This is a genomic window from Streptomyces sp. NPDC059224 (assembly GCF_042754285.1).
GTDB lineage: Bacteria > Actinomycetota > Actinomycetes > Streptomycetales > Streptomycetaceae > Streptomyces.
In genome coordinates, this window is sequence record NZ_JBHZAN010000046.1 from 1 (window position 1) to 56215 (window position 56215).

At 72.1% G+C, this 56215-nt stretch carries 54 protein-coding genes and 1 pseudogene (1 of these 55 cut by a window edge); 15 read left to right on the forward strand and 40 right to left on the reverse strand.

Annotated features, from left to right (window positions below):
- Positions 1-340 precede the first annotated feature (340 nt).
- The 9 genes from ACFXI4_RS37665 to ACFXI4_RS37705 form a co-directional block, all read right to left on the reverse strand.
- Positions 341-490, reverse strand: a complete 150-nt coding sequence (locus ACFXI4_RS37665) for a TetR family transcriptional regulator (protein ID WP_385000036.1) — start codon at positions 488-490, stop codon at positions 341-343.
- Positions 491-981: 491 nt separating this feature from the next.
- The gene (locus ACFXI4_RS37670) at positions 982-2976 is read right to left on the reverse strand and encodes an SWIM zinc finger family protein (RefSeq protein ID WP_385000039.1); all 1995 of its coding nucleotides are present in this window, start codon (positions 2974-2976) and stop codon (positions 982-984) included.
- On the reverse strand, positions 2973-5780 hold the full coding sequence (locus tag ACFXI4_RS37675; protein WP_385000042.1) for a DEAD/DEAH box helicase: 2808 nt from the start codon (positions 5778-5780) through the stop codon (positions 2973-2975). Before ACFXI4_RS37675 ends, ACFXI4_RS37670 begins: the two co-directional genes overlap by 4 nt.
- Before the next feature lie 97 nt (positions 5781-5877).
- On the reverse strand, positions 5878-6459 hold the full coding sequence (locus ACFXI4_RS37680) for a sugar kinase (RefSeq protein ID WP_385000045.1): 582 nt from the start codon (positions 6457-6459) through the stop codon (positions 5878-5880).
- Entirely contained in the window at positions 6456-7601 is a 1146-nt protein-coding gene (locus tag ACFXI4_RS37685; RefSeq protein ID WP_385000049.1) for an ROK family glucokinase, read from the reverse strand. The genes ACFXI4_RS37680 and ACFXI4_RS37685 overlap by 4 nt, the downstream gene beginning before the upstream one ends.
- A gap of 153 nt (positions 7602-7754) precedes the next feature.
- Positions 7755-8519, reverse strand: a complete 765-nt coding sequence (locus ACFXI4_RS37690) for an ATP-binding cassette domain-containing protein (protein WP_385000052.1) — start codon at positions 8517-8519, stop codon at positions 7755-7757.
- Complete coding sequence (locus tag ACFXI4_RS37695; protein ID WP_385000055.1) at positions 8516-9556, reverse strand: ABC transporter permease; 1041 nt, start codon at positions 9554-9556, stop codon at positions 8516-8518. The genes ACFXI4_RS37690 and ACFXI4_RS37695 overlap by 4 nt, the downstream gene beginning before the upstream one ends.
- The gene (locus ACFXI4_RS37700) at positions 9553-10557 is read right to left on the reverse strand and encodes a sugar ABC transporter substrate-binding protein (protein ID WP_385000058.1); all 1005 of its coding nucleotides are present in this window, start codon (positions 10555-10557) and stop codon (positions 9553-9555) included. The genes ACFXI4_RS37695 and ACFXI4_RS37700 overlap by 4 nt, the downstream gene beginning before the upstream one ends.
- Positions 10558-10758: 201 nt before the next feature.
- Entirely contained in the window at positions 10759-11496 is a 738-nt protein-coding gene (locus ACFXI4_RS37705) for a GntR family transcriptional regulator (RefSeq protein WP_385000179.1), read from the reverse strand.
- 130 nt (positions 11497-11626) lie between these two features.
- On the opposite strand from ACFXI4_RS37705, the gene ACFXI4_RS37710 reads away from it, so the two are divergent.
- A complete protein-coding gene (locus ACFXI4_RS37710; protein ID WP_362719777.1) occupies positions 11627-12637 on the forward strand; it encodes a Gfo/Idh/MocA family oxidoreductase in 1011 nt (336 codons plus the stop codon).
- Between the two features lie 48 nt (positions 12638-12685).
- On the opposite strand, the gene ACFXI4_RS37715 is transcribed toward ACFXI4_RS37710, so the two are convergent.
- The 7 genes from ACFXI4_RS37715 to allB form a co-directional block, all read right to left on the reverse strand.
- Positions 12686-13867, reverse strand: a complete 1182-nt coding sequence (locus ACFXI4_RS37715) for a cytochrome P450 (RefSeq protein ID WP_385000062.1) — start codon at positions 13865-13867, stop codon at positions 12686-12688.
- A 75-nt stretch (positions 13868-13942) separates the two neighbouring features.
- Positions 13943-14605 (reverse strand): response regulator, encoded by a 663-nt coding sequence (locus tag ACFXI4_RS37720; RefSeq protein ID WP_385000065.1) that lies wholly within the window; start codon positions 14603-14605, stop codon positions 13943-13945.
- A 62-nt stretch (positions 14606-14667) separates the two neighbouring features.
- Positions 14668-15906 (reverse strand): sensor histidine kinase, encoded by a 1239-nt coding sequence (locus ACFXI4_RS37725; protein WP_385000182.1) that lies wholly within the window; start codon positions 15904-15906, stop codon positions 14668-14670.
- A gap of 361 nt (positions 15907-16267) precedes the next feature.
- A complete protein-coding gene (locus tag ACFXI4_RS37730) occupies positions 16268-16663 on the reverse strand; it encodes a ribonuclease domain-containing protein (RefSeq protein WP_385000068.1) in 396 nt (131 codons plus the stop codon).
- 107 nt (positions 16664-16770) lie between these two features.
- The gene (locus ACFXI4_RS37735; RefSeq protein WP_385000071.1) at positions 16771-17580 is read right to left on the reverse strand and encodes an AIM24 family protein; all 810 of its coding nucleotides are present in this window, start codon (positions 17578-17580) and stop codon (positions 16771-16773) included.
- 89 nt (positions 17581-17669) lie between these two features.
- Entirely contained in the window at positions 17670-18782 is a 1113-nt protein-coding gene (gene alc, locus ACFXI4_RS37740; RefSeq protein WP_385000073.1) for an allantoicase, read from the reverse strand.
- Between the two features lie 52 nt (positions 18783-18834).
- Entirely contained in the window at positions 18835-20175 is a 1341-nt protein-coding gene (allB, locus tag ACFXI4_RS37745; protein WP_385000076.1) for an allantoinase AllB, read from the reverse strand.
- 285 nt (positions 20176-20460) lie between these two features.
- Here allB and ACFXI4_RS37750 point away from each other — a divergent pair, with 285 nt between their 5' ends.
- Positions 20461-21252, forward strand: coding sequence for an IclR family transcriptional regulator (locus tag ACFXI4_RS37750; protein WP_362724780.1), 792 nt, complete (start codon positions 20461-20463; stop codon positions 21250-21252).
- A gap of 198 nt (positions 21253-21450) precedes the next feature.
- Here ACFXI4_RS37750 and ACFXI4_RS37755 read toward each other — a convergent pair whose 3' ends face one another.
- Positions 21451-21765 carry a DUF5955 family protein gene (locus ACFXI4_RS37755; protein WP_385000080.1) on the reverse strand — a complete coding sequence of 105 codons (315 nt, stop codon included), beginning with the start codon at positions 21763-21765 and terminating at the stop codon, positions 21451-21453.
- 159 nt (positions 21766-21924) lie between these two features.
- On the opposite strand from ACFXI4_RS37755, the gene ACFXI4_RS37760 reads away from it, so the two are divergent.
- A complete protein-coding gene (locus ACFXI4_RS37760) occupies positions 21925-22524 on the forward strand; it encodes an NTP transferase domain-containing protein (RefSeq protein WP_385000083.1) in 600 nt (199 codons plus the stop codon).
- Positions 22525-22708: 184 nt separating this feature from the next.
- On the forward strand, positions 22709-24331 hold the full coding sequence (gene aceB / locus ACFXI4_RS37765) for a malate synthase A (protein WP_385000086.1): 1623 nt from the start codon (positions 22709-22711) through the stop codon (positions 24329-24331).
- A gap of 11 nt (positions 24332-24342) precedes the next feature.
- Here aceB and ACFXI4_RS37770 read toward each other — a convergent pair whose 3' ends face one another.
- From ACFXI4_RS37770 to ACFXI4_RS37780, 3 genes are all read right to left on the reverse strand, one after another.
- Positions 24343-24618 (reverse strand): SelT/SelW/SelH family protein, encoded by a 276-nt coding sequence (locus tag ACFXI4_RS37770; RefSeq protein ID WP_362730811.1) that lies wholly within the window; start codon positions 24616-24618, stop codon positions 24343-24345.
- Positions 24615-25520 (reverse strand): HipA family kinase, encoded by a 906-nt coding sequence (locus ACFXI4_RS37775; protein ID WP_385000089.1) that lies wholly within the window; start codon positions 25518-25520, stop codon positions 24615-24617. The genes ACFXI4_RS37770 and ACFXI4_RS37775 overlap by 4 nt, the downstream gene beginning before the upstream one ends.
- A gap of 90 nt (positions 25521-25610) precedes the next feature.
- A complete protein-coding gene (locus tag ACFXI4_RS37780) occupies positions 25611-27134 on the reverse strand; it encodes an IucA/IucC family protein (protein ID WP_385000092.1) in 1524 nt (507 codons plus the stop codon).
- Positions 27135-27227: 93 nt separating this feature from the next.
- Here ACFXI4_RS37780 and ACFXI4_RS37785 point away from each other — a divergent pair, with 93 nt between their 5' ends.
- The 3 genes from ACFXI4_RS37785 (at position 27228) to ACFXI4_RS37795 (ending at position 30915) form a co-directional block, all read left to right on the forward strand.
- On the forward strand, positions 27228-28733 hold the full coding sequence (locus ACFXI4_RS37785) for an IucA/IucC family protein (RefSeq protein WP_385000095.1): 1506 nt from the start codon (positions 27228-27230) through the stop codon (positions 28731-28733).
- Positions 28734-28840: 107 nt separating this feature from the next.
- Positions 28841-30115, forward strand: a complete 1275-nt coding sequence (locus ACFXI4_RS37790; protein WP_362725858.1) for a VWA domain-containing protein — start codon at positions 28841-28843, stop codon at positions 30113-30115.
- The gene (locus ACFXI4_RS37795; protein WP_385000098.1) at positions 30115-30915 is read left to right on the forward strand and encodes a hypothetical protein; all 801 of its coding nucleotides are present in this window, start codon (positions 30115-30117) and stop codon (positions 30913-30915) included. The genes ACFXI4_RS37790 and ACFXI4_RS37795 overlap by 1 nt, the downstream gene beginning before the upstream one ends.
- A gap of 52 nt (positions 30916-30967) precedes the next feature.
- Here the strand turns inward: ACFXI4_RS37795 and ACFXI4_RS37800 are convergent, their stop codons facing one another.
- The gene (locus tag ACFXI4_RS37800; RefSeq protein ID WP_385000101.1) at positions 30968-31594 is read right to left on the reverse strand and encodes a winged helix-turn-helix transcriptional regulator; all 627 of its coding nucleotides are present in this window, start codon (positions 31592-31594) and stop codon (positions 30968-30970) included.
- 81 nt (positions 31595-31675) lie between these two features.
- Between ACFXI4_RS37800 and ACFXI4_RS37805 the strand changes: the two genes are divergently transcribed.
- The 5 genes and pseudogenes from ACFXI4_RS37805 (at position 31676) to ACFXI4_RS37825 (ending at position 35292) form a co-directional block, all read left to right on the forward strand.
- A complete protein-coding gene (locus ACFXI4_RS37805; protein ID WP_385000104.1) occupies positions 31676-32884 on the forward strand; it encodes a pyridoxal phosphate-dependent aminotransferase in 1209 nt (402 codons plus the stop codon).
- 44 nt (positions 32885-32928) lie between these two features.
- Positions 32929-33462 (forward strand): annotated as a pseudogene (locus tag ACFXI4_RS37810) (hypothetical protein).
- Positions 33463-33465: 3 nt separating this feature from the next.
- A complete protein-coding gene (locus ACFXI4_RS37815) occupies positions 33466-34077 on the forward strand; it encodes a histidine phosphatase family protein (RefSeq protein ID WP_362732567.1) in 612 nt (203 codons plus the stop codon).
- 94 nt (positions 34078-34171) lie between these two features.
- Positions 34172-34798 (forward strand): hypothetical protein, encoded by a 627-nt coding sequence (locus ACFXI4_RS37820; RefSeq protein WP_385000108.1) that lies wholly within the window; start codon positions 34172-34174, stop codon positions 34796-34798.
- Positions 34799-34869: 71 nt separating this feature from the next.
- The gene (locus ACFXI4_RS37825; protein ID WP_385000111.1) at positions 34870-35292 is read left to right on the forward strand and encodes an acyl-CoA thioesterase; all 423 of its coding nucleotides are present in this window, start codon (positions 34870-34872) and stop codon (positions 35290-35292) included.
- A gap of 29 nt (positions 35293-35321) precedes the next feature.
- On the opposite strand, the gene ACFXI4_RS37830 is transcribed toward ACFXI4_RS37825, so the two are convergent.
- Complete coding sequence (locus ACFXI4_RS37830) at positions 35322-35723, reverse strand: winged helix-turn-helix transcriptional regulator (RefSeq protein WP_385000114.1); 402 nt, start codon at positions 35721-35723, stop codon at positions 35322-35324.
- Positions 35724-35964: 241 nt separating this feature from the next.
- On the opposite strand from ACFXI4_RS37830, the gene ACFXI4_RS37835 reads away from it, so the two are divergent.
- Entirely contained in the window at positions 35965-37302 is a 1338-nt protein-coding gene (locus ACFXI4_RS37835) for an MFS transporter (RefSeq protein WP_385000117.1), read from the forward strand.
- Between the two features lie 43 nt (positions 37303-37345).
- Here the strand turns inward: ACFXI4_RS37835 and ACFXI4_RS37840 are convergent, their stop codons facing one another.
- A complete protein-coding gene (locus ACFXI4_RS37840) occupies positions 37346-38200 on the reverse strand; it encodes an NAD(P)H-binding protein (RefSeq protein ID WP_385000120.1) in 855 nt (284 codons plus the stop codon).
- A gap of 102 nt (positions 38201-38302) precedes the next feature.
- Between ACFXI4_RS37840 and ACFXI4_RS37845 the strand changes: the two genes are divergently transcribed.
- Positions 38303-39097 (forward strand): helix-turn-helix domain-containing protein, encoded by a 795-nt coding sequence (locus ACFXI4_RS37845; protein ID WP_385000124.1) that lies wholly within the window; start codon positions 38303-38305, stop codon positions 39095-39097.
- Between the two features lie 16 nt (positions 39098-39113).
- Here the strand turns inward: ACFXI4_RS37845 and ACFXI4_RS37850 are convergent, their stop codons facing one another.
- The 16 genes from ACFXI4_RS37850 to ACFXI4_RS37925 all read right to left on the reverse strand — a co-directional run bounded on the left by ACFXI4_RS37850 (position 39114) and on the right by ACFXI4_RS37925 (position 54871).
- On the reverse strand, positions 39114-40493 hold the full coding sequence (locus tag ACFXI4_RS37850; protein ID WP_385000126.1) for a nucleobase:cation symporter-2 family protein: 1380 nt from the start codon (positions 40491-40493) through the stop codon (positions 39114-39116).
- A 250-nt stretch (positions 40494-40743) separates the two neighbouring features.
- Positions 40744-42120 (reverse strand): 8-oxoguanine deaminase, encoded by a 1377-nt coding sequence (locus tag ACFXI4_RS37855; protein WP_385000129.1) that lies wholly within the window; start codon positions 42118-42120, stop codon positions 40744-40746.
- Between the two features lie 115 nt (positions 42121-42235).
- Entirely contained in the window at positions 42236-43159 is a 924-nt protein-coding gene (gene pucL, locus ACFXI4_RS37860) for a factor-independent urate hydroxylase (protein ID WP_385000132.1), read from the reverse strand.
- A gap of 4 nt (positions 43160-43163) precedes the next feature.
- Complete coding sequence (gene uraH, locus ACFXI4_RS37865) at positions 43164-43553, reverse strand: hydroxyisourate hydrolase (protein ID WP_385000135.1); 390 nt, start codon at positions 43551-43553, stop codon at positions 43164-43166.
- 4 nt (positions 43554-43557) lie between these two features.
- Positions 43558-44070, reverse strand: coding sequence for a 2-oxo-4-hydroxy-4-carboxy-5-ureidoimidazoline decarboxylase (gene uraD / locus ACFXI4_RS37870; RefSeq protein WP_385000138.1), 513 nt, complete (start codon positions 44068-44070; stop codon positions 43558-43560).
- Positions 44071-44214: 144 nt separating this feature from the next.
- On the reverse strand, positions 44215-44583 hold the full coding sequence (locus tag ACFXI4_RS37875) for a helix-turn-helix domain-containing protein (RefSeq protein WP_362724378.1): 369 nt from the start codon (positions 44581-44583) through the stop codon (positions 44215-44217).
- Complete coding sequence (locus ACFXI4_RS37880; protein ID WP_362724381.1) at positions 44580-44834, reverse strand: hypothetical protein; 255 nt, start codon at positions 44832-44834, stop codon at positions 44580-44582. The genes ACFXI4_RS37875 and ACFXI4_RS37880 overlap by 4 nt, the downstream gene beginning before the upstream one ends.
- A gap of 273 nt (positions 44835-45107) precedes the next feature.
- Positions 45108-45785 (reverse strand): VWA domain-containing protein, encoded by a 678-nt coding sequence (locus tag ACFXI4_RS37885; RefSeq protein WP_362724384.1) that lies wholly within the window; start codon positions 45783-45785, stop codon positions 45108-45110.
- Between the two features lie 49 nt (positions 45786-45834).
- Positions 45835-46953, reverse strand: coding sequence for a hypothetical protein (locus ACFXI4_RS37890; protein ID WP_385000142.1), 1119 nt, complete (start codon positions 46951-46953; stop codon positions 45835-45837).
- A complete protein-coding gene (locus ACFXI4_RS37895) occupies positions 46950-48212 on the reverse strand; it encodes a protein phosphatase 2C domain-containing protein (protein WP_385000145.1) in 1263 nt (420 codons plus the stop codon). Before ACFXI4_RS37895 ends, ACFXI4_RS37890 begins: the two co-directional genes overlap by 4 nt.
- A gap of 245 nt (positions 48213-48457) precedes the next feature.
- Positions 48458-49579 (reverse strand): hypothetical protein, encoded by a 1122-nt coding sequence (locus ACFXI4_RS37900; RefSeq protein WP_385000148.1) that lies wholly within the window; start codon positions 49577-49579, stop codon positions 48458-48460.
- The gene (locus ACFXI4_RS37905) at positions 49576-51789 is read right to left on the reverse strand and encodes a hypothetical protein (protein ID WP_385000151.1); all 2214 of its coding nucleotides are present in this window, start codon (positions 51787-51789) and stop codon (positions 49576-49578) included. Before ACFXI4_RS37905 ends, ACFXI4_RS37900 begins: the two co-directional genes overlap by 4 nt.
- A complete protein-coding gene (locus ACFXI4_RS37910) occupies positions 51786-52640 on the reverse strand; it encodes a hypothetical protein (RefSeq protein ID WP_385000154.1) in 855 nt (284 codons plus the stop codon). The genes ACFXI4_RS37905 and ACFXI4_RS37910 overlap by 4 nt, the downstream gene beginning before the upstream one ends.
- A 146-nt stretch (positions 52641-52786) precedes the next feature.
- Entirely contained in the window at positions 52787-53440 is a 654-nt protein-coding gene (locus tag ACFXI4_RS37915; RefSeq protein WP_385000185.1) for a Crp/Fnr family transcriptional regulator, read from the reverse strand.
- A gap of 248 nt (positions 53441-53688) precedes the next feature.
- On the reverse strand, positions 53689-54096 hold the full coding sequence (locus ACFXI4_RS37920) for a hypothetical protein (protein ID WP_385000157.1): 408 nt from the start codon (positions 54094-54096) through the stop codon (positions 53689-53691).
- Positions 54097-54340: 244 nt separating this feature from the next.
- Entirely contained in the window at positions 54341-54871 is a 531-nt protein-coding gene (locus ACFXI4_RS37925; RefSeq protein WP_385000160.1) for a YbhB/YbcL family Raf kinase inhibitor-like protein, read from the reverse strand.
- Between the two features lie 218 nt (positions 54872-55089).
- On the opposite strand from ACFXI4_RS37925, the gene ACFXI4_RS37930 reads away from it, so the two are divergent.
- On the forward strand, positions 55090-56142 hold the full coding sequence (locus ACFXI4_RS37930) for an NAD(P)-dependent alcohol dehydrogenase (RefSeq protein ID WP_385000163.1): 1053 nt from the start codon (positions 55090-55092) through the stop codon (positions 56140-56142).
- A gap of 26 nt (positions 56143-56168) precedes the next feature.
- Here the strand turns inward: ACFXI4_RS37930 and polX are convergent, their stop codons facing one another.
- Positions 56169-56215 carry the end of a DNA polymerase/3'-5' exonuclease PolX gene (gene polX / locus ACFXI4_RS37935; protein ID WP_385000166.1) on the reverse strand. The gene runs 1693 nt beyond the window's last position, so 47 of the gene's 1740 nt are visible here — the last part of the coding sequence; its start codon lies off the right edge, out of view; its stop codon occupies positions 56169-56171.

Consider the following 56215-nt stretch of genomic DNA (forward strand, 5'->3'; position numbering starts at 1 on the left):
GACCCTCGCCCTGCCCCAACCCCGAAAAGACCGCACCACACAAACGCGGAGTCCCCGTCAGCGAACCGACGAGGACTCATGAACGATCGAGGCTAACGTCTCCCGTCCCGCCGTGCCGACATCACCCCGAGCTCGCAGAACTCGCACGCGCCTCTCCGTCGAAAGTCCGTACGAGCCATCCACCTTGTGACGACTTCGCGAAGATTTTCGATATCCGGCGGAAAGGACGCGGAATTCGCTGGTCCCAGGGACGTCGGCCATATCCCGTTTCGACTTCCACGGAAGTCGAAACTCATGGAAGCGCTCGAAAACATGGGCTGTCCGTCGCCGGTGGCGGCGATCAGGTCGTCGCGACGGCCTCGTGGAATTCGCTTCCGCCCGCGAAGTGGTGGAAGAGCAGACCCCGGGAGATAGCCGCCCGGCGGGCGACTTCACCGGTGGACAGTTCGCCCGGGGACTGTTCGGTGAGTAACTGCGCTCCGATGCTCACCCGTTGTGCGCGGCGCTTTCGTGGTCGAGTCGGCCGGCGCGTCTCGCGGACATGCGCCGGCACGCATGCGCCATGGGGTTTCGGCAGACGCAGTCGGGACAGGTAGACGCCGGCGTCAGCCCTGCGGCCCCGAGGGAACAGGCCGTAGGGCGGCCTGCTGGGGGCGAGCGTGAGGGGACGCGGACCGGTCCTGTGCGCGGCGACGGCACTGCTGCTCACGGCGAGCACGGACGTGCACGGCCGGCGGACCGGGCGACACGGACGACGGCACCGCACCGAAGGCCGCCGCGAGCACGCCGGGCGGCGCGACGGCGAGCGCCGCCCCGACGACGGAGAGCGAGCCGTGACAGCGGGATCACCCGCCGGTTCAGCTACGAGAGCCGGCAGCGGTTCCCGGAGCGGGCCGAGGACGGCGGCCGGTTCCTCCACCGGCCGAGGGTGCCGAGGCCCGGTACGACGGCACCGGAAGGAACGTCGGGCTCCGTCGGGCTCTAGAGGTCGTCCGCCGCTCCGAGGCCCGTGAGCGCCCCCACCGGGTCCAGGTCGGGGGTGCCTCTGGGCCACCAGTCGTCATGGCCCGGTTCGGACTCGTAGGCGTACCACAGGCCGTCCCGGCCCAGTCGGAGCTGGACATGGCCGCCGGGGTGGGTCAGGTGGTTGCGCCAGGGCCGGAAGGCCGGGAGGTCGGCAGCCAGGAGCAGGGGTCTGGCCCGGTCGAAACGGCCCGCCGGCGGGTCCCAGGGCTCCTCCAGCACGGCCAGCCCCTCCGCGCCGCCCTGGCGCCAGGCGGCGACCGCGCGGGCCAGGTCGCCAGGGCTGCGGCCGACGGCGTCCGCGAGCGAGGCGTAGAGGGCACGGGTGGACGCGGTCAGCCCGGACCCGGGGCGGGCCGCGGCGAGGCGTACCGCGTCCTGCCAGAGGGTGAGGTCGCCGACCGGGTCGCGTCCGGTGGCGAGCAGGGCATGGGCGCGGGCGGCGGCGTCCGTGGCCAGCTGGTCCAGCGTGAAGGGGTCGGGTCCGCCCGGGGCACCCGGGTACACCGGCGGCTGCTCGGGGTGCCGCGGCACCGGCAACGGAGGCGGCAAGGGCGGCAGCCGACGCTTCTCCAGGGCCTCGGTGGCGCGCACGCCGGGCAGCGACACCGGCTGCCGCTCCCGGGCCGCGCGTGCGGCGTTGCGCCGGGACAGCGCGTCGAGGACCTCGCGCTCCCCGCGGCCGCGCAGCAGGAGCAGGACGAACGGATCGGCGTCCAGCAGCCGCGCGGTCTGGTAGCAGAGGGCGGCCGCGTGCTTGCAGGGGTGCCCGAAGTCCGGGCAGCTGCACCGGGGTTCGAGCTCGCCGGGCCCCGGCAGCAAGGACACCCCGCCCTCCGCGAGGGCCTGCGGCAGCTCCTTGTCGAGCAGCGCGGCGATGTCGCCGGGCCGGTCGGCGGCGGCCTCCAGGAACCGGTCCCACTCGTCCGCGCCGAAGGTACGCAACCGCACCTGCACGCGATACGGCCGCGGCCTGCTCCCCTGCACGTAGGCCAGGACCAGTCCCGGCGTCACGGTGATGGCGTCGACATGCCCCCGCTCGGCATAACCGCGCCCCCGGGAGAGCCGCTTCACGTCAAGCGCCCCGTCCTCCAGCGCGCGCACCCAGGCGTTCCCCCACCAGGTCCCGGCGAAGTCGGCCCCTGGCACACCGGCCGGGGAAGGGAAGGAGGGGAAGGTCCGGCGAAGCTCGGTGTCGCGGTGCGGGGTGGCCATGGTGCGGGGCAGGCGGGGGGTGGCGGGAGCGGCCGCCGGCTCGGGGCGGCCGGAAACCGCGGTGGGTGCGGGGACGGCGGGCGGGCCGGGCGTCTCGGCGGGGGCGGGCTCCGCCGGGAGACGCCGCGTCCCGGTGGCGTGCGTCCCGTCCGCCTCGGGGCGCTCCGCCGGAGTTCCCCGATCCGTCGGGGAGTCGGTGTGCGCCGCCCCCGGCTCCTCCTTCGGCATCCTGAACGCGGTCGCCAGGAACTGCTTCAGGTCACGGGCGGTTCCGACGCGGGCCGTCTCCGACGGGGCCGGCCGGCGTGCCGTGCGCTCCGGGGACCCTTCGGGGACCTGCGCGGTGGCCGCCTCGGCCCGCCGGGCCTCCGCGCGGGCCGCGCGCAGCGCCTCGCGCGCGACGTCCCCGGGCCGTGCGCCCGGACGAACGGCAGCGGCGGCCGGGACACCGGCGTCCGCCACGCCGGCCTCGGCGTCGGCCTCGGCGTCCCGTTGCTCCGCGCCCTTCGCCGCCGCGGCCGCCCGCAGCGCCAGCCGCGCGCCGTCACCCGGCCTGGTCACCTTCACCTGCTCGTCGTTCACCTGCTCGTCGGCGCTGTCCGCCGCCGACGGAGCGGGACCCGCGGGCCGTGGGGCCGCCGGCGCCGCCGAGTCGTCCGCGGTCTCCGTGCCCAGTCCCCGTGCCGCCCGCAGGGCCCGCCGTGCCGCGTCGCCCGGCCGCTGTTCGTCCTCGCTCATGCCGTCCTCCGCAGCGACACCAGGTCGGACAGCTCACGGTCCGTCAGTTCGGTCAGGGCGGACTCGCCGGAGCCCAGGATCGCGTCGGCGAGAGCGCGCTTGGCCTCCAGCATCTCGGCGATGCGGTCCTCCACCGTGCCCTCGGTGACCAGGCGGTGGACCTGCACGGGCTGGGTCTGGCCGATGCGGTACGCGCGGTCGGTGGCCTGCTCCTCCACCGCCGGGTTCCACCAGCGGTCGAAGTGCACGACATGGCCCGCGCGGGTGAGGTTGAGGCCGGTGCCCGCGGCCTTCAGCGACAGCACCAGGACCGGGACGGCACCGCTCTGGAAGCGGTCCACCATGCGCTCCCGCTCCGGTACCGGTGTGCCGCCGTGCAGGAGGTCGACCGGGACCGCGCGGGCCTGGAGATGCGCGGTGATCATGCGGGCCATGCCGACGTACTGGGTGAACACCAGCACCGAGCCGTCCTCGGTGAGGACGGTGTCGAGCAGTTCGTCGAGCAGGGTGAGTTTGCCGGAGCGGGCGGCCAGGCCGTCGGTGCGCGTCTCCTCCTTGAGGTAGAGCGCGGGGTGGTCGCAGATCTGCTTCAGGGCGCCGAGCAGCTTGAGCACCAGGCCCCGGCGTGCGATGCCCTCCGCGGTCTCGATGGCCAGCATCGACTCGCGGACCACCGCCTCGTACAGCGCGGCCTGTTCACGGGTGAGGGGAACGGCGTGGTCGGTCTCGGTCTTGGGCGGCAGCTCGGGGACGATGCCCGGGTCGGACTTCTTGCGGCGCAGCAGGAAGGGGCGGACCAGGCGGGCGAGCCGGGTCACCGCCTCCTGGTCCTCGCCGTTCTCCACCGCACGCGCGTGCCGGGCGCGGAAGGACTTCAGCGGGCCGAGAAGCCCGGGGGTGGTCCAGTCCAGCAGGGCCCAGAGTTCGGAGAGGTTGTTCTCCACGGGAGTGCCGGTGAGGGCCACGCGCGCGGGCGTCGGGATGGTGCGCAGCGCCTTGGCGGTCGCCGAGTAGGGGTTCTTGACGTGCTGTGCCTCGTCGGCGACGACCATCCCCCAGGGCCGGCCGGCGAGGCTGCCGGCGGCGGCGCGCATGGTGCCGTAGGTGGTCAGGACGAAGCCGCCGTCGACGCCGTCCAGGGTGCGGTCGGCGCCGTGGAAGCGGCGGACCGGGACGCCGGGCGCGAACCGGGCGATCTCCCGCTGCCAGTTGCCGAGCAGCGAGGCGGGGCAGATCACCAGGGTCGGCTCGGTGCGTGCCCGCTTGAGGTGCAGGGCGATGACGGTGATCGTCTTGCCCAGGCCCATGTCGTCGGCGAGGCAGCCGCCGAGGCCGAGGGAGGTCATGAGGTCGAGCCAGGCCAGGCCCCGCAGCTGGTAGTCGCGCAGGGTGGCGTGCAGGGTGGCGGGCGGCTCGGCGGGCTGGATGCCGGCCGTGAGGCGGTCGCGCAGGGCCGCGAGGAGCCCGACGGGGACCGCCGCCACCGTTTCGCCGTCCACCTCGGCCTCGCCGGTGAGCGCCACGGAGAGCGCGTCGACCGGATCGAGCAGGCCCAGTTCGCGCTTGCGCGCCTTGCGGACCAGGGCCGGGTCGACGAGCACCCAGCGGTCCCGCAGCCGTACGACCGGACGGTGCGCCTCGGCCAGCGCGTCCATCTCGGCGTCGCTGAGCGGGTCGCCGCCGAGCGCCAGCTGCCAGCGGAACTGGAGCAGTTCCTCGCCCTCGAAGAAGCCCGTCCCGTCGGTCGCCGAGCCGGGGGCGGAGCGGATCACGGCGGCCGCGGTGAGGTCCTGGGCCAGGTCACGGGGCCAGTGCACGGCGACGCCGGCCGCCGCCAGCCGGGTAGCGGCCACTCCGAGCAGGTCACCCAGCTCCTCCTCGGACAGGGCGAGTACGTCCGGCACGTCCTGTTCGGCGAGCCGGTCGAGCGGCGGCCACACCCGCGCGGCCCTGCGCACGGCCAGGGCCGCGTCCACCCGCGCGCGGGGACCGAAGGCGGCGTCGGACCGTCCGGCCCACAGGGCCACCGCGTCGGTCATCAGGGTGGGGTCGGCCAGGCTGTGCACCTGCACGATCGCCGCGCCCGCGCGGTGCGCGCCCTCGCCGTCGTCGAAAAGGTCGTGGGCCGACAGGTCGAGGCGGAGCGAGATGCGCACGCCCGCGTCCATGCCCGCGGCGACCTCCGCGGCCCACTCCCGCGCGTCGGGCAGCCGCTGGGCCTCCCGGGCGGCGAACGGCCTGCCCGAGGTGTGCGGCGCGGCCGGGGTGCGGGGCAGGGTGTCGGCGACCGCGTCCAGGAAGGAGCGGATCAGCGCCTCCGGCTGGGGCAGCCGGAGCGGGCCCGGGCCGGGCAGCGGCACGGCGTGTCCCTCGGCGGGCAGGGCGGCGGCCACCGCGCGCAGGTGCGCGATGTCGGCGGGCTCCAGGGGACCGGCCCGCCAGGCGTCGTGGCCGGCCGGGGTGAGACCGGGCAGCAGACGGCCCCGGGCCGCGAGCCGCAGCGCGTGCTGCGCGGCCGCGCCCCAGCAGGCGGTGGCGGGGTGGGCGGCCGGGTCGCGGCGGGCCCGGACGAGCAGCGGGAGGGCCTCGTCGAGCGGCAGGGTCAGCGCGGGCACCTGCCGGCGGCGGACACCGGCACCGTGCCGTCGTACGACCGTCAGGTCCTCGGTCGCGCAGGCGGGCAGCGGGTCGCCGTCCGGGTCCCAGAAGGCGATGCGGCCCTGGCGCGGGAGGTCGGCGGGCAGATAGACCGCGGCCAGACGCGGGGAGATGCCGTCGGGTGTCCCGGTCACCGTGTCCCTCATACGTTCTGCCACCTCCCGCCCGCCTGTCGGCTCAGACGTCTTCGACTGTACGGGCGGGGTCTGACAATCGGCCCCGGCGACCGGCCGGGGGCCGTCGCTACGGCACGGTGCGGGAGACGACGTAGATCATCGGGTAGTTCGGGTCGGCGGTGTTCACGACGACGTCCTGGGTGGGTGCCGGGTTCTTCTGCTGGTGCGTCAGGCCCGACCAGGGGCCGGAGCCGGTGAACTTCCAGCCGGTGATCTTCTGGTCCCGGGAGCCGACGCTGATCTCGTCCTTCTTGAGCGCGTCCCGGTTGAGGCCCAGGCCCTCCAGGAAGCTGTCCAGGCCGGCGCTGTTGGTGCGGAACTGCACGTAGAGCCGGCTGGTCTTCCAGTTGTTCGTCTCGTAGTACGCGATCCGGTCGGCAGGGTGCGGGACGGGCACCTGGTAGAGACGCCGCTGCACCTTGGACGGCCAGCCCTCGGTGAGACCGGTCGCGGAGTACTTGGACTCCTTGTCCTTGCCGCTGTTGCGGCTCTGGTTGGCGGAGATCACCAGGTAGCCGGCGGGCACGCCGATGAGCAGCACGATGATCAGGAGGGTCAGCGCCCGGCGGCGCGCCTTGTGCCCGGGGGTCTCCGTCGGCCGGTGCGGTTCGTCCGGGGGCGCGGCCTGGCGGGGCAGGGACGCGGTCATGCGGTGTCCCGGGTTCGGCGGGCCTCCGCGAACCGCTCGTAGCGCTCGTGCCGCTCGACCCGGCGCCGCTTGGCGCGCCGGAAGCGGCGGGCGACCAGGCGGGCGAGGTCGGCGGCGCCGACCATACCGGCCTCGGGGCCCAGCTGGGCGCGGGCGATCCGGGCCTCGGGGCGGTAGCCGCGGCCGGTGAGCTGGCGCTTGAACGCGTCCCGGGCGGGGCCGATCAGCAGGTCGTCGGCGGCGCTGACGCCACCGCCGATGACGAAGCAGGACGGGTCGAGCGCGGCGGCGAGGTTGGCGATGCCGACGCCGAGCCACTGGCCGATGTCCTGGAGCAGCTCGACGCACATCGCGTCGCCCTCGCGGGCCAGCTCGGTGATCATCGGGCCGGAGATCTCGTTGATGTTGCCCTTGACGTGCTCGATGATCCCGTACGCCACCGGGGAGTCGGCCTGGGCCAGCTCCTTGGCCTCGCGGACCAGCGCGTTGCCGGAGCTGTACTGCTCCCAGCAGCCGCGGTTGCCGCACGCGCAGCGGTGGCCGCCGGGGACGACCTGCATATGGCCGAACTCGCCGGCCACGCCGTACTTGCCGCGCTTGACCTGGCCGTCCTCGAGGATCGCACCGCCGATGCCGGTACCGAGCGTGATCATGACCAGGTGGTCCTCGCCGCGGCCGGCGCCGAACCGCCACTCCGCCCAGGCGGCGGTGTTGGCGTCGTTGTCGACGAGGACGGGGACCGAGAGCCGGCCGGAGAGCCGGTCGCGCAGCGGTTCGTTGCGCCAGGACAGGTGCGGGGCGAACAGCACGCGGTTGCGGTCGGCGTCGACCCAGCCGGCCGCGCCGATGCCGACGGCGTGCACGTCGTGCCGGTCGGACAGGTCCAGGACCAGCTCGACGATCGTGTCCTCGACGACCTTCGGGCTCTTGGACTTGTCCGGGGTCTCCGTGCGGAGCTTCTCCAGGATGTTGCCGTCGGCGTCCACCACGCCCGCCATGACCTTGGTGCCGCCGATGTCGATGCCGACGGTGGGGACACGGGGGGCCGTCAGGTGGGACCGGCGTTCCCTGGTGCCGACCGTACGCAGGACGGGGGCCCGGCGGGAGCCTATGGGGGCGGTGAGGTCGCGGTAGGTGCTCATCGGGCTCGATTCTGCCGCACCGGGAAGGGTGGCGCCGTTCGGGGGAGATAAGGAGCGGGTGCGTCGCCGTAGCCGTCGCCCGGTGCGGGCCGTCCACGGCGTGTCGCGCCCGCGCGGCGGTAGCCGCGTATCGAGCAGAGCCCCGCGCGTCTTTCAGGGGCGCCGCAGTTCATGGCGGAGCGCGTCCAGGTCGCTTCCGCCTGCCATCTGGCCGGTCAGTTCCTCGAGTGTGATCTGGTCACGTGTGTGGTTCCCCACCATGGTGCCCCGCCGCAACAGCACGAACCTGTCTCCCACCAGGTAAGCGTGGTGCGGGTTGTGGGTGATCAGCACAACACCCAGACCCTGGTCGCGTGCCGCCGCCACGTATTTCAGGACCACACCTGACTGCTTCACTCCCAGTGCCGCCGTCGGTTCGTCCAGGATCAGCACCTTCGCACCGAAGTACACGGCCCTGGCGATCGCCACGCACTGGCGTTCGCCGCCCGACAGGGTGCCGATGGGCTGGTCGACGTCCCTCAGGTCGATGCCCATGCGGAGCAGTTCGGCACGGGTGGTGCGGCGCATGAAGTCGACGTCCAGGCGCTTGAACACGCCCTTGCGGGGCTCCGAGCCGAGGAAGAAGTTGCGCCACACCGGCATCAGGGGCACGACGGCGAGGTCCTGGTACACCGTGGCGATGCCCCGGTCCAGCGCCTCGCGCGGCGACGTGAGCGCCGTCTCCTCGCCCTCGATGCGCAGGCTGCCGCCGTCGTGCCGGTGCAGGCCTGCGATGATCTTGATCAGGGTGGACTTGCCGGCTCCGTTGTCGCCGAGGACGCAGGTGATCTCGCCCGCGCGGACCTCCAGGAAGACCCCCTCCAGGGCGCGGACGGTTCCGTAGTTCTTGCTGACGTCGGTCAGCTGGACGAGGGTCATGCGGTGGCCTCCGCGCGCTTGCGGACCCAGGTGTTGAGCAGGGTCGCGAGGAGCAGCATCGCTCCGAGGAAGAACTTGAACCAGTCGGGGTTCCACTCGGCGAAGACGATGCCCTTGCCGGTCATGCCGAAGATCAGCGCCCCGACCGCCGAGCCGACCGCGCTGCCGTGGCCGCCGGTGATCAGACAGCCGCCGATGACGGCCGCGATGATGTAGATCAGCTCGTTGCCGACGCCCTCGCCGGACTGGACGGCGTCGTACGAGAAGAGCAGGTGCTGGCCGGAGATCCAGGCGCCGAGCGCCACGCCCATGTAGAGGCCGATCTTGGTCCTGGCGACCGGGACGCCGACCGCGCGGGCCGCGTCCTGGTTGCCGCCCACCGCGAAGATCCAGTTGCCGGCGCGGGTGCGCAGCAGGATCCAGGAGGCGACCGCGACCAGGGCGAGCCACCACAGGATCGTGATCTTGAAGTCGACGCCGCCGACGGTGAGCGTGGAGGCGAAGACCGCGCGGGCGGAGGGGAAGCCCTCCATGTCGGCGATCGTCTTGGTGGAGACCGTGCCGTCGATCAGCTTGGTGAGACCGAGGTTCACCCCGGTGAGCATGAGGAAGGTGCCCAGGGTGACGATGAAGCTGGGCAGCTTGGTTCGGGTGAGCACGAAGCCGTTGAAGGCGCCGACGGCGAGGGTCACGAGGAGCGAGACGCCCACGCCGACCCAGGTGTTCGTCGTCAGCTGGTAGCTGAACATCGAGGAGGTCAGCGCGGAGGACGTCACCAGGACGCCCGCGGAGAGGTCGAACTCGCCGCCGATCATCAGCAGCGCGACCGGCACCGCCATGATCCCGATCGTCGAGGAGGCGTAGAGGACCGTGCTGATGCTCGACGCGCGCAGGAAACCGTCCGCGGCCACGGCGAAGAAGACGAAGACGGCGACTGCGCCGACGACCGAGCCCAGCTCCGGACGGGAGAGGAGTCTGCGCAGCGGAGAACTCTGCAGAATCCTTTCATCAAGGGTGTGCTCCACGGTGGCGCTCATCGGGTGCCCCGCGCGGTGTACTTCGCCAGCGCGGCCGCCTGGCCCTTGGTGATGATCTGCGGGCCGGTGAGCACCGGCCGCCCGCCGCCGAGGACGTCGCCGTTGTACTTGTAGAGCCACAGCAGGTCGACCGCCTGGTAGCCCTGGAGGTACGGCTGCTGGTCCACCGCGAAGCCGAGGGTGCCGTCCTTCAGTCCGGCGGCGACCTTGGCGTTGAGGTCGAAGGTGTCGACCTCGGCCGTGCTGCCCGCGTCCGTCTTCGCCTTCACGGCGGTGTCGGCGTAGGGCGCCCCGAGCGTGACGACCGCGTCGATCGACCTGTCGGCCTGCAGCTTCGCCTCGATCGAGGACTGCACGTCGGGCATGTTCGTGCCGTTGACGTAGAGGTTCTCGACCTCGCCGCCGAAGTTCTTCGCCACACCCGCGCAGCGCTGCTCGTGGCCGACGTTGCCCTGCTCGTGCAGGACGCACAGGGCCTTCTTCCTGCCGCGCTCGTTCAGCTCGTCGCCGACCGCCTGGCCCGCGATGGTCTCGTCCTGGCCGATGTGCGCGAGGGCACCGAAGGCCTTGGACTCCTCGGAACCGGAGTTCACGGTGATCACCGGGATGCCGGCCTTCCCGGCCCGGGCCACGGCCGCCTTGAGCGCGTCGGGCTTGGCGAGGGTGACGATGATCCCGTCGACCTTCTTGTCGACCGCCGCGTCCACGAGCTGCGCCTGCTGCTGGGCCTCGTCGTCGTGCGAGTAGAGGAAGTCGATGTTGTCCTTGCGGGCGGCCTGCTCGGCACCGCTCTGCACGATGTCCCAGAAGGTGTCGCCGTCTCCCGAGTGCGTGATCATCGCGAAGGTCCAGCGGGGCGTGTTCACCGCCGCCCTGCCCTGGGCCGCCGCGGCGTTCCGGGCGTCCTCCGCCCGCTTGCCGCCGGTACTGCTGCACCCGGCGAGGGTGACGCCGAGCGCCCCCGCCACCGCGATGCCCACCCAGGTCCGAAACCGTGCCACGAGGCCGTGCCCTTCTTGCCGTGCTCATACGTGCGAGAGGGGCGGACGAAGCTCACCGTGAGTGACCACTGGCGGTGACCTCGCCTGCCCCAAAAGCCTCAGTATCGAACATGGGGACACCCCGGGCGGCGGCGGGCGGCACTCTGCGCTCACCTTGTCCGGACATTGCGACTAACGGATCGTCGGAAACGCGAGGCGCGCTCAGGACCGTACGAGCAGCTGGAACTCGAAGGAGTAGCGGGTCGGCCGGTAGATGTGGTCGCCGAACTCGACGGCGCGGCCGGTGTCGTCGTACGTGGTGCGCCGCATGGTGAGCAGCGGGGCGCCCTCGGGCTCGGTGAGCCGCTCCGCCTCGGCGGCCGTGGCGCCGCGGGCGCCGATGGACTGGCGGGCGCTGTGCAGGGTGATCCCGGCGGACCGCATCAGGCGATAGAGGCCGGTCGCCTCCAACTGCCCCGTGTCCAGGTCGAGCAGACCGGGCGGCAGGTAGTTGGTCAGGTACGCCATCGGCTCACCGTGCGCCAGCCGCAGCCGCTCGATGCGCTGCACCTCGGTGCCCTCGGCGACCGCGAGCGCGGCGGCGATCTCGGCGGACGCCGGGACGACCGTGTTGACCAGCACCTTCGTCGCGGGGCGCTGGCCGGCCGACTCCAGGTCGTCGTAGAGGCTGCTGAGCTCCAGTGGCCGTTTGACCTGGCTGTGCACGACCTGGGTGCCGACACCCCGGCGACGGACGAGGAGTCCCTTGTCGACAAGGGACTGGATCGCCTGACGCACCGTCGGACGGGACAGACCGAGCCGTGCCGCGAGCTCGATCTCGTTGCCCAGCAGGCTGCCGGGGGTGAGCGAGCCGTGCTCGATGGCCGCCTCCAGCTGCTGCGCGAGCTGGAAGTACAACGGCACCGGCGAGCTCCGGTCCACACTCAGGTCGAGCGGCACAGTCGGGTCCCCATCTGGTTTCGGCACGGGCCCGAGCGTATCCCCGTGACGGGTTGACGGGAAGTTGTGTAGTTCGATTGTCCGGACATACGGATTGACAGCGCGCCGGGTGCACCCGCACCTTGTTCCCATGCGCATCGGGGTCATCGGGACGGGCCGCATCGGAACCATTCACGCGAACACGCTCAGCCGTCATCGCGAGGTCGGATCGCTGATCCTCTCGGACGTCGATCCGGCGCGGGCCCAGGATCTGGCGCACCGCCTCGGGGAGACCGCGGCACCCGGGGCGGACGAGATCTTCAAATGGGGCGTGGACGCGGTGGTGATCACCACCGCGACGTCGGCGCACGCCGACCTGATCGGCCGGGCCGCGCGCTCGGGGCTCCCGGTCTTCTGCGAGAAGCCGGTCGCCCTCGACCTGCCCGGGACACTGCACGCCCTGGCCGAGGTGGAGAAGGCCGGGACGGTGCTGCAGATGGGTTTCCAGCGGCGCTTCGACAAGGGGTACGCGGGCGCCCGGGAGGCCGTGCGCTCGGGCCGGCTCGGACGGCTGCACACCGTGCGGGCGCTCACCTCCGACCAGTCGCCGCCCCCGCCGGAGTGGCTGCCGCTCTCCGGCGGCCTGTTCCGGGACACCCTGATCCACGATTTCGACGTACTGCGCTGGGTGACCGGCCGCGAGGTCGTCGACGTGTACGCGACCGGTTCGGACGCCGGGCCGGCCATGTTCCGCGAGGCCGGTGACGTGGACACCGGCGCGGCCCTGCTCACCCTGGACGACGGCATGCTGGCCACCGCCACCGCGACCCGGCTGAACGGCGCCGGCTACGACGTGCGGATGGAGCTGTCCGGGGAGCGGGACACCGTGGTGGTCGGGCTGGACGACCGTACGCCGGTGGCCTCCACGGAGCCGACCGGGCCGCCGCCCGCGGACAAGCCGTGGCCCGGGTTCCTGGAGCGGTTCGGACCCGCCTACGAGGCCGAGCTGTGCGCCTTCGTCGACGTGGTCCGCGGCGGACTCGCCAACCCCTGCGACGGGCGCGAGGCGCTCCAGGCCCTGCGGATCGCGGAGGCCTGCGAGGTCTCCCGGCACGAGCGGAGACCGGTGGCACTCGCGGAGATCCCGGACCGGCTGGGCTGAGCCCGGCCGCCGCCGGCCGGCCGCGCACCGGCCACCACCGCGCCCCGGCTACCAGCGCACCGGAAGGTTCCGCACCCCTCTCATCAGCGTGCCCGGCAGCCACTCGCCGTGCGGACCGTCCAGGGCCAGGTCCGGGGCGCGCTCCAGGAGGGAGCGCAGGGCCGTGCGGCTCTCCAGGCGGGCCAGGGGCGCGCCCAGACAGAAGTGGATGCCGTGGCCGAAGGCGAGGTGGCCACGGGTGTCGCGCCGGATGTCGAAGCGGTCGGGTTCGGGATAGCGGGCGCCGTCGCGGTCGGCGGCGGTGAGCCCGATCATCACCGCTTCGCCCCGGCCGATGGCGGTACCGGCGATCTCCAGGGGCTCGGCGGCGTACCGGTACGTCGCGTTCTCCACCGGGCCCTGCCAGCGCAGGATCTCCTCGACCGCGCCGTCCAGCAGGCTCATGTCGGCGCGCAGGGCGGCGAGCTGGCCGGGGTGGGTGAGAAGCGCGAGGACGCCGTTGCCGATCAGGTTGACGGTGGTCTCGTGGCCGGCGATCAGCAGCACGTAGGCCATGCCGCGCAGCTCCTCCACGGAGAGCCGGTCGCCGTCCTCGGTGGTGGTGCGGATCAGGTCGCCGAGCAGGTCGCCGCTCGGACCCGCGCACCGCTTGTCCTCGATCAGCTCCTTCAGGTAGCCGGCGAGTTCGGCGAAGGCGTCGTACTCGCCGCTCGGACGGGCCGAACCGACCACCTCGTTGGAGAGTTTCCGGAACCGCGCGCGGTCCAGCTCGGGGACGCCGAGCAGTTCGCTGATCACCGTGATCGGCAGCGGGTAGGCGAGGGCGTCCATGAGGTCCGCGCGGCCCCGCGGCAGCATCTCGTCCAGCAGCCGGTCGGTGATCTCCTGGATCCGCGGCTCCAGTCCGGCCACCCGGCGGGCGGTGAACGCGCGCGTGACGATCCCGCGCAGCCGGGTGTGCTGCGGCGGGTCGGCGGCCAGCAGGTGCTTGCCGATCCACTCCTCGTCGAGGAACCTGAAGCCGATCCTCTCGGTGTCCTTGGCCAGTCTGGCGTCGGCCAGCGCCGCGCGCGCCTCCTCGTACCCCACGACCAGCCAGGTCTCGTGGTACGCGTCGGACAGCGGCCAGCGCACCCGGTGCACCGGGCCGCGCTCGCGGAGCCGGGCGTACACCGTGTGCGGGTCCGTGCGCAGACCGTCGCCGTACTCGCCGAGGTCGGTCACCTGCATGCCCTGCTCCCCCTTCAGGAGGTCCCCGAGGCGGTCCCGTACCCGGAGAACGCTCGGCGCGCCCGGCTGGTGCCCCTACTCCTCCAGCAGTCCCGCGTCATAGGCCAGCAGCGCGATCTGGACGCGGTTGTTCAGGCCGAGTTTGGCCAGGATGCGGGAGACATGGGTCTTGACGGTGGCGACGCTCATGAACAGGCCGGTCGCGATCTCGGCGTTGGCGAGCCCCCGGCCCACCGCGACGGCGACCTCACGCTCGCGGTCGTTGAGGGTGGCGAGCCGGCCACGCGCGCGTGCCTGCCGGGTGTCGGCCCGGGTGCCCGCCGCGTGCCGCATCAGCTGGCGGGTGACCGCGGGCGACAGGACGGGGTCACCGGCCGCGACCCGGCGCACCGCGTCGACGATCTCGGCGGGCGGGGTGTCCTTGAGGACGAACCCGGCCGCTCCCGCGCGCAGGGCGTGCAACACCTGTTCGTCGGCGTGGAAGGTGGTCAGGACGACGACCTGCGGGGCGTCCGCACGCGCGCGCAGCCGCTCGGTGGCGGTGAGCCCGTCCACGGACGGCATGCGGATGTCCATCAGGACGACGTCCGGGCGGGTGCGGTCGACGAGCGCCTCGACCTCGTCGCCGTCGGCGCCCTCCCCGACGATCTCGATGTCCCCGGCCCCGCCCATCATCAGGGACAGCCCCGCCCGCACCAGCGGGTCGTCGTCGACGAGCAGCAGTCTGATCGCGGTCATGGCTCCTACGTAATCACGCGGGTACGACGGCACGTGGCCGTTCCGGCGGCGGCCTCGGTCGGTCAGGCGGCGCCCCAGGGCAGCCAGGCGCGTACCTCGAAGCCTCCGTCGCCGGTGGCCCGGTGTTCCAGCCGGCCCCCGGCCAGCGTCGCACGTTCGGTCAGGCCGATCAGGCCCTGGCCCGAGCCGGGGACGTGCGGGGCCTCGCCCTCCGGGGCGGGGTTGTGCACGGTGACGTCCAGGCCGTCGCCGGGGGCTCCGGTGACGCGCACGGTGACCTCGGCGCCCGGGGCGTGCTTGCGGGCGTTGGTCAGGCCCTCCTGCGCGATGCGGTAGGCGGTGCGGCCGACGGAGGCGGGGACGGCCGACGGGTCGCCGACGTGGTTGTCCAGGACGACCTTCATGCCGGCCTGGCGGGACTCGCCGACCAGCGCCTCGAGCGCGCCCAGTGTGGGCTGCGGACGGCCGCCCGCCTCGTCGCCGTCGGCGGCGCGCAGGACGCCGATGATCTCACGCAGGTCCTGGAGGGCCTCGTGGGCGCTCTCCCGGATCACCCCGGCGGCCCGGGCGATCTCCTCCCGGGGCGCGTCGGGACGGAACTCCAGGGCCCCGGCGTGCACGCTGAGCAGGGTCAGCCGGTGGGCGAGGACGTCGTGCATCTCGCGCGCGATGGCCTCCCGGGCCAGCCGCTGGGCCCGCTCGGCGCGCAGCCCGGCCTCGGTCTCGGCTCGCCGGGCCCGGTCGCGCAGGCTGAGCATCAGCTGCCGCTTGGAGCGGACGAACAGGGCGAGGCTGGTGACCAGCAGGACGAAGAGCGTGACCAGGGCGACGACGGCCAGGTAGGGCAGGTCCGGGTCGGGGCGCAGCCAGTAGAAGAACGGGGTGGCCGCGAGGTTGGCGCCGACGATCCAGGCGCCGTAGCGGAACGGGCGGTGCACGACGACCGTGAACAGGGCGACCATGGCGGCGCCGCCCGCGGTGTCGGAGACGAGGCTGACCGGGATCATCGCGATCGCCAGCCCCATCGGCCGGCGGCGGCGCAGCCAGAGCGCGGCGCAGGCCAGACCACCGACCAGCTGGTCGGTGACCGCGAGGCCGTGCGAGACGTGCGGGTCCTGCCACACCGTCTTCGCGGCGGTCACGCCCAGCAGGACGGCGAGCACGAAGCAGCTGAAGTCGACCAGCCAGTCGCGCGCGGTGCGCCGGGGCCGCCGGCCGGCCGCGCCCGGGCCGGGATCGAGTTCATGGATCACGGCGGACGGGAAGAGCCACCGTCGCCCCTCGAACGTCCGTACCGACATGTCACCGCTCACGGTCGGCAAATCTACGCAGGACCGGTCCGTGCCACCCCCGCCCGCACGAAATCGTCGACCAAAGTCGGGCCGGTGCGGACTTTCGGTGCGCCCCGCGCGCGTGCGGGGCGGACTTCCGTCGGGGCACGGCTCGCCCCGCGGCCGATGGCATGGGGGAGGCCGCGGGGCGAGAGTCGTGCTGTGGAACGGCTGCCGGAACTGCTGGGATTCGTCGCTCTGGTACGGGGTGTGCCGAGCCCGCCGCACGGTTTCACCCACTGGCATGTGGGTCTCCCGCAGCCTGAGCACGGACCGGGCCCTCGGCCGGTGGCGCCGCTCCCGGCCTCCGGCCGGTCACTTCGGCCAGGGCTCAGCAGCCGAAGTTGACCAGGTCGAACGTCACGTAGTGGTCCGCCGTGTAGTAGTCCTCCCGGGTCTTCTCACCGGTCACGATGCGACGTGCTCCGCGCGTGGAGGAGCCCGGCGTCTTCACGGTGTACTCGTGGTAGTAGCCGCTGGCCCGGCTGGGCAGGACACCCTCCTGGTTGCGGAAGACGACACCGTCCTGCGAGTACGGGAACGGACCGCCCGACGCGATCAGGTCGAGGGTGTCGTACGCCTGCGACGGCAGGTCGCTGTAGCAGATGCTGCCGACCGAGGCGGCCGCGGCGTCCGCCGTGGTGGCGGTGACGGTGCCGCCGACGAGGAGGGCGGACAGGACGACACCGGCGGCGCCGGCACGGATGATTCGTGGGGGGAATCTCATGGCTCCATGATGACGCGAGCTAGACGCTGGCATGTCAATGACAAGTCTGCGGAATTCCCCGACACGTCCCGTGAATTTTCAGGGAGTTAACCTGCGGACCGCGGCCATCACCCCGAGTGCGTCGAGAACAGTCCGCCCGTCGGTCCCTGCTTGTCGCCGCCCTGGGCCTTCTTCAACGCGTTGGCGAGGCTCTCGATGGTGAGGGACTGCAGGATCACCCGGCCGTTGCCCTCCAGGGTGGCCAGGGAGAGGCCCTCGCCGCCGAAGACCGCGTTCATGAGGCTCTGACGGTTGAGGCCGCCGACGCGCTGGACGCCGTACTGGATGCCCTCCTCGAAGGCGACGACGCAACCCGTGTCGACCTCGATACGGCCGCCGAAGTCGGCAGGGTTGAGGTCGATGAAGTTGCCGGCGCCCGCGATGATCACGGTGCCGTGACCGGTGAACTTCTCCAGGATGAAGCCCTCGCCGCCGCTCATGCCGGTGCGCCCGCCCTGGAAGGCGATGCCGAACTCGACGGTGGACTCGGCCGCGACGAAGGCGTCCTTCTCGGCGAACCACGCGCGCGTGCCGTTGAGCTCCAGGGCGCGCATCTCGCCGGGCAGCACGCCCGCGAAGCCGACGGTGCCTTCCCCGCCCTGTGCGCTGAAGTACTGGAAGGCCAGCGACTCGCCGGCGAGCATGCGCTGGCCGACCTGCATGGCGGTGCCCATGGCCTGGCGCAGCATGCCGCCCATGCCGCCGCCACCGCCCTGTGGCTGCCCGCCGCCGTTCGGGCCGCCGAGCCGGGTCTCCATGGTCACGTTCGTGGTCTTGAACAGGAACTTCCCGGCTTCGCAGTAGACGGTCTGGCCGGGGTGCAGGTTGACGACCGCCATCTGCATGGCGTTGCCGACGATTTCTTGCTGAAGGGTCACGGCAGAAGAACGTAGCCGACGGTACGGCGGTTCCCTGCGCCCGCCCCCGTCCGTGCCCGGGGAGGCGGGCGGGCGCAGGCGGGAAGGCGTCAGGTCAGTTCGCGGTGGCGTGTGGCCAGGGAGGCCGCTCCTGCTTCGGTGGGCGTGCCGAACAGCCGCAGGCGGGAGATCCCGCCGTCCGGGAAGATGTCCACGCGCGCGTGCGTGCCCACGGCCGGGGCGGCCAGGACGAAGCGGTGGTTCGTGTCCGGCTGGAGGCGGGTGCGCGGGAGGATCTCCCGCCAGTCGCCGTCCTCGCCGTCCCGCACCGACACCGACGCCCAGCCCGCGCTGTTGCCCTTCAGATACGCCGTGTCGATCTCGACCGCCCGGACCTGGCACTGGGCCGCCAGCCGGTAGCGGATCCAGTCGTTGCCCTGGTCGCGGCGCCGGCGCGTCTCCCAGCCGTCGTCCATCTTGCGGGAGCGCCCCGGCTGGATGGTGTTGGTGGCCGGTGAGTAGAAGAGGTTCGAGGCGTCCTCGACCCGACCGCCGTTCTCCAGGGCGAGCGCGTCGAAGGTGCCGAGCACGGCGAGCCACTCGGGGTCCGGAACGACCTCGCCGTACACGCGCAGCCGGGCGATGCCCCCGTCGGGGTGCTGGTTGACGCGGAGGTGGGTGAAGCGCTGCTCGACGGAGACGGCGAAGCCGTTCGCCGCGTGGCCGCCCACCGGTGTGCGCGGCACCAGCGTCGTCCATTTCACGTCGTCGCCCAGGAGGTCCCCGGGGGAGGGCGAGCCGGGCGCCGACGTGCCCTCGACCGACACCGCCTGCGGGTAGTTGCCGCGGAAGTGCGCCGTGTCGACGACGATCCCGCGGACGACGCCGGGGGCGCCGAGCCGGACCAGCGCCCAGTCGTGGTCCTCGGCCGTCGGCCAGGGGTGCCCGGCGGAGGTTCCGCGGCGGCGGCGCGTCTCCCAGCCGTCCATGATCTTGCCCTTGTGTCCGAAGTGCTCGGGGTCGAACTCGGCCCGCCCCGCCAGCAGCAGGTTCTCCCGCTGGGCGAAGAACTCGTCGTTGGCGGCGATGACCCCGGCGCCGAGCCGCCGGTCGGCGAGGTCGGCGTACCGGGTGAAGGGGAAGTCGGCGGTGCGGTAGTCGGCGTACGGGTCGCCGCCGGAGTAGGGGTGCGCGTCGCCGGTGAAGGTCGGGATCGCCGTCACAGAAGGTCGTCCTCTCGGGTGTCGGCCGCTGCGGGTGCGGGAACGGTGCCGGTCAGGGGGCGGGGGTCAGCAGGCGTCCCTTCGGCGCGGTGAACGTGCCGTCCGCGACGATGCGTTCACCGCGCAGCCAGGTGGACCGCACGACGCCGTACAGGGTCTTGCCGGCGTACGCGGTGACCCGGTTGCGGTGCTGGAGCCCCGCCGGGTCCACGGTGAAGGTCTCCTCGGGCGCGAGGACGGCGAAGTCGGCGTCCCGGCCGGGGGCGATGGCGCCCTTGCGGTCGTCGAGGCCGACGAGCGCGGCCGTGCGGGCCGCCATCCAGCGGACCACGTCCTCCAGGCCGTGGCCGCGCCTGCGGGCCTCGGTCCACACGGCGGGCAGGCTGAGCTGGAGTCCGGAGATGCCGCCCCACGCGGTCGCGAAGTCGGCGGTCTTCAGATCGGCGGTCGAGGGCGAGTGGTCGGTGACCACGCAGTCGATGGTGCCGTCGGCCAGTGCCTGCCAGAGCAGGTCCTGGTTGGCCGACTCCCGGATGGGCGGGCAGCACTTGAACTCACTGGCGCCGTCCGGGACTTCCTCCGCGGTCAGGGTGAGGTAGTGCGGGCAGGTCTCGACGGTGATCCGTACGCCGTCCCGCTTGGCCTCGGCGATCAGCGGCAGCGCGTCCGACGAGGACAGGTGCAGCACGTGCACGCGCGCGTGGAGGCGTTTCGCCTGGGCGATCAGCTGCGCGATGGCGGTGTCCTCCGCCTCGCGCGGCCGCGAGGCCAGGAAGTCGGCGTACCGGGGGCCGCCGTGCTGCGGGGCGGCGGCCAGGTGGTGCGGGTCCTCGGCGTGCACGATCAGCAGGCCGCCGAAGGAGGTGATCTCCGCCAGGGACCGGGCGAGCTGCTCCTGGTCGAGGTGCGGGAACTCGTCCACGCCGGACGGCGACAAAAACGCCTTGAAACCGAAGACCCCGGCCTCGTGCAGCGGGCGCAGATCCTTGACGTTGCCGGGCAGCGCCCCGCCCCAGAAACCGACGTCCATGTGCGCCTTGTCGACCGCGACCTCCCGTTTGACGCGGAGGGCGGCGACGGTCGTGGTCGGCGGGAGGGAGTTGAGCGGCATGTCCACGAGGGTGGTGATGCCGCCGGCCGCCGCCGCGCGGGTCGCGGTCCAGAAGCCCTCCCACTCGGTGCGGCCCGGGTCGTTCACGTGCACGTGGGTGTCGACCAGGCCCGGCAGCAGCACGTCGTCGCCGAACTCCTCCAGGCGGGCGCCTGCCGGGACGGGTGCGTCGTAGGGCAGTACGGCCGTGATCGTCCCGGCGGACACGGCGACCGCGGCGGCCCGTGTCCCCTCGGGGGTGATGACACGCGTCGAGCGCAGCACCAGTTCAGCGTCGGACACCCGGACCCCTCTCTCTGCCGCCGTTTTACTTCCGGGAAACGGGATTTACACCCACGTAACGGAATTCAACGTTCTGTTGAAGGAGTCTTCACTCCCGCTTCCGCGCCGTCAAGGGCACACTGCTTCTCGGGGCCGCACAGGCGCACACTCTGGACGTTTCCACGAAGTGGAATTAGAATTCCGTCAAGCAGAACGTAGCTACGCACAAGCAGGGCGTCAACCGGCTGCCGGGTAGGCTTCTGCCCTTCCGCCCGGCCCGAGAGGCAGCCCCGAAAGGAACGCGCCGTGCCGACGTCCAGCGCCAGCACCACCGACTCCGCCAAGTCCAGCAGCGGCGGGGTCCAGTCCCTCGAGCGCGCCTTCGATCTGCTGGAGCGGATGGCGGACGCGGGCGGTGAGGTCGGCCTGAGCGAGCTGTCCGCGAGCAGCGGGCTGCCGCTGCCGACGATCCACCGGCTGATGCGCACCCTGGTCGCCTGCGGCTACGTACGCCAGCAGGCCAACCGCCGGTACGCGCTCGGGCCCCGGCTGATCCGGCTCGGCGAGTCGGCGTCCCGGCTGCTGGGCACCTGGGCACGGCCGTACCTGGCGCGACTGGTCGAGGAGACCGGCGAGACGGCGAACATGGCGCTGCTCGACGGGGACGAGATCGTCTACGTGGCACAGGTGCCGTCGAAGCACTCGATGAGGATGTTCACCGAGGTGGGACGACGGGTGCTGCCGCACTCCACGGGAGTGGGCAAGGCGCTGCTGGCGAGCGTCGCGGACACCGAGGTGCGGGCACTGCTGGGGCGGACCGGGATGCCGGCGGCCACGGAGAAGACGATCACCACTCCGGAGGGGTTCCTGAACGCCCTGGCGGAGGTACGGCAGCTGGGGTACGCGGTGGACGACAACGAGCAGGAGGTCGGCGTGCGCTGCCTGGCGGTGTCCGTGCCGGACTCGCCCACGGCGGCCGCCATCTCGATCTCCGGGCCCGCGGGGCGGGTCACGGAGGCGGCGACGGAGAAGATCGTGCCGGTGCTCCAGCAGGTGGCCCTCGAGCTGTCACAGGCGTTGGCGAGTTCGGGGGTCTAAGGGCTGTCCCGTAATCCCTGGTGGATCAGCGCGCGGCGTCAGATGCGGTGCATCGCAAGGCGGAGGGTCGTCCTCATACTGGGCGTGTTCGGGCGAGCCCGACAACGCTGCGAGGTGCCGTAGCTGTCGTCGTGCGCCCGCCGGGGATCACGGGACAGCCCTTGGGGAGGGGGCGGGCGGGAGGGCGCCTCCTCGCCGTCAGTCCCTCGGGGTCTCCCCGAACAGGTCGACCGCCTGGCGGACGTCCGACAGCCCCCGGGACAGTGCGCTCACCGAACCGATGGCTCCCGCGATCAGTAACAGGGAGCGGCGCAGGCGCGGGATCTCCGGCATGCCGCCCGTCGCCATCGCCGCCAGTGCGGCCAGCTCGTCCTCGGCTATCGCCCGGTCCATGAACTCGGCCGGATGCGCCGCCAGTTCGCGGCGCAGTCGGGAGACCGCCGTCCGTAGTTCCGCAACCCTCGGATCCTCGTCACTGCCGGTCACTGGTCTCTGTCCCAAGCTCCGCAACACAGCTCTCCCCCCCTCTCGCCCGTCGCCCCATGACGGTGGTCGGACGCCTGGGGACGCGGGTCAGTAAACGCCCTCCCCGGCGCGACGCGCTACAGCGCGGACCGAAATTCAGCCCTGCGGGAGCGGCCGCCCTGCCCCGGCGTCGGGTATGCAGGACGCATGACGGACACGCATGGCCCGATCGCCGGACTGCTGCTCGCCGCCGGCGGGGGCAGGCGGCTGGGCGGACGCCCCAAGGCATTGCTCACGCACCGTGGACGCCCTCTGGTGGAGTACGCGGTCGAGGTGCTGCGGGCGGGCGGCTGCGGGCCGGTGCACGTGGTGTTGGGGGCCCGCGCGGACGCGGTGCGGGAGCGGGCCCGGCTGGACGGCTGCGTGGTCGTGGAGAACCCGGACTGGGCCGAGGGGATGGGGTCCTCGCTACGGGTGGGCCTGGCATCGCTCGGCGGGACGGGGGTGCGGGCCGCACTGGTGTCGCTGGTGGACCAGCCGGGGATCGGGGGCGAGGCGGTGGCCCGGGTGCTCACCGGACACCGGGACGAGGACTCACTGGTGGCGGCCGCCTACGACGGCGTACGCGGCCATCCCGTGCTGCTCGGCGCCCGGCACTGGCCGGGAATCGCCGCGAGCGCGACCGGGGACCGGGGCGCCCGCGCCTATCTCAGGGCCCATGAGGCCGCCATCACGCTGGTCGAGTGCCGGGATGTGGCCGAGCCGTTCGACATCGACACCGAAGCGGATCTGGGCCACCTTGAGTGAACGGCATGGCACTGAGCGCCACCTTTGCTCGACCCGGAGAATCTCGATATCAACAAACCATTGAACTTCCACAATGAGGAAACTACTATCCACTGTTCAGAAGCGCCCGGTCCCTGAGCGGGTGCGCTTCGCTCTACCCGGAACGACTGGCACCCGGTGCCACCGCTGAAGGAAGTGACAGCTCATGTCCGCACCAGCGCCGTCTCCGCTGGCCATCGTCGACGCCGAGCCCCTGCCCCGGCAGGAGGAGGTCCTCACCGACGCGGCGCTCGCCTTCGTAGCCGAGTTGCACCGGCGGTTCTCGCCGCGCCGCGCCGAACTCCTGGCCCGCCGGGCCGAGCGCCGCGCCGAGATCGCCCGCACCTGCACGCTCGACTTCCTCCCGGAGACCGCCGCGATCCGGGCGGACGACTCCTGGCGGGTGGCCCCCTCCCCCGCCGCGCTCGACGACCGGCGGGTGGAGATCACCGGCCCCACCGACCGCAAGATGACCATCAACGCCCTCAACTCGGGCGCGAAGGTCTGGCTCGCGGACTTCGAGGACGCCTCCGCGCCGACCTGGGAGAACGTCGTCCTCGGCCAGCTGAACCTGATCGACGCCTACACCGGGAACATCGACTTCACCGACCCCGGCTCCGGCAAGTCGTACGCCCTGCGCCCGGCCGAGGAACTGGCGACGGTCGTGATGCGGCCGCGCGGCTGGCATCTGAACGAACGGCACATCGAGGTCGACGGCGAGCAGGTGCCCGGCGCCTTCGTCGACTTCGGGCTCTACTTCTTCCACAACGCGCGGCGGCTGCTCGACCTCGGCAAGGGGCCCTATTTCTACCTGCCGAAGACCGAGTCGCACCTCGAGGCCCGGCTGTGGAACGACGTGTTCGTCTTCGCGCAGGACCACGTCGGCGTCCCGCAGGGCTCCGTCCGCGCCACCGTGCTGATCGAGACGATCACGGCCGCGTACGAGATGGAGGAGATCCTCTACGAACTCCGCGACCACGCCTCGGGGTTGAACGCAGGCCGCTGGGACTACCTGTTCTCCATCGTCAAGAACTTCCGTGACGGCGGGCCCAGGTTCGTCCTGCCGGACCGCAACGCCGTCACGATGACCGCCCCGTTCATGCGGGCGTACACCGAGCTCCTCGTCCGCACCTGCCACAAGCGCGGTGCGCACGCGATCGGCGGCATGGCGGCCTTCATCCCCTCCCGGCGGGACCCCGAGGTCAACAAGGTGGCCTTCGAGAAGGTCCGCGCCGACAAGGACCGCGAGGCGAACGACGGTTTCGACGGCTCCTGGGTCGCCCACCCCGACCTGGTCCCGATCGCCATGGAGTCCTTCGACCGGGTCCTCGGCGACCGGCCGAACCAGAAGGACCGGCTTCGCGAGGACGTCCGTGTCGAGGCCGCCGACCTGATCGCGGTCGACTCCCTGGACGCCAGGCCGACCTATCCCGGTCTGGTCAACGCCGTCCAGGTGGGCATCCGTTACATCGAGGCCTGGCTGCGCGGCCTGGGCGCGGTGGCCATCTTCAACCTCATGGAGGACGCGGCCACCGCGGAGATCTCCCGCTCGCAGATCTGGCAGTGGATCAACGCGGGTGTCGAGTTCGAGAACGGCGAGAAGGCCACTCCCGAGCTGGCCCGCAAGATCGCCGCCGAGGAACTCGACGGCATCCGCGAGGAGATCGGCGAGGATGCCTTCACGGCCGGCCACTGGCGGCAGGCTCACGACCTGCTGCTCACCGTCGCCCTAGACGACGACTACGCGGACTTCCTCACGCTGCCCGCGTACCAGCAGCTGCGCGGCTGACCTTCAGCGGCTCATCTGTCCGAGTGGCCCAGGGACTTCCCCGGGGCCACTCGGTCGCGTACGGCCTGCTTCACGGCCGTCGGCTCGGGGAAGCCCTGGTCCCTGCGGTCCCAGACCGTCTCGTCGTTCACGCGCACCACGAAGACGCCGCCCTTGCCGGGCTTCAGGGCCAGCTCGGTCAGCTCGGTCTCGAAGGTGGTCAGCAGTTCCTGCGCCAGCCAGGCCGCGCGGGGCAGCCAGCGGCACTGGGTGCAGTACTCGATCTCGACGCGCCAGATGTCACTCATCCGAGGTGTACCGACCAATCCTGTCGGGCCGCGGGCTTGCCGTGCAGGTCGGGAACCTGCTTCAGCCAGGCCGGGCGGCCCTGCCGGGCCCTGGCCGCGCGGGCGGCCTCCTCGGCCGCGAGCTGGTCGCGGCCCGGGAAATCGGTGGGGAGCCACTGTGCGGAGGCCCGGACCCGGGCCAGCAGGTAGCCGACGTAGGCCTCGCGCATCTCGTCGGGCGTGCCGAAGTCGGTGAGCCAGGCGTCCGGGACCTCGGCGAGGGTGTCCCTGAGCAGCTTCTCCGTCACGCTGGGCGCGAGTTCCGCGTCCGCGGCCCGGGTGTCGGGGCCGAACCGGCCGAGGGCGTGGTGCCGGAAGTCGTAGGCCTTCTCGGGGGCCGAGGCGTCCCAGCGGTGGTGGAAGACGAGGGCGGCGCCGTGGTCGATGAGCCACAGGCGCGGGGGCGCGGTGCCGAACGTCGGCCAGACCATGAGGTTGGAGCTGTGCACCGTACGGTCGACGTTGACGGTGAGCGCGTCCAGCCAGACGATCCGGCCGGCCTCCAGCGGGTCCACCGGGAAGACCTCGGCGATCTCGGGGGTGAAGTCCCGCGCACCCGGCAGGAAGTCCATCCCGAGGTTCACCCCGGCGCTGGCCGCGTGCAGCTCGCGCACCTCCTGGTGCGGTTCGTCCTCGGCGATCGCCGGGTCGAAGTGCACCAGGACCAGCTCGGGGAACCGCAGTCCGAGCGCCCGCGCCAGCTCCCCCACGATCACCTCGGCGACCAGCGCCTTGCGGCCCTGCGCGGAGCCGGTGAACTTCACCACGTACGTCCCCAGGTCGTCCGCCTCGACGATCCCGGGCACCGACCCACCGGACCGCAGGGGTTCGACGTAGCGGGTCGCGGTGACCTCTCTCAGCATCTCCTCAGGTCACCCGTCCCTTCGGTGTCGCCGCCCCCGGCGTGAAGTGCCCATAGTAACCGAGGGTGATCGCCGGCGGGGGCGCGGTGCTCACAGCCGCTGCGGCCCCGGTGCGGCCAGGGGGTTCGGCAGCGGCAGGTAGCGTGCGTCGGCGCCGTCGGCCCCGGTCCAGCGCAGCAGCAGGTTCGTCTTGCCGGGCAGCGTCGGCGAGGCCAGCAGTTCGGCCACCTCGGGGAGCCGGTGCCGTGCCAGCTCCCGGCGGACCGCGGGCCATGGGTCGAACCCGGGGCGGCGTTCGGCGAGCGCGGCGGCGACCTCGGCCAGATGGTTGACGACCAGGCAGTACACCAGCCGTTCCCACCCGGCGGCCCGCTCCACGTCGGCCAGCAGCTTGACGCCCTCGGCGTCCCGGTACAGCGCCTGCACCGGCATGCCGTCCGCGTCGACGGCGACCAGGGTGTTCTGCAGATGCGCTTCGAGGACGACTCCGTGGTCGGCGAAGGCCCTGAGCGCCGGGGGTACGACCGCGCGCAGGTACGCCTGCCACCAGGCCCCGGGATCCGTCGCCGGGGCCGGCGGGCTGCCCTCGAAGCCCTCCACCAGGCCGGCCGCGAGCAGCGGGGTCGCCCCCGGGAGCAGTGAGCCGCGCAGCCCGTCCCGGACGACGACCGCGAGTTCCTCGAAGGCGAAGCGGGCGGTGCGGTAGCCGCGGTCGCCGAGCCAGGCCGCGGGCCCGTCCATCGCGGCGAAGGCGGCGGTCGCGGCCGTGTCCGTACGGCGCAGCCTGCGCAGGTCGTGGGCCCACAGCCGGCGGATGTCGTTGGTGATCCGGACGTCCAGGCTGAACTTCAGGAAGAGGTCGCGCACCGGCTCGTACACGGTGCGGATCGCGGCCGTCGGCCAGACCGGGAACCCGGTCGCCCGCAGCCGTACCAGACGCCCGTCGGCGAAGGCCGGGGCAAGGTTTCGGGCGGAAAGGTCGAGCTGCCAGGGGTGGGCCGGCAGCAGCCGGTAGCCCGGCGGTGCGGCGGCCAGCGCGTCCAGCGCCGACAGGTCGCCCTCCTCGGCCACCTGGTCCTCGCGCACCCCGAGCAGGACCAGCGGGAACCGGGCGTGCGCCTCGGGCGCGTACGGCAGCCAGGCGGTGACCGGGCCGCCGCCGCGCGCCTTCGGGGCGGGGTGGTAGGGATGGCCGGTGATGAGGGACTGCTCGGAGCGCAGGTACGGATCGTCGGGCGCCGCCGCCCGGGCGCGTGCCGTGAGCAGGGCGGCGACCGCGTCCCGGCTGTCGATCATCTCGGCGGGCAGATCACCGTTGGACAGCCCGGTGTGCGCGCGCAGCTCCTCGGCGACGAGTTTCACCAGCTCGGCATGGCCGATGCGGTGCCAGCGGCCGACCGCGTACACCTCGGGATCGGCGGGCCGGCGCGCGCCGCGTACCCGCAGCAGCCGGCCGCCGCCGGGCAGCCGGTAGACCCGCGGTTTCCCTTCGCCGCTGTCCGGGAGCGGTTCGGCCACCTCCCGCAACAGGCAGTTGAGCAGGGGCGCGGCAGCGTACGCGTCGGCGCGCTCGCCGATGCCGTCGCTGGAGAGCATGAGATCCACGCGTTCCATTCGTTCGCTTCGTCCACACAGTCCGATCGTGATCAGTATGTCTGTCGTCATCAGCCATCATGACCGTCGAACCCGTCCCCGAGGAGCCTCCCCGTGCACCGTCCCTCCCCCATCGAGACACAGCTCGCCACGGAGCTGGCCGAGGCGCGGCCGGATCTGGTGCCGGGGTTCACGGCCGAGCTGCCCGGTGCGCGGGCGGCGGTGCTCACCCGGCTGTGGCGGGCGCTGGCGCACGAGCCGCTGCCGTGGGTGGCACGCCGGGTGCGCGGGGCGCACAGCCTGGCGCTGCGGCTGGCCGACGGACGCGCGCTGCACGGCCCGCACGCGGACCCGTACGCCACCGACGCGTATGTGACCGCGGTACGTCTGGAGGGGGTGCGTTACGACGACGCGGCGCGGCTGATGACCGATCTGGGGTGGTCGCACTCGGCCGGATTCGCCGCCGAACTCGGCCACAGTGCCGCGTCGTTGGCGCTCTCGCGGGCGGACCGGGAGTTTCCTGCGAAGGAGTGGCCCGGGCGGGACTGGGAGTGGGAGCAGCGGGTGGTCGACGGGCATCCCTTCCACCCCAACTGCCGTTCGCGGCCCGGTTTCTCGGCGGCGGACCAGCTCGCGTTCGGGCCGGAGCACCGGTCGGCGGTACGACTGGAGACGGTCCCGGTGGCCGCGGGGGACTGTCTGCTGACCGGTGACTGGCCGGACGAACTCCGGGACGGGGAACGGCTGTTGATTCCGGTGCATCCATGGCAGGCCGTTCATGTCCTCAAGGACGGCCCCGGCGAGCCCTGGCGGACCGCGCACCCCCTGATGTCCCTGCGTACCCTCGCCGTCCCCGGCGGACCACATGTGAAGACCGCGCTCAGCGCCCGGCTGACCTCGTCCGTCCGGGACATCTCGACGTACTCGATCGAGGCGGCCGTCACCCTGTCGTCGTTCGCCACCGACCTGGCCGCGCGCACGGACGGACTTCTGCACATCACCCGCACCCTGGGCGCGGCGTCCGCGAACTCCCCCGACCTGGCGGCGGTGTTGCGCGAGTCACCCGAGGCCTACGCGGCGCCGGGCGAGCGGGTCCTGCCGGTGGCCGCCCTGGCCACCACCGACCTTCCCGGCTCGCCGTCCTGGCTGGCCGAGTTCACCCGGCTCGCCCTGGGCGTGGGGCTGCGGCTGCTGGACCTGGGCGTGGCGCTGGAGGCGCACGGCCAGAACCTCCTGGTGGTGCTGTCCGGGACCGGCGCGCCGCTGCGGCTGGTCTACCGCGACCTGGCCGACATCCGTCTGAGCCCGGCCCGGCTGACCCGCCACGGCATCACCCCGCCCGGACTGACGGGACGCCTGGTCACGGACGACGGGACGGCGCTGCGGCGCAAGCTGTTCGGCTCCCTGGTCGCGGGCGCCCTGGCGGGTACGGCGGGGTCCGGACCGGCCCTGGCGACGGCGCTGGAGACGGCCGCACGGGACCTTCCCGTCACCCCCGACCTGACGGCCCTCCTAGAAGGTCCGCTACCCGCGAAGGCGTTGACACTGATGCGGCTGACGCCCCAGACGTCCGGGGACCAATGGGCGGCACTGCCGAATCCGCTGATGCCCGCGCGGTGAGCGCTCACCTTCCCGTCTGCCACGCTCCGTTGGCCTGCCGGCCGCTCTCCTTTTGCCGTGCGGACCTCGTTTTGGAGCCCGGCGCCTCTGATCAATAGGATCCGCCGATGATCAGAACACAACGGACGGCTGCGGGAGTCTGCGCTCTGCTCGCCGCCCTGGCGGCCGGGATCGCGTTCCCCGGCGGAGCGGTCGCCGACGAGACGGACGACACCGGCCAGACCGCTCCCAAGGTGGAGCTCGTGCTGGACGTCAGCGGTTCCATGCGGAAGGCGGACATCGACGGCGGGACGCGGATGGCCGCGGCCAAGCAGGCGTTCAACGAGGTGCTGGACGCGACACCCGAGGGGGTCCAGCTCGGCATCCGCACGCTGGGCGCCAACTACGCCGGAAACGACAAGAAGACCGGCTGCAAGGACACCGCGCAGCTCTATCCGGTCAGCACCCTGGACCGTACCGAGGCGAAGACCGCCGTCGCGACGCTCGCGCCGACCGGGTGGACCCCGATCGGCCCCGCGCTGCTCAAGGCGGCAGACGATCTCGAAGGCGGCTCCGGGACCCGCCGTATCGTCCTGATCAGCGACGGCGAGGACACCTGCCAGCCGCTGGACCCGTGCGAGGTGGCCCGTGAGATCGCCGCCAAGGGCGTCGGGCTCACCATCGACACGCTCGGCCTGGTCCCGGACGCCAAGACCCGGGACCAGCTGAGCTGCATCGCGGACGCGACCGGCGGCACCTACACCTCCGTACAGCACAAGGAGGAACTGACCGACCGAGTCGGGCAGTTGGTGCACCGGGCCGCCGATCCGGTGGTGACGCCGGTGGCCACGAACGGCGCCGATCAGTGCTCCTCGGCGCCCGCGCTGAAGTCCGGGCTGTACACCGACCGCGAGGAGTTCGGGCAGCAGCGCTGGTACAAGGTCGACGTCAACCCCGGTCAGGAACTGCGGGCTTCGGTCAGCGTCGCCGCCGACCGGGCCGTCAACCCGGACTACGGGGTGCTGCTGCGTGCGGTGACCGTGCACGGACGGGAGATAGTACGCGGCGAGGCTTCGGGCACGGGCCGTACCGACGTCATCTCGACCGGCCTGCGGTACCCGAAGGCCGAGAGCGACGACGACGAGGACACCACCCCGGAGACCGTCTGTCTCCAGGTGACCAACTCCTTCTCGGCCGTGGCCGGTGTGAAGACCAGCCCGGGCATGCCCGTCGAGCTGACGGTGGACGTGGTGGACGGGCCCGCGAAGGCGTCCGACGTCGCCTCCTTCGGTCTCGGCCGTGGCTGGTGGCTCCTCGGGGCGCTGGTGCTGACCGGCTTCCTCGCGGGTCTGCTGTGGGGCTGGGTTTCGCGCTGGCGGGTAGCGGTCTGGAGGACCAACTGATGTCGATCACACGTGTGCTGAGCGCGGCCCTGCTGGCGGTGGGCCTGGCCGCGGGCCCGGCGGCGGCCGACGACGCCTCGCCCTCCCCCAGCGCCTCCGAGGACGGCGGCGCACCCACCCAGGCGGGTACCTCCTTCCGTACGGCGACCGAGATCGACCAGGGGCAGCAGGCCACCGCCAGCGGATCGACGGGCGACTACCTGTACTGGTCCTTCCCCGCCGACGCCGGGCAGCGCCCCGACGTCAAGGCGACGGTGAAGCTGCCCGACTCGCACGGGGCGCAGACCTGGCAGATCGACGTGTACGACGGCCTGCGGCGCCGTCAGGCCTGCCAGTACGGCGCGCAGTCCCGCACGGCCGCGCAGGGCGCCGCGTCCGTGCAGTTGGCCTGTGTGACGCGTACCGTCCGGGCCTGGTCGGAGCCGTGGGCCAACGACCCGCTGCCCGGTACGTACTACGTCCGGCTGACCGCGGTGGACCTCGGCAACGCCGACCTCGGCCAGCCGGTCGGCGCCGAGGTCCAGGTCGACTCCAAGGACATCGGCGGTGCGGCCGCGGTGGACGGTTCGCTGGCGAAGCCTCTGGTGCCCGGGATCGCGGTCAGCGCCGAGAAGAGCGACGACGACAAGGCGGCGGTGCTCTCCAGCTTCGGTTCGGACGACGGCTGGTCCTCCGGCTGGTGGACCGACCGCTGGGTGTGGACCGGGATCGGCGGGGTGCTGGCCGCGCTGGCCGGCATCGGCGGATACGCGCTGACCCGGGGAGCGGGACGGCCCCACCGGGTGCCGCCGGGCGCCTGACCTGACGCAACCGGTGACCGGGCCCCCGTTCGCGGCGGGCCCGGTCGCCGTTTCAGGCGTCCCGCAGACCCTTGGCCAGCGCGCCGTCACCGGTCACCGTCACCCGCCCGGACCGGACCGCGTCCGCCAGGTCCAGCTCCCCCCGGGCCAGCGCCGTGCAGGTCCCCATGTCGAGCAGGAGCCGCGCGTCGGGTTCGCGCGGGGCGGGACCGTCGCCGTACACCGGGCCGTCCTCCGCGCCGGCGTACAGATGGAAGTCCCCTTCCCCGAGCCGGACTTCGACCAGGCCCTCGCCGTCCAGGGCGCGCAGCAGCGGCAGTGCGAACCAGTGGGCGCGGACCGCGTCGGTGGGCCGGCGCTCGCCCAGCTCGGACTCCCCCCAGCTCCCCAGCGCCTGGATCACCGCGAGCAACTCGCCTCCACGCCGGGTGAGTTCGTAGACGTACGCCGCGGCCGGCGGGGGCAGTCGCCGACGGGTCGTGAGCCCGTCCCGCTCCATGTCCTTCAGCCGGGAGGCGAGGACGTCCGTGCTGACCCCCGGCAGATCCGCGTGCAGGTCCGTGTAGCGACGGGGACCGGCCAGCAGCTCCCGGACGATCAGCAGGGTCCAGCGGTCGCCCACGAGGTCGAGAGCGCGCGCCGCGGAACAGAACTGGTCGTAGCTTCGGCGAGGTGACATGCGGCGCAGTCTAGACAAGATGTTGGACTTTCCAAGCTGCTACTTGGTAAAACCAAGCAACACGAGTTTCCGGAGGGGCGCATGGAGTTCCGGCAGTCCAACAAGCTCAGCGAGGTCTGTTACGAGATCCGCGGACCGGTGATCGAGCACGCCAACGCGCTGGAGGAGGCGGGACACAGCGTGCTGCGCCTGAACACCGGCAACCCGGCGGCCTTCGGCTTCGAGGCACCGGAGGAGATCCTCCAGGACATGATCCGGATGCTCCCGCAGGCACACGGCTACACGGACTCGCGGGGCGTCCTCTCCGCCCGCCGGTCGGTGGCCCAGCGCTACCAGGCACTCGGCCTGGACGTGGACGTCGACGACGTCTTCCTCGGCAACGGCGTGTCGGAGCTGGTCTCCATGGCCGTACAGGCACTGGTCGAGGACGGCGACGAGATCCTCATCCCCGCCCCGGACTTCCCCCTCTGGACGGCGGTGACCACCCTCGCCGGCGGCAAGGCGGTGCACTACCTCTGCGACGAGCAGGCGGACTGGTACCCGGACCTGGCCGACATGGCGTCGAAGATCACGGACCGCACCAAGGCCGTGGTCGTCATCAACCCCAACAACCCCACGGGTGCCGTCTACCCCAAGGAGATCATCGAGGGCATCCTCGACCTGGCCCGCCGGCACGGCCTGATGGTCTTCGCCGACGAGATCTACGACCAGATCCTGTACGACGACGCCGTCCACCACTCGGCCGCGGCGCTCGCCCCCGACCTGGTGGTCCTCACCTTCTGCGGCCTGTCCAAGACCTACCGGGTGGCCGGCTTCCGCTCCGGCTGGCTGGTGGTCACCGGCCCCAAGCAGCACGCGAAGGACTATCTGGAGGGCCTCACCATGCTGGCCTCCATGCGGCTGTGCGCCAACGCGCCCGCCCAGTACGCCATCCAGGCCGCCCTCGGCGGCCGCCAGTCCATCCGCGAACTCGTCGCCCCCGGCGGCCGGCTGCACGAACAGCGCACGGTGGCCTGGGAGAAGCTCAACGAGATCCCCGGCGTGAGCTGCGTGAAACCCAAGGGCGCCCTGTACGCGTTCCCGCGCATCGACCCCAAGGTCCACCGGATCCTCGACGACGAGCGGTTCGTCCTGGACCTGCTCCTCCAGGAGAAGATCCAGGTCGTCCAGGGCACCGGCTTCAACTGGCCCACCCCGGACCACTTCCGCATCCTCACCCTCCCGCACGCGGACGACCTGGAGACGGCGATCGGCCGGATCGGGCGGTTCCTGAGCGGGTACCGGCAGTAGGGCTCGCCCCGGCCGTGCACGGGCCGGGCGGGTAGTCCCTCCCCATGACCCAGCGCCCGCTGCTCCTCCTCGACGTCGACTGACCCCGCAACCCGTTCCGGGCACAGCTGCTGCGGCATCGCGGGTACGTGACCCGCCGGCTGCACCCGGCGAGCCGGTCCGCCCGCCGGCAGCCCGGCTCCCGCGGACCGCGCCGCGGGCTGCGGGTGCGGCTGCATCCGGGGCACGGGGCACGGTTGCTCGCGCTGCCGTACGAACTGGCCCGGGCCACCATCTGGACGCACGAGGCCAACGGGATGACCGGCCCGGCCGTCGGGCTGCCCGAACTCCCCGTCATCGAGTGGCCCGAGCTGTTCGCCAGCGATCCGGACGGGCTGTACGGGAAGACACGGACGGTCGTGGCCGGGGCGGCGGGGCGGCCGTTCGTGTGGGTGGACGACATGGTCACCGGCCTGGACGTACGCGCGCCAGTCGCCGAGCACCACGACGGCCCCGCGTTAGTCCTTCCGGTGGACGCGCGCCACGGCCTACGGGCGCGTGAGTTCGCCGAACTGGAACGCTGGGCTCATAGCCTCTGACCCATGGCTGATGTCTTTCTCGTCCGGCACGGTGAGACCGAGTGGTCGCGGTCCGGACGGCATACCGGGTGGACCGACGTGCCCCTGACCGAGCACGGGCGGGAGGAGGCGCGGCAGCTGGTTCCGTTGATCCGCTCGCATCGCATCGGCGCTGCCTTCGTCAGCCCGCTCCAGCGGGCCCGGGAGACCGCCGAGCTGATCGGCGTGCCCGACGCCCGGGTCGACGCCGACCTGCGGGAATGGGACTACGGCGGCTACGAGGGCGTGACCACCGTGGAGATCCAGCGCACCCGGCCGGGCTGGTTCCTCTTCACCGACGGGGTCACGCCCGGTCCGCCGGAGCACCCCGGGGAGACCCCGGAACAGGTCGGCGAGCGGGCCGACCGGATGCTGTCCAAGGTGGAGGCGGCCCTCGCCAACACCGAGGGGGTCGTGCTGCTGGTCGCCCACGGCCACTTCCTGCGCGTCCTGACCGCCCGCCGCCTCGGCCTGTCCCCGTCCGACGGCGCCTTCTTCCAGCTGGCCACCGGCACCCTGTGCCGCCTCGGCACGGAACACGACCGCCCGGTGATCGCGGGCTGGAACATCCGCCCGACCGGGCCCGGCAGAGACTGAAGGGACCCGCGGAGGATCTTCTCGGGGCCGGGTGTCAGTGGAGGGTCGTAGCCTTCGGTGGAGGGTCGGGGCAGGTGTGTGGGAGGGGTGCGCTGTGAGCCGTCCGCCGTCCGCCGCGCAGCGGCGGGTCATCGACGCCGCGGATCCGGTCAGCGGCCGGCTGCGGGGTACCGAGGCGCAGTTGGCGGCGCTGGTGAAGCGGGGGCTCGCCTTTCGGCACCCGCGGCCGCCGCACGACCACTTCCTGACGCCCGCGGGGCATCGGGTACGCGAGGAGGCGGCCGTTCCGCAGCCCCCGGCGGTGGCCCCGGCCGAGCCGGACCGGGTGTTCGCCGCACGGGTCGGCGGTGAGGAGGCCGCCGATGACGGCCCCGGCCGGGCCCGCGAGGTGCACAGCGCCTGGCAGGGCCTCCTGGAGCTGCGCCGGATGACCAACCCCGACGGCGCCACGGACCGCCCGTGCGGCTGGGAGCGCAAGCATCTCGTGCGGGCCGCCGCGCTCGCCCTGGAGGCGGCCGGACATCCCCCCGAGGGACCGGCGACCGCCGGCTACCGGGTGCGGGCCACCCCGCAGCCCGAGGCGGTCGCCGTGTACGCGCCGGCGGGCGAGCCGCTGCGGGCCTGCGCGGCCACCCTGGAGCGGGCCGGGTGGCAGACCGGCGAGTACACGCAGCCGCGGACTCGAACGCGCTATCTGCTGGCATCCCCGCGCCGCGTGTGACGGCCGTGCCAGGATGCCGGCAGAGGATCAGTGCGTCATACACGAGACGTCGTGCACGAGAAGGGGAAGTCGTGAGCGAACCGTATTCCGTCCGCGTCACGGTCCGTGGCTACGAGACCGACGTGCAGGGCCATCTGAACCAGGCGGTGTATCTCAACTACGCCGAGCACGCCCGCTGGTCGCTGCTCCAGGCCGCCGGCATCACCCAGGCCGGGCTGGTCGGGCGGGGCGTGGGCCCGGTGGCTCTGGAGACGACCATCCGGTACCGGCGGGAACTGCTCGCCGGTGACGAGGTCGATGTGACCTGCGTGTTCGAGTGGGGCGAGGGAAAGACGTTCCGGATGGTCCAGTCGATCACCAAGGCGGACGGCACCCTGGCCGCCGAGGTGACCGCGGTCGGCGGGCTGCTGGACCTCAAGGCCAGGCGGCTCGTCGACCGTCCGGCCGAGCTCTTCGAACAGCTCGCCTCGGCCCCGGAACTGTTCGGCCTCTGAGGGTCAGGAGGGCCGCCCGGCGACACCGGCTACGCGTCGAGCAGTTCCGGCTGGTGCTCGGCGTCGTAGGCGGCCCGCGCCTGCGCGACGTAGCCGCGGTTGCGCTCCGCCCAGTCGGTCAGCCGCTGCAGCGTCTCGTGCAGTTCCAGGGCCACCGGAGTGAGGCCGTACTCCACCTTCGGGGGCACGGTCGGATACACCGTCCGGGTGACCAGCCCGTCGCGCTCCAGATTGCGCAGGGTGAGGGTCAGCATCCGGCGGCTGATGCCCTCGATACCGCGCTCCAGCTCGGTGAAGCGGATGGGGCCGTGCGACGCCGCGACCAGGATCTGGACGCTCCATTTGCCGGCGACCCTGTCAAGAACCTCGCGGACGGGGCACGTTCCCGCGTTCACCACCTGGACGGTCACACCGGTGTTCCTCTGGGACATCTGGCTGCCTCCTTACGTCTCCCCCCAGGGTCACTCACCATGAACTCCGTTACAAGTCGTGCACCTTGTACACGATCGGTTCCCGACTCATCCGTCCGGTGAGTTTCTTCGGCGATTGCGGAGGCCCGAGGCCATGTCGACCACGACCGGAGTACCGACGCCGACACCCGCGGCCCCGGTGGCACTCCCCCGAACATACCCCCGCTGGGCGTCCCTCGCCGTTCTGTGCGCCGGGACCCTGATGACCGTCCTGGACGGCAACATCGTCACGGTGGCCATGCCGGCCATGCAGCGCGACCTGGGGTTCAGCGGCCCCGGACTGGCCTGGGTCGTCAACGCGTACCTGATCCCCTTCGGCGGACTGCTCCTGCTGGCGGGGCGCCTCGGCGACCTGCTGGGCCGCAAGCGGATGTTCGCGACGGGCCTCGCCCTGTTCACCGCCGCCTCCCTGCTGTGCGCGGTGGCGACCGGGCAGGGCATGCTGATCGCGGCGCGGGCGCTGCAGGGCGTGGGCGGGGCGATGACGTCGGCGGTGGTCCTCGGCATGCTGGTCGCTCTCTTCCCCGAGCCACAAGAACAGGGCCGGGCCATCGCGGTGTTCAGCGCGGTCGGCGCGGCGGGCGGCGCGCTCGGCACCTTTCTGGGCGGGGCGCTCACCCAGGCGCTGAGCTGGCACTGGATCTTCCTCATCAACCTGCCGACCGGGCTGGCCGCATGGTTCGCGGCCCTTCGGATCCTCGCCCCCGAGCGGGGCACCGGCCTGCGTCAGGGCGCCGACTTCCCGGGCGCCGCACTGGTCACCGGCGCCCTGATGCTCACGGTCCACGCCATCATCGGAGCCGGCCACCGCGGGCCGCTGGCCACCCTCCTCCTGGCGGCCCTGGCCGTCTCCCTGTTCACGGGGTTCGCCCTCCGCCAGGCCCGCGCCCGGCGCCCGCTGCTGCGCCTGCGGCTGCTGCGCTCCCGGCTGCTCGCCGGCGCCAACGCCGTACAGGTGCTGATGATCGCGACGATGTACGGCTTCCAGTTCCTCGGCGCGCTGTATCTCCAGCGTGTCCTCGCATACGGCGAGTTGGCGACCGGTACGGCCTTCCTGCCGGCTCCGGTCGCCATCGGGCTCCTGATGCTGGGGCTGTCCGCGCGGACGATCACCCGCTACGGCGCGTACCGGGTCCTGCTCGGCGGTCTCGTGCTGATCGTGGCCGGGACCGCCCTGTTGAGCCGGATGCCGGTCGCCGCTTCGTACCCCGTCGACGTGCTGCCGCCGCTGCTGCTGCTCGCCGCCGGATTCGCCGCGGCGATGCCGGCCCTGACCGGGCTGGCGATGTCCGGGGCGCGCCCGGAGGAGGCGGGTCTGGCGTCCGGGCTGTTCAACACCACTCAGGTGGTGGGCGGTTCGCTGGGGCTGGCGGTACTGGGCACCCTGGCGGCGAGTCGCACGGGCGGGCTGCTCGCCCGGGGTGCGGAGTTGGTCCCCGCCACCGCGGAGGGCTACCGGCTGGCGTTCCGCGCGGCCACCGCGGTCGCGGTGACCGCCCTGGTGCTGGCGGCGGCGGTACTGCGACCGCGCAGCCGGTGAGCCCCCGGCCCCGGCCGCCTGGGTCCGTACCGGTCCGGGACGCTCAACTCGCCTCGAAGAGGCTCACGTTGTCCGCGGCCCAGCTGCGGAAGGTGCGGGCCGGGCGGCCCAGCACCTCGGCCACGTCCTCGGTGACCAGCGCGTTGCCTCCGGCGCGGACGAACGCCAGGCCGGTCAGAACGCCCTCCGCCCGGCTTCCCTCCATGCCCCAGGCCGTGCGGAGGAAGTCGCGGGTCCCGTCCACGGACAGGTCCCGGGTCGGGACCGGCCGGCCGAGGACCTCGGCGAGCACGGCGGCCTGGCCGGGCACGCTGATCACCTCGGGACCGGTCAGGACGTACGTCCGCCCGGCGTGCCCGGCGTCGAGCAGGGCCCGGACCGCCACCTCGGCGACGTCACGCGGGTCGATCACGCCCGAGCCACCGTCACCGGTCATGTTGGGCACCGGCTGCCCCGCCCGGAGCGCGTCCAGCCAGGAAAGCGTGTTGGAGGCGAACGACGACGGCTGCAGGACCGTCCAGGCGAGCCCGCTGTCCCGTACCGCCCGCTCGCCGTCGACGTGCCACCGCGCGGACGGGCCGGAGGCGAAGTCGCCGGTGAAGACGGCCGAGAGTTTCACCAGCCGTGCCACGCCCGCGTTCCGCGCCGCGGCGGCCAGCGCCGCGTCCTCTCCCCCGTCGGGGCCGGGCGGCCGGAGCAGGAACGCCGCCGTCGCGCCGGCCAGCGCCGCGTCCAGGGAGGCGGGGTCGCCGTAGTCCCCGCGGACCACCTCCACCCCGGCGGGCACCCGCGCCTTCGCGGGGTCTCGGGTGAGCGCACGCACCTTCGCACCGCGCTCGGCCAGTTGTCGTACGACGTCACTCCCGATGGTGCCCGTGGCACCCGTCACCAGAATCATGCGGTCCACGATGAGCGTGCCCGGGCAGCCGGCTCTTGGAAATTCCGGCACGCCCGGCCGGCCCGGACGGCGGCGCGGGTCGCCTACCGTGGAAGGGTGCCGATGACCGTCTCCCAGCCGCTTCCGGCCCCGCCCGAGGTGCTGCGTCCGTGGATCGCCGAGGTGCGGACCATGTCCTTCGCCGAGCCGCCGGAGGGGACGTTCGTCCATCTGCCGGACGCGGCGATCAAGGTGGTGCTCCGGGTGACCGGGGACGGGGGACGTGACGTCCTGGCCGTCGGTCCGCGGGTACGGGCCACCTATCACGCGGGCAAGTCGCACATCGCGTGCGTGGAGTTGCGCCTCGCGCCGGGAACCGCCCGGTCCCTGCTGGGTGTTCCGGCCGCGGGGTTGGTCGGCCGGGTGGTACCGCTGGCCGGCCTGCCCGGCGGGGTGGCCCGCCGGTTCGCGCGCGAGGTGCGGTGGCTGGACCCGTGGGAGGCGCTGCCGCGCATCGCCGAGGTGCTGCCCGGGATGCTGTCGGAGCGGACCGATCCGGCCCGGACGGCACTCCTGCGCGCGGGTGTGGAGGCGCTGTCGGTGCGGCTGGACCGGGCGCCCGCCCAGGTGCGGAACGTGGCCCGGGAACTTGCGGTGAGCGAGCGCCAGTTGCGGAACCTGTTCACTGACGGCGTCGGGGTCTCTCCCAAGCACTACGCCCGTATCGACCGCGTCCGCACCCTCGCCGCCCGGGCGGGCAGCGCGGGCTGGTCGGAACTGGCCGCCGCCACCGGCTACTTCGACCAGTCGCACATGACGACCGACTTCCGCACGCTGATGGGCGTCCCGCCCCGCTCGTACCTGACCGGCCGGCTCCCCGCCCTCAGCCCCTGCCGCGCGAGCCGCGACGGGGGCTGAGGCGGACGCGGGGCCGTTACGGGAGCGACCGGGGCGATACGAGCGGCAGGACCTCGGCCGCCTCGGCGGCCGGGCCGTCCGCCTCCGCGCGCCGGCGCCCCAGGTGGTTGAAGACGAGGTTGAGCAGTACGGCCGCCACACAGCCCGTCGAGATGCCCGAGTCCAGGACGATCCGGGCCGTCTCCGGGAAGGCGTGGTAGAAGTCCGGCGAGGTGATCGGGACGATGCCGACGGCGAGCGAGACGGCGACGACCAGGACGTTCTCGTCCTTCTCCAGGCCGGCCTTGACCAGGGTCTGGATGCCACTGGCGGCCACCGAGCCGAAGAGCACCACGCCCGCGCCGCCCAGCACCGGCCGGGGTACGACGGCGATCAGCGAGGCGGCCATCGGGCACAGGCCCATCAGTACGAGGAAGCCGCCGCCGACCGCGACCACGAACCGGCTGCGGATACGGGTCATCGCCACCAGGCCGATGTTCTGGGCGAAGGCGCTGCACATGAACCCGTTGAAGAGCGGGCTGATCGCCGAACCGAGGGTGTCGGCGCGCAGTCCGGCCGCGATCGTCCGCTCGTCCGCGGGGCGTTCGACGATCTCACCGAGCGCCAGCATGTCCGCGGTCGACTCGGTCATCGAGACCACCATCACCACGCACATGGAGAGGACCGCGGCGACCTGGAACTGCGGGGCGCCGAAGTGGAAGGGGGCCGGGAAGCCGATGACGTCCGCGTCCACGACCGGGCCGAAGTCCGTGACGCCGAAGGGCAGGGCGACGGCCGCGCCGGCGACCAGGCCGATCAGCACGGCGATCTGTTTGACGAACCCCCGGGTGAAGCGGCGCAGGAGCAGGACCACGAGGAGGGTCGCGGCTGCCAGGCCCAGGTACTTGGCCGCGCCGTAGTCGTGCGCCGCCGGGTCGGGGCCCTGCGCCCAGCCGAAGGCCACCGGGAGCAGGGAGACGCCGATCAGGGTGATGACCGTGCCGGTGACGACGGGCGGGAAGAAGCGGACCGCCTTGCTGAAGAAGGGCGCGGCGAGGAACCCGAGGAGGCCCGCGACGATCACCGCGCCGAAGATGACCGGCAGGGCGTCGGACTTGTCGTGGGTGGAGGCGGCGATCGCCGTCATCGGGGCGACCCCGGCGAAGGTGACGCCGTTGACGAAGGGCAGCCGGGCGCCGATCTTCCAGATGCCGAGGGTCTGCAGGAAGGTGGCGAGGCCCGCGGTGAAGAGACAGGCGCCGGTGAGGAAGGTCAGTTCGGTGCCGGTCAGGCCGATGGCCGCGCCGACGATCAGGGGCGGGGCGACGACTCCGGCGTACATGGCGGCCACGTGCTGCAGGCCCGTGGTGGCCATTTTCAGGGGCGGAAGTTTCTCGTCGACGGGGTGCGAGGACACGGCGGCTCTCCTCCGGTCGGGTACGCGCCGGCTCTGACGCGGGTTTCAGGGAGGTGCGTGTCGGTCGTGCGGGACCGAGTGGGACGGGGAGGACGGGGGCGGGGGACCGTTCCTGGGCGCGCGCGAGGAAGCACGCGCCCAGGAGACGGCCGCCGTGGGCCCGGATGGGGTCCACGGCTGCCGGCCGGGAGCCGTCCCTCCCGACCGGAGCTGGCTAGCCGTACCTCACGGGCGGTACGGGGAGGGGGAGTTACTGTGCGGCGACGCGTGCCAGCCGCTGGGCCTCGGCCCGCGTGGCGCGGGCGATCGCGTCCTCGTCGACGTGCAGGAGGCGGCCCGCCTCGACGATCTGACGGCCGTTCACGAAGGAGGCCGTGACCGGGGCGGCCGCGCCCAGGACCAGAGCGGCGACCGGGTCGGCGATGGAGGCGTGGGCGAGGGTGTCCATCCTCCAGAGCACCAGGTCGGCCAGCTTGCCGGGTTCCAGCGAACCGATCTGGTCCGCCCGGCCCAGGACCTGGGCGCCGCCGTAGGTGCCCAGGCGCAGCGCCTGGCGGGCGTCCAGGGCGGCTTCCCGGTGCGCGCCGAGGCGGTTGATCAGCAGCGCGTTGCGCAGTTCGGTGTGGAGTTCGCCGGACTCGTTGGACGCGGTGCCGTCGACGCCGAGGCCGACCGGGACTCCGGCGGCGAGCATGTCGGGGACGCGGGCGATGCCGGCCGCCAGGCGGGCGTTGGACGACGGGCAGTGGGCGACACCGGTCTTCGTGCGGGCGAAGGCCGCGATGTCGGAGTCGTTCATGTGGACGCAGTGCGCCATCCACACGTCCTCGCCGAGCCAGCCGGTGGACTCGAAGTAGTCGGTCGGACCCATCCCGAACAGCTCCTTGCAGAACTGCTCCTCCTCGACGGTCTCCGAGCCGTGGGTGTGCAGCCGTACTCCGAGACGGCGTGCCAGCTCGGCGCCCTGGCGCAGGAGTTCGGTGGAGACGGAGAACGGCGAGCAGGGCGCGACGGCCACCTGGGTCATGGCGTCGAAGGAGGGGTCGTGGTGCTCCTTGACGGTCGCCTCGGTGGCGGCGAGGGCTCCTTCGAGGGTCTCGACGGCGAAGTCCGGGGGCAGGCCGCCGTCCTTCTCGCTGCGGTCCATGGAGCCGCGGGCGAGGGTGAAGCGGACGCCGGTCTCGCGGGCGGCGCGGATGATGGCGCCGGAGAGGTCACCGGAGTCCTTCGGGTAGACGTAGTGATGGTCCATCGCGGTGGTGACACCGCCGCGGGCCATCATCGCGAGCGAGCCCTGGGCGGCCGCGTACACCATCGGCTCGTCGATGCGCGCCCAGGTCGGGTACAGCGCGACCAGCCAGTTGAAGAGGTTGTGGTCGGTGGCCAGGCCCCGGGTGATCCACTGGTAGTAGTGGTGGTGGGTGTTGACCAGGCCGGGCGTCACCAGGTGACCGGTCGCGTCGATACGGCGTACGACGTTCTCCAGGCCCTCGGGCGCCCTGCCCGCGCCGAGCGACTCGATGCGGTGGCCGGCGATGACGACGTACCCGTCCCGGTACTCGGTGTCGTGCGCGTCGACGGTCGCGATCGAACAGTTCTCGATGACGGTGCGCCGGTCTGCTGCCATGGTTCGTCCTTTTCGCTCAGCGGACTCGTGGTGAGGGCACGGCAGGACCCCGGGGATTTGAGTGCCGCGGCCGGAACGCGGGGCGTCACCGGCCGCGGGTGCCGAGAAGGGGGGATCAGAGGTTGGTGAGGTCCACCGGGATCTTCGCCGTACAGCCGTCCCGCAGGACGGTCGCCTCGATCAGGCCGTAGGGCCGGTCGGCGGCGTAGTAGACCTCGTTGTCGTTCTTGAGGCCGAACGGCTCCAGATCGACGAGGAAGTGGTGCCTGTTCGGCAGCGAGAAGCGGATCTCGTCGATCTCGCCGCGGTTGTTGATGACGCGCGAGCCCATCTGGTACAGCGTCTGCTGGAGCGAGAGCGAGTACGTCTCGGCGAAGGCCTGGAGCAGGTGCTTGCGGGTCTGCTCGTAGGACTTCTCCCAGTGGGGCATCTTCTGCTCGTCGTCGGTCCAGTTGAACCGCCAGCGGGCGGAGACCTGGGTGGCGAGGATCCGGTCGTACGCTTCGGGGAGCGTCGTGTACTTGTCCTTGACGAAGCCCCAGAACTCGGAGTTGGTCGAGTTCATCACGACGAGGTCCTTGAGACCGGAGACGACCTCCCACGACTCACCGTCGTACGTGATCTGCGTCAGCCGGGTCTCCTGGCCCTTGCGCACGAACGAGTGCTTCACCTCGTCCGCGCCGACGAACCGGGAGTTGGCGTCGGAGGCCTCGATGCGCTCCCAGGCGTACTCCTCGATCCGGATCCGGGCCGTGCGGATCGGCTCCTGGCTGGACACGAAGTGCCGGGCCAGGTGGATGCCGAACTGCTCGGCCGACTCGATGCCGTGCTCCTTGGCGAACGCGAACACCGTGTTCTTGGTGGTGTCGGTCGGCAGGACGTGGACGTTGGAACCGGAGTAGTGGACCTCGTCCATGTCGCCGGAGAGCGACACCGACACGTTCAGGTCCTTGATGTGGTGGGTGGCACCGTCCCGCGTGATCTTCACGACCCGGTTCTCGGCCTTGCCGTACTGGTTCTGTCCCAGGATGGTGGGCATGTAGCTAGCTCCCTCGGTAAACGGAGTAGCCGAACGGGTTGAGCAGCAGCGGTACGTGGTAGTGCTCGCCGGGCCTGACGGCGAAGGTGATCGCTACCTCTGGAAAAAACGTATCGCTGTCCCGATTCGCGGGGGCGTCCTGCTGCGCATCGGCTTGCTTCTTCTCGAAATACGGCTCCACGTCGAAGTCGAGCCGTACGTGGGTGGTTCCCTCCGGCGGCGCCGGCAGGTCCTTGCACCGGCCGTCCGCGTCGGTCGCGCTCCCACCGAGCGCCCGCCAGCCGGCCTCGCGGCCCCGGCGGGCGGACAGCTGGACGGCCACACCCTCGGCGGGGCGGCCGAGCGAGGTGTCCAGGATGTGGGTGGACACGGAGGCGGTGGTGCTGGTGCTCATGGCGTCAGGCGTCCTCTGCGACGAGTCGGGCGAGCCGGATACGGTTGATCTTGCCCAGTTCGGTGCGGACGATCTCCCGCTCCCGCTCGGGCGCGTTGCCGATCCGCTCCTTGACCGCGTCCCGCATCTCCTCGGCGCCGCGGCCGGTGGCACAGATCAGGAAGACATGGCCGAACCTCTCCTGGTACGCCAGGTTGAGTTCGAGCATCTCCGCCTTGAGCGTCTCGGCGGCACCGGCCATGCCGGACTGCTCCCGGGCCGAGGCCGGATCGCCCGGCTTGGGGCGGCCGATCGGCGGGTGCCCGGCCATGGCCTCCGCCAGGTCGGCGGGACCGAGCACGGCCATGGCCGCGTCACTGGCGGAGTAGAGGGCCTGCGGGGAGGCGTAGGGGCGGGCGGCGAGCAGTCGCCGGGCCCACGCGGTGGAGGCACACGCCTCATGGAGGGCGGCGAACGCCGCCTGCTCCTCCAGATCATTGAACCGGGCCAGACCCGGGGGCGTGGAAGTCGACGTCACGGGAGCCTCCGTGGCCGTAGGCGGCCTTCGTGCTGAACGGGCTGCCGTTAGCTAACGCCCTCCGGAACCCGGCGTCAACACTTTGTTGAAAATTTCGCGTAACAACGCCCCGGGGCCACTGCGCAGGCTCCCGGGACCCGTCGCTCAGCTCTCCTTGTCGCGGTTGAGGTAGTTGTAGACGGTGAAGCGGCTCACGCCCAGCGCGCCCGCCACGGTCTCCACACCGTGCCGTACGGAGAAGGCGCCCCGCGCCTCCAGTATGCGCACGACCTCCTGCTTCGCCTTGCGGTCCAGGTCGGCCAGCGGCTTGCCCTGCTTGCGCTCCATGGCGGCCAGGATGTGGTCGAGCGAGTCGGCGAGCTGGGGCAGCCGTACGGCGACCACGTCGACGCCCTCCCAGGCGAGCACGACGTCGTCGGCGCCGGCCTCGTCGGGCGGCAGCAGCTCCCCGCCCATGGCGTCGACCAGCGGCTTCACCGCGGTGATGAAGGGCTCGTCCGCGTTTCCGGTCACTTGTCGCCGTCCTCCCCCACCACGTTGACCTGGAGCGAGATCCGGGTGGCCCCGGCCTCCAGGGTCCTGCGCAGCAGCGCGTCCACGGCGGTGAGCACGGCGTCGGTGCCGCCCTCGGCCGTGTTCCCGAACGGCCCGACGTCCACCGCGTCCAGCTGAGCACCCTCGATGACCTCACGGGCGACCAGCGCGTGCGCGGGTGCCTCGTCCAGATCGAAGGGCTCGGTCGTGAACTCCACTCTCAATCGCATTGCGCCCCCATGGCACCGCTCTGACCTGCGCGTCTCTCACTCTGCCGACCGAGAGGGCACATCCGGGGCGCGTCGCCGGCCAAGGCGCCGACCACGCGGTCCACCGCAACATGGTCTGCCGCTCCGGCTCCGTGTGCCCCAGTCGCTCCGAGACGACCTTAACGGACTCGCCCGCGGCGATCAGCATCGTTGCGCGACGACTCCGCGGGCGCGGAAGCGAGGCGGGGGACGGGCCCGTCCCGCGCCTCGCTCGTGCGAACGGAGGGGCGGTGGTCAGTCCACGTAGTCGAGAGGAACCGTTCGGTAGCCCTTGACCTGTTCCGGCACTTCGAGTCTGCGGCTGGCGGCGGAAGCGACCATGGAGTGCAGGAAGCTGATCAGCGCGTTCCGCAGGGCTGATGTGTTGTCGTCCGACTTCTCGGCCACGAAGGCCGCCACGGTGGCGATCCTCTTGATCACCTGTTCGCGGGCGTTGCCGAAGCCGTAGGCGATGATGTGGGGCCTGGTCTTCCACTGGGGGTCCAGCAGGTCGTCCAGATGGTTCTCCCAGGGGTCGCTCGGCAGATCGTCCTTGTCCGTGGGGATGCCGTCCGTGAGGATGAAGACGACGGGCCGCAGCACGCGGACTCCCTTGTCGACCAGGGCGGGCACATCCGCCTCGATCCGGGTGCGCACCAGCTGGAACATCGGGCCGAAATTGGTGCGCCCGGAACACGTGACCGTGGGCAGATGGTTCACGTCGTCGAAGTCCGTCATCTGGGTGACGACATGGGGCCGGCTGTTGAACGACAGCACCGACAGGTGGACGAACTCCTTGACCTGGGGTGTCGTGTCGATGGTGTCGTAGATCGTCTCCAGCGTCTGGTTGAGCAGGTGCTCGGACTTCTGCATGGAGCCCGAGGTGTCCAGCACCACGTACATGGGCAGGCCGGACGACGGTGCGTAACTCATGATGATCCTTTGCGAGATGCCTGGTGACATGGCGTGGATACGGGACGGGTCACGTCCACACGACGAAGAACAGGACGACGATCAACGCGAGGAGGGCCAGGACGAGGACGCCACAGCCGACGAGCATGCCCTTGGCGTCCCCCGCCGGTGACGGTTGAGGCTGCGGCGCCGGACGCGGGGTGGGCGGCGCGGCCGCAGTGGCCGTCCCGCCCGCGGTCTGCGGTGCCGGACGGTGGCGTACCGGGCGGAAGCCGGTGACGTTGCTGCCCGGCGCGACGTCCGTCTGAGACCCGGTACCACCCGGACTCCGCAACGCCTTCAGCAGCGTCGCCGTCCCGGGACGCTGCCGCAGATCGCCGCGGTCGAGTGCCTGCCGGAGAAGCCCCGGGAAGGTGTCGCTCGCCGGCCAGTCCCGCTCCAGCCTGCTGAGACTCTCCAGCGGTTCACCCCGCGCGCCGGTGACGCAGCGCAGGGTGAGAAGCGCCATCCGGTACCGGTCGGTCGGGACCGTCAGCGGGGTACCTTCGGGGAACGCCGGATCGCTCCAGTCGGGCGACGCGATCCACGGCCGGGTGCCTATGCCGCAGGAGTCCATGTCGAGCAGGTACACCGAGTCGCTGTCCTGGTCCCACAGCGCGTTGCGGTAGGACCAGTCGCCGTAGACGACATCGTGCCGTTCCAGGACGGCGCCCAGCTCCAGGAACCGGCAGGCGATCTCCAGCCTGCGCTGGCGCGTGGGCGGCCGCACCCCGATGTCCTCAAGGTAGGCCGAGTCCTTCACCAGATGGTCGAGTTGGAGTTCCCGCGGCCCACTGCGCCGCCCTCCGCGGAGATTGAACGGCACGTAGAAGCGGGCGGGTGCCTCGGCCATGACGACACCGACGGTCCGGCTCCCGTCCGTGATACGGGAGACCGGCCAGGCCGCACCGCGGTCCAGCGTCCCACGGTCCGCCTCCGTCATCGACCGGGGCAGCTTCACGAGGCGGCCCAGCGTGACCGCCTCCTGCGGGCCCATGGGCGACTTGTACAGCTTGGCGACCCAGCCGGGATGGTCGGCCAGGCGCTCCACCGTGTGCGCCTGGCCGCCCGCGCCCAGATTGTCTCCGGCGAGCTTGACCGAGGACAACGGGATGTCGTCCGGGAAGGGGTTGTCCGACCAGGTCCTCATGACCGCCCTCCGTCCGCGGACGGGGTCCAGACGACGACAGCGGTCCGGTCGTCGTTTCGCTGGTGGGAGTCGTAACTGATGTGCAGCAGCAGGTCCAGGGCGGTGACCGGGGCGGCCCAGTGGTGGTGGAACCAGTCGTGCGCCTGCGGCAGTTCCGTGAGCGCGTCGCCCACTCCGTCGGTGGTCAGGACCAGCGCCTGGCCGGGGCCGAGCGAGAGGTGACGGCGCTCGACGGCCTCGGGGGTGTGCGGCAGGTAGGTGCGGAGCCGTCCGGCGTCGGGCCCCTGCTCCTTCTCCCCCAGTAACTGGGCCCAGCGGCGGGGCTCGCGCACCCAGGCGCTGGTGTCGCCGAGTCCGGCGAGCCAGATGTCACGGTCACCGTTCGGTGGCGTGTCGGCGGGGACGACCGCCGCCACGGCCACGGTGCGCACGCTGTCGGCGGACCACTGCCGCTGCCTGGCGATGGCGTGGACCTGTTGCGCCGCCTCCAGAAAGGCGGTGTGGTGATCGAGGTGGAACGGCGGTACACCCTCGTCGAGCTGGCGCCGCAGGGAGTTGACCAGGGAGAGGGTGGCCACGGCGGCCGCCGTGTCGGAGTGGCTGCTGTCGGACATGCCGTCCGCGACCGCGACGACCAGATGCCGTGCGGCGGCGTCCCGGCCGATGCGGTAGGAGTCCTGCCGGGGGCCGGCCCGGGTCTCGTCGATCCGGTGCCCGGGTCCCACCACCGAGGCGGCGCGGACCTCCAGATCCCCCACCCGCGCGGAGTCGGCCGCCAGCCCCGGCGGGGCCGGCTGAGGCGGCAGCCTCCAGGGCAGCTCGGCCAGGCGCGACGGCTGGTACATCACCGGGGGCGGCGGGCAGGTCCACGCAGCCGTGGACGGCACGTGCTTGCGCACCACGGGGACGGCCGGCTCCGCCGTCGGCCGCGCCGGCACCATCCGGTCTTCTTCGCCGGCAGGAGCGGCCGTGGACGGACGCTCGCCCACGGCAGAGGGGGGGCTCTGCCACGGGGCCGGGGTGGTCGTGCCGTGCCACTGGGCCCCGGCCGGGGCAGGGGTGCCGGTCCGCGCGGCCGGCGCGGGGGACGAGGAGACGGCGGAAGGGCCGGTGTCCTGCCGGGGACCGCCGGCGACGCCTTCCGGCATCGTCCGCTCATCCTGCTTTCGCGAAGTGACCGCCTTGACCGCCTCGCCCGCGAGGAAGCCGGCGACCGCTCCCACGACCAGCCCGGCAGTCGCGCCGTAGGGCCCTGCCATGAATCCTCCCAGAATGCCCAGCGCCAGTGTCACGGCCCAGCGGATGACACCGGTCGGACGCCAGCGTGCTGCCGACATGCCCCGGTGATCACCGGGCGGTTGTCCGCCCGCCGCGCCCACCGGTGCTCGGCCCGGCAGCCTGCCGGGCTTGTGCCTCCCGGGTTTCGCGCCGGGAGGCCGTACGTGGTCATAGGGGTACGTGTATCCCTGCTCGCGGCCGTAGTCGTGACCGAGGGGATCCTGGTTCATCCCTTGTCGTCCTCTTCGCCACGGTTGCGGTCGCCGTGGGCCGAGGAGCGTCGCCCGCCGACCGGTTTCCAGCTGACGACCCCGCTTCCTGATCCCTCCGGCTGCGGCCCACCGGTGTCCGTGGCGGGTTCCGGGCGCGGGGAGGTTCCGGGCGCACCGTTGTGTGTGCCGAGGGGCGCGGGCGTGTGGGGCCGGGGAAGGTGCGAGGAGGACTCGCCGCCCAGCGCGGGGCCCGCATAGGGGATCGGCTCGCCCATGAACCGTTGGACCCACTCGGCGTACTCGGCGGGATGCAGGTCGCCCTTGAGGTCCCGCAGGAGGGCCTGTTTCCGCTCCAGTGCCATGTCCTGCCTGGCGGCGACCTCCTGGAGGATGCTGCGCAGCTGGCTGGGATCCTGGGCGACGAGGTGCATCAGGAGCCCTCCCTCACCGCGTTGGGCGGCCTGCAGCGCGGCGGTCCGCTGCCTTATACGTCGTGCCTCGTGCTCCTCCACCAGCGAGGTCAGCGCCTGTTCGCCCTCCGTCTGGACCCGGTTGACCTGGTGGGTGAGCTCGGCTTGCTCTCGCTGCCAGGCCAGGTCGCGATGCCGGCGAAGGTGGCGTTCGGCGGTTTCGTCCAGACCGAGCCGGACAGCGCAGGCGAACACCGTCAGCCCGGCGTCGAAGGGGTGTTCACGGCTGCGCAGGGAGCGGTTCGCCGAGTCCTCCGCACGGGCGACGTCCTCGATGTCGAACCCCCGGGTGAGAGGGCGCAGCAGATCATTGAGCACTCCCCGTACCAGCGACTCCGCCGTGGCCACGGTGGTGAGGCTGCGTTTGACCACCGCGTCCGGGGAAGTGACCCGCCAGGCGGTGCTGATCTCGGCCTGGAAGTCGAACCCCCTGGTCCGACTCGGCAGGGTGTCCTGCCAGTTGGTGTGGTGGTCGGTGATGTCCACCTCGTAGCGGTAGTGGAACCGCGACGATTCGAAGAAGGAGGGCCGACGGTCCACCACGACGGGTTCGCCGGTGTCGAGTGAGAACACCAGGGCCGTCCCCGGCCGCGGTGTCTCGCCCCGGTTCACCATCCCGGCGGGCCACGGGCCCGCGATCAGCTGCTCGGAATCGGACATGGTCATGGTGTGCTGCCTTTGCTGTCGAAATGGCTCAGGATCTGCCCGGCGCTGCGGGCGGCACGGCTGTCGGGTGTGTTCCAGGTGGCGACGTGGCGCAGCAGGAAGCGTCTGCTGCGGTCGGTCGGGGCCGCCGCGTGCAGCAGCCGGGCCAGTGCGCGGCGGCCCGCGGCGTCCGCGTCCACCATGCGGGCCCATTCGGTGAGGACCTGGGTGGCCGCCTCGTAGGTTTCCGGGGACTGGAGCACCGCGTCCCAGAGCAGGGCGATGTCCCGCTGGTGGACGGGGTCGCGGGTTGCCAGCGCCAGCAGCTTGGGCCATCGTCGGTGCGTACCGCCGCCGTCGGCCGGCATGTCCTCCAGCAGGTCGGCCGCCGCGAAGAGGAAGGACAGCTCGCCGACGGTCCGGCGCTGGACGTCACGCCGGGAGATCCAGTGCCGGAGCAGGTGGAGGGCGTCACGCGCCTCATGACCGTCCGTCGCGGCGAGCGACTCGGTGACCCCCAGGCAGATCGCCTCGATGATCTCCGCGCTGTCGGTGGCCGCGAGCGTGTCCAGAAGTGCGACCGACTCATCGGCGCTGCCCGCGTCGGAGCGCCGCAGGGCGGTCCAGGCACGCGCCGCCGTGGCCCTCAGGACCGCGTCACCACTCGCCCACGCCTGAACCAGATCCCTTACGGGTACGGCGAGTTCGGGAGTCTCCGCGGCGATGACGAGGGCCGTCGCGGCGGCCTCGCGCAGCGCCCGCACGGGGCTCCTGGCCCAGGGCTGCAGGACACCCGTGCGCAGACTGTCGAAGGACAGCTCGGCCAGAAACCCGACGGCGACCGCTGCCCTGGTCCGGACGGTGGCCAGTTCGTGGCCCGCGCAGGCCTTCAGCCAGCCCGGCAGCTCGTGGCGCAGGATGTCGTATTCCTCCCACACGTTCTGCAGGACCCGGGCGGCCATTCGGGAGTCGTCGAAGCGCACGACCTTCGCGGGGACGCCCCCGTGCCGGGATGCGACCTGTGCGCCGACGAGCGAGGCGTTGAGCCGGCGCAGCCGCGTCGCACGGGTCGCGACGACCGCCTCGTTGCGGGGGCGTTCGGGGTGTTCGGCGGTGGGCGGTGGCTGGAGCCGTCGCCCGAGCGAGGTGGCGAGGGCGGACACCGTCTCGTATGCCTCTCCGCCGAAGACCGCCGTGGCGACGGCCACGCACTGGGTGGGCAGGTCATCCAGGCCGTTGAACCACTTCTCGAACTCCTCGGCGTCGCGGACCGAGCCGTGTTCCCTCACCTGACGTACGGCGTCCGCCGGTGCGGCCGACGACTCGGAGAGAAGACGGGCGTTCTCCGCCGCCCTGGCCAGCGACGTGCCGGCCGACTGCGCCTCGGTGAAGAGCGTGGCCGTCTCCGGGGCACGCAGCAGTTCCTCCGCGCGTCTCGTCCGCTGCGGGCCGAGCCACCAGCGCAGGTGCCTCTCGAAGACGTCCCACGGCGCGGGCGGCCCGTTCACCGGGAAGGTCTGCTTATCGAGTTCGGGATCGGCCGTGCGCACACCGTCGCGCAAGGTGATGACCAGGCGGCAGTTCCGGGCGCGCATCACCGAGTTGAGGCGGTGGAGTTCGAAGCCCGTGAGCGGAGCGGCCGTGCCGCCGGGGCCGAGTTCCTGGAGCAGGTAACCGTGCCCGGGCCGCAGCGACGACTCGTCGAGTCGCGTCAGGTCGGCGTCCGGCTCCAGGCACTGCAGGGTGGCGTGGCCGCGTTCCAGCAGCAGCCGTTGTGCCACCGCGTACTTGCCGTGGCCCCGGGCACCACTGAGCAGCACCACACGGAACGGCTCGCTGTCGCGCAGGAGGTCGTCGTAGGAGGCGGGAGGCAGGAACGCCGAGGAGACGAGGTCGACGTCCTGGGCCGACAGCTGGTAGGCGCGGACGGAGCGGCGGCCCTGGCCGAGGAGTACCTCGATGTGATCCCCGCCGTACACCCGCTCCCCGGTAATCCGCGACTGGGCGAAGCGCGAGAGGTAGGAGCGGGCGTCCCGTTCCGCGTCGAGGCGTTCGTCCGTCGAACCGGGTTGGGCCGCGCGTGCCGACAGGGCACGACGGATGTCGTCGACGCCCAGCTCCGTGGTCTCCGCCGGGCCGGCGGACACGGGAGGCGCAACCTCGCCGTCCTGTCCGGGGGAGGCGTTCTCCGGGCTGTTCTGGGCGGGCCCCTGCGCGGGCTCCTCCTTCATGCGTCATCCCCCTTCCCGGCGGTGTCGGCGTGCGCCTCGCCCGGTGTGACGCCCTCGTAGTGATTCCCGCCGTACACCCGGCCCGGGTTGTGGAAGACCGCGCCTGCGAAGGGGCCGTGGTGGCCGCCTGTCGGAGCGGTCGGAGCAGACGGGCCCGGGGCCGCGGCAACGGCCTGGGTGTCCGCGGCAGGTGTGTCCGCGGCAGGGCGGGGCGCGGGCGGCGCCGGGCGCCCGGACGCCGGGGGCGTAGCGCCGCCCAGGCCTGGAGGCTCGTCGTAGCCGGGGACGCGCAGCCAGGTGCGCGAGGTGATCTCCTTGGCCACGAAAGGCAGTTCGCGGAAGCCGGACGCCGGAAGCTCGGGGTAGTCGTGGCGGACGACTGCGGCGTGCCAGTCCGCGGACACAGCGAGGGCCAGGCCGGAACGGGAGGCCGCGGCGAGGGTGGTGCGCAGCACCTCCAGGTCGACGAGCCGGCAGGCGGTGTTGAGCGCCTCGCCCACCCAGCCGTGCTTGTCCTGTGCCACCTCACCGGCGTGCAGCGCGACGCGCAACCGCAAGGCGGTCTCCTCGTTGCCGCGCTGGGCGTGACCGCGCAGACCGGTCTGCAGGGCGTCCAGGAACCGGGTCGTCAGGTCGAGTTTGGAGACGGAGGGCCGTAGCAGGAGGAAGCAGCCGTCCCCCCGGTCGCTCGTGGCAACTATGTCGTCGGTACCGATCCCCGCCTGGTCCAGCGCCTTGCCGACGACGGCGTAGAGCTGTTCCCTCAGCCATTGCTGCATAGGGTCCGTCCGGCGGCCGAATCGCTCGATGTCGATGACCACGATGAGGTAGTAACGCGGTTTGCCGTCCATGCCGGACGCACCTCTCCTTCGATTGCGCGGGACGGCGGCCGTCGGGTTTCCCCCGTTGCGCTCCGACGACCGCCGCACTCCAGGTAAGCCGAAGCCCCGCCCTCTCTTCCGCATCAAATGACCCACTGGGGAGCAGTTGGCTTCGGTCAGGGCCGATCCGGTTCCCAGATGGCGAGCGAAGCGGGGTCCAGGACCACGATGACGCCCCGTCGGGTGGCGACCAGTTCACAGGACTGCAGCTCGCGCAGGGTCCGCACGACGGACTCGCGGGAGGTCCCCACCGCGCTCGCCAACTCGTGCTGCGTGATGCGCACCGACCGTGCCGTCGGCGCCCAGGCCGATGCGTCCACGCCGTACCGGTCGGACATCTCGACGAGCAGCCGCGCCACCCGCGTCGCGGCGGGCTCGGCTCCCATCGCCTCACGCTGGACGTCGGAGTGCCGCAGGCGTGCGCTGATGCTCCGGAGTACTGCCAGGCCGAGGTCGCCGTTGGCGCGCAGCAGTGCGGCGAACCTGCTGCCGGACACCGCGACCCCGTGCCCGTCCTGCGTCGCGATCACAGATGCCGAGCGGGTTCCGCCGTCGATGCAGGCGAGTTCGCCCACCAGTTCCCCGGCTCCCCGGAAGGCGAGCAGGCTCGTGTAGCCGCCCACCGACTCGGATACGACCTTGACGACGCCCTTGCGCAACAGAATGGCGCGGTCGGCTCGCTCTCCCTGTCGCAGAAGCACGTCGCCGTGCTGCCAGGTCTCCACCACACCCGCGTCGCGCAGCAAGGTCAGGTGCTCCGGACTGAACACCTGCAACGCCGGCACACGACGTAATCCGGGCTCCGGCGCCGAACACACATCGTCCCGCACAGGAACTCCCCCTCCCCCGTTCCGGTCGGGCGCTCGGCCGCGGCTGAGCTGACGCCCGGGACGACCACTGTAGGGGCGGGTTCCGGTGCGGCGGGGCGTTTCCCGGAGCGAGAGGCGGACCTGACGTCCTGCGGGTGCCGGGCCGCGGTTCACGGAGGGCGAGACGTCCGCGAGGAAGTCCCGGCGGCTCAGCCGCGCCTGTGCGGCTCCGCAGCCGTGTCGCTCCGGCCGGGTGGCCCGCGGGATGGCCTCTCGTCGCGCAGGTCGAGAGGGTCCGGGTGGGCGTTGATCTCCAGGAGGCGGGTTGGTGGGGTGGAGGCCGTCCGGGCCGTCCACCTCGCCCTCGGGCCGATGTTCGGCCCGGTGCCGCGCGGGCCGGCCGCGGTGACCGGCTCCGGCGGCCGACCTCGCAGTCCCGCCTCGATCCCGTTGGCGGAGGCCGGGGCCACCCGGATCCCTCTCCGGGTCGCCGTGGGGCGGCGACAGGTGAGCCGGAAAGCGGACGAGCCCTTCGTCAGCGCGGCGAAGCCGCTGGTGTGCGCGATGGGCTGGGGGAACTGTTGCCGCCCGACGAGGCCGCCGACGACGTCGCTCATGCTCCGCGCGTACGGGCTCTTCGACGTCGAGAGCGGCGAGAAGATCGTCTCCGGGACCGATGAGGCCCGGACGGCAGGCCTAAGGGCTGTCCCGTGATCCCCGGCGGGCGCACGACGACAGCTACGGCACCTCGCAGCGTTGTCGGGCTCGCCCGGACACGCCCAGTATGAGGACGACCCTCCGCCTTGCGATGCACCGCATCCGACGCCGCGCGCTGATCCACCAGGGATTACGGGACAGCCCTTAGGAACGCTCGAAGGTGCCGTACATGGTCGCTCTCGCGATCGCGTGGCTGAACAGGAGGAAGTCCATGGAGGCGGGGGTCGAGGCCTCGGACACCCCCAGTTCCTCGACGGCGACGGCGTGCACCACGAGGAAGTACCGGTCCGGGCCGTTGCCCGGCGGTGTCGCCGGGCCGAGGTATCTCCGGTAGCCGGCGTCGTTGGCCAGTGTCATCGCGTTGCCGGGCAGGTCCCTGCCGTCTCCCGCCCCGGCCGGGAGGTCGGTCACGGAGGCGGGCAGATCGGCCACCGCCCAGTGCCAGAAGCCGGAGGCGGTTGGCACGTCGGGGTCGAACATCGCCACCGTGAAACTCCGCGTCTCCTCGGGAAAACCGGACCAGCTCAGCTGCGGCGAGACGTCCATCCCGCCCGCTCCGAGGATGCCGCTCACCTGCTCGCGGGCCAGTCGGCCGCCGTCGGTCACGGACTGCGAGGTCACCGAGAAAGTCCTGATCTCCGGCATGAAATCGTACGGGCCATAGGGTTTGATCATGGCAATCCTTCGGAAAGGCCGCACTGTTCTTGATTCACGAGGCGGCGGAAGGCCTTTTCACTCTCCGGATCTTCGATCATGCACCACCCGGTCGCATTGCCGCACCGCGTACGTTCCCATGGTCCGCTCCGAGTTGCCGCTCCTGTGCGGGCCACTCAGACTTGATGGACACATCTGTACGAAAGCGAGGCCGCCCGATGCAGATGCAAGCAGCTCGGATGCACGGATACCGGCAGCCCCTTCGCATCGACGAGGTTCCCGTACCCGATCCCGGGCCGGACGAGATCCTCCTGAAGGTCGCCGCGACGGGAATGTGCCGAAGCGATTACCAACTTCTTGACGGCTATTTCGAAGGTCCGTTTCCGGTAGAACTCCCCTACATCCCCGGCCACGAGGTCACCGGCCGGGTGGCGGGAATGGGAAGTGGTGTACCGAAGTCGGTGGGTTACTCGGAAGGCGACATGGTGGTGGTCAACCCCAGCTGGGGAGACGGCACTTGCCGCCAGTGCCGGGAAGGCAACGAGAACCTGTGCAGCGGCGACGGCAGATGGGTGGGGTTCGGCCCGCCCGGCGGTTTCGCCGAGTACATGGCGGTGGAGTGCCGTCACGCGATCCCGGTCTCCGAGGACGCCGCGAAATTCCCCCAGTTCCTCGCCCCCATGACCGACGCGGGCATGACCCCGTACCGCGGGATGCGCAAGCTCCGGGACGCGGGCAAGCTGGGGCCCGGCCGGACTGTCGCGGTCACGGGCATCGGCGGTCTGGGCAGTTACGCGATCCAGTACGCCAGGCTGCTGGGCAGCGGCGCGACAGTGGTGGCGTTCGCGCGCAGCGACGGCAAGCTGGACGTGGCCAGGGAGAACGGCGCGGACTACGGGATCAACGTGAGGGACAGGTCCACCGAGGCCATCCAGGACGAGCTGGAGAGCCTGACCGGCCGGCGCACCGTCCACGCCATCCTGGACTGCGTCGGCAGCGAGGCGTCCGTCTCCATGGGGTTCGACCTGCTGGGCCCGGAAGGCGCCCTGGCGGCCGTCGGCCTCATGAGTGACCGCGTGGCGCACCGCCAGTTCCCGTTCGTCGGCACAGAGTTGTCCTACCTCGGCTCCTTCTGGGGCAACCACCTGGACCTCGTCGAGGTGCTCTCCCTCGCCGAAGCCGGCCTCGTCACGCACAACGTGACCGAAGTGAGGCTGGAGGACGTCAACGAGAACCTGGAGGCCCTGGGCCGTGGCGACGTCGTCGGACGCCAGGTCATCGTCTTCGACTGAACCCGGGCGCCGCCCGGCTCACCGGCTCAGCCGCGCTTGCGCAGAAAGCTCCGCAGCCGTCGCTCCGGCCAGG

Coding starts and splice junctions, on each gene's coding strand:
- ACFXI4_RS37670 (WP_385000039.1), bottom strand. CDS start 2,976: ATGAGCGAGGACGAACAGCGGCCGGGCGACGCGGCACGGCGGGCCCTG.
- ACFXI4_RS37675 (WP_385000042.1), bottom strand. CDS start 5,780: ATGAGGGACACGGTGACCGGGACACCCGACGGCATCTCCCCGCGTCTG.
- ACFXI4_RS37680 (WP_385000045.1), bottom strand. CDS start 6,459: ATGACCGCGTCCCTGCCCCGCCAGGCCGCGCCCCCGGACGAACCGCAC.
- ACFXI4_RS37685 (WP_385000049.1), bottom strand. CDS start 7,601: ATGAGCACCTACCGCGACCTCACCGCCCCCATAGGCTCCCGCCGGGCC.
- ACFXI4_RS37690 (WP_385000052.1), bottom strand. CDS start 8,519: ATGACCCTCGTCCAGCTGACCGACGTCAGCAAGAACTACGGAACCGTC.
- ACFXI4_RS37695 (WP_385000055.1), bottom strand. CDS start 9,556: ATGAGCGCCACCGTGGAGCACACCCTTGATGAAAGGATTCTGCAGAGT.
- ACFXI4_RS37710 (WP_362719777.1), top strand. CDS start 11,627: ATGCGCATCGGGGTCATCGGGACGGGCCGCATCGGAACCATTCACGCG.
- ACFXI4_RS37715 (WP_385000062.1), bottom strand. CDS start 13,867: ATGCAGGTGACCGACCTCGGCGAGTACGGCGACGGTCTGCGCACGGAC.
- ACFXI4_RS37720 (WP_385000065.1), bottom strand. CDS start 14,605: ATGACCGCGATCAGACTGCTGCTCGTCGACGACGACCCGCTGGTGCGG.
- ACFXI4_RS37725 (WP_385000182.1), bottom strand. CDS start 15,906: ATGTCGGTACGGACGTTCGAGGGGCGACGGTGGCTCTTCCCGTCCGCC.
- ACFXI4_RS37730 (WP_385000068.1), bottom strand. CDS start 16,663: ATGAGATTCCCCCCACGAATCATCCGTGCCGGCGCCGCCGGTGTCGTC.
- ACFXI4_RS37760 (WP_385000083.1), top strand. CDS start 21,925: ATGACGGACACGCATGGCCCGATCGCCGGACTGCTGCTCGCCGCCGGC.
- aceB (WP_385000086.1), top strand. CDS start 22,709: ATGTCCGCACCAGCGCCGTCTCCGCTGGCCATCGTCGACGCCGAGCCC.
- ACFXI4_RS37770 (WP_362730811.1), bottom strand. CDS start 24,618: ATGAGTGACATCTGGCGCGTCGAGATCGAGTACTGCACCCAGTGCCGC.
- ACFXI4_RS37775 (WP_385000089.1), bottom strand. CDS start 25,520: ATGCTGAGAGAGGTCACCGCGACCCGCTACGTCGAACCCCTGCGGTCC.
- ACFXI4_RS37780 (WP_385000092.1), bottom strand. CDS start 27,134: ATGGAACGCGTGGATCTCATGCTCTCCAGCGACGGCATCGGCGAGCGC.
- ACFXI4_RS37790 (WP_362725858.1), top strand. CDS start 28,841: ATGATCAGAACACAACGGACGGCTGCGGGAGTCTGCGCTCTGCTCGCC.
- ACFXI4_RS37795 (WP_385000098.1), top strand. CDS start 30,115: ATGTCGATCACACGTGTGCTGAGCGCGGCCCTGCTGGCGGTGGGCCTG.
- ACFXI4_RS37800 (WP_385000101.1), bottom strand. CDS start 31,594: ATGTCACCTCGCCGAAGCTACGACCAGTTCTGTTCCGCGGCGCGCGCT.
- ACFXI4_RS37805 (WP_385000104.1), top strand. CDS start 31,676: ATGGAGTTCCGGCAGTCCAACAAGCTCAGCGAGGTCTGTTACGAGATC.
- ACFXI4_RS37815 (WP_362732567.1), top strand. CDS start 33,466: ATGGCTGATGTCTTTCTCGTCCGGCACGGTGAGACCGAGTGGTCGCGG.
- ACFXI4_RS37830 (WP_385000114.1), bottom strand. CDS start 35,723: ATGTCCCAGAGGAACACCGGTGTGACCGTCCAGGTGGTGAACGCGGGA.
- ACFXI4_RS37835 (WP_385000117.1), top strand. CDS start 35,965: ATGACCGTCCTGGACGGCAACATCGTCACGGTGGCCATGCCGGCCATG.
- ACFXI4_RS37840 (WP_385000120.1), bottom strand. CDS start 38,200: ATGATTCTGGTGACGGGTGCCACGGGCACCATCGGGAGTGACGTCGTA.
- ACFXI4_RS37845 (WP_385000124.1), top strand. CDS start 38,303: ATGACCGTCTCCCAGCCGCTTCCGGCCCCGCCCGAGGTGCTGCGTCCG.
- ACFXI4_RS37855 (WP_385000129.1), bottom strand. CDS start 42,120: ATGGCAGCAGACCGGCGCACCGTCATCGAGAACTGTTCGATCGCGACC.
- pucL (WP_385000132.1), bottom strand. CDS start 43,159: ATGCCCACCATCCTGGGACAGAACCAGTACGGCAAGGCCGAGAACCGG.
- uraH (WP_385000135.1), bottom strand. CDS start 43,553: ATGAGCACCAGCACCACCGCCTCCGTGTCCACCCACATCCTGGACACC.
- ACFXI4_RS37880 (WP_362724381.1), bottom strand. CDS start 44,834: ATGCGATTGAGAGTGGAGTTCACGACCGAGCCCTTCGATCTGGACGAG.
- ACFXI4_RS37885 (WP_362724384.1), bottom strand. CDS start 45,785: ATGAGTTACGCACCGTCGTCCGGCCTGCCCATGTACGTGGTGCTGGAC.
- ACFXI4_RS37890 (WP_385000142.1), bottom strand. CDS start 46,953: ATGAGGACCTGGTCGGACAACCCCTTCCCGGACGACATCCCGTTGTCC.
- ACFXI4_RS37895 (WP_385000145.1), bottom strand. CDS start 48,212: ATGGCAGGGCCCTACGGCGCGACTGCCGGGCTGGTCGTGGGAGCGGTC.
- ACFXI4_RS37900 (WP_385000148.1), bottom strand. CDS start 49,579: ATGACCATGTCCGATTCCGAGCAGCTGATCGCGGGCCCGTGGCCCGCC.
- ACFXI4_RS37905 (WP_385000151.1), bottom strand. CDS start 51,789: ATGAAGGAGGAGCCCGCGCAGGGGCCCGCCCAGAACAGCCCGGAGAAC.
- ACFXI4_RS37910 (WP_385000154.1), bottom strand. CDS start 52,640: ATGGACGGCAAACCGCGTTACTACCTCATCGTGGTCATCGACATCGAG.
- ACFXI4_RS37920 (WP_385000157.1), bottom strand. CDS start 54,096: ATGAGCGACGTCGTCGGCGGCCTCGTCGGGCGGCAACAGTTCCCCCAG.
- ACFXI4_RS37925 (WP_385000160.1), bottom strand. CDS start 54,871: ATGATCAAACCCTATGGCCCGTACGATTTCATGCCGGAGATCAGGACT.
- ACFXI4_RS37930 (WP_385000163.1), top strand. CDS start 55,090: ATGCACGGATACCGGCAGCCCCTTCGCATCGACGAGGTTCCCGTACCC.